General features: G+C 63.4%; 55 protein-coding genes, 1 other RNA gene, 2 pseudogenes and 1 riboswitch (2 of these 59 running past the window's edge). Of the genes and pseudogenes, 29 read left to right on the forward strand and 29 right to left on the reverse strand.

All coding sequences use genetic code 11. The features are described 5' to 3' along the window. Nucleotides 1–618: the 3' portion of a PAQR family membrane homeostasis protein TrhA gene (trhA, locus tag AC07WT_RS17930; protein ID WP_492594692.1), read on the forward strand. It extends 3 nt beyond the left edge of the window; 618 of the gene's 621 nt are visible here — the last part of the coding sequence; its start codon lies off the left edge, out of view; its stop codon occupies nt 616–618. Between the two features lie 242 nt (nt 619–860). Then, nucleotides 861–2,411, forward strand: coding sequence for a DEAD/DEAH box helicase (locus tag AC07WT_RS17935; protein WP_494947967.1), 1,551 nt, complete (start codon nt 861–863; stop codon nt 2,409–2,411). Nucleotides 2,412–2,452: 41 nt separating this feature from the next. Here AC07WT_RS17935 and AC07WT_RS17940 read toward each other — a convergent pair whose 3' ends face one another. The 5 genes and pseudogenes from AC07WT_RS17940 to ggt all read right to left on the reverse strand — a co-directional run bounded on the left by AC07WT_RS17940 (nt 2,453) and on the right by ggt (nt 6,461). Further along, entirely contained in the window at nt 2,453–2,977 is a 525-nt protein-coding gene (locus AC07WT_RS17940) for a hypothetical protein (RefSeq protein WP_494947968.1), read from the reverse strand. A 125-nt stretch (nt 2,978–3,102) separates the two neighbouring features. Next, the gene (locus AC07WT_RS17945) at nt 3,103–3,930 is read right to left on the reverse strand and encodes a ferritin-like domain-containing protein (protein ID WP_494947969.1); all 828 of its coding nucleotides are present in this window, start codon (nt 3,928–3,930) and stop codon (nt 3,103–3,105) included. 347 nt (nt 3,931–4,277) lie between these two features. Then, a complete protein-coding gene (locus AC07WT_RS17950) occupies nt 4,278–4,607 on the reverse strand; it encodes a hypothetical protein (RefSeq protein ID WP_494947970.1) in 330 nt (109 codons plus the stop codon). Then, nucleotides 4,576–4,764 (reverse strand): annotated as a pseudogene (locus AC07WT_RS17955) (MFS transporter); the annotation flags it as partial. The pseudogene AC07WT_RS17955 and the gene AC07WT_RS17950, both read right to left, overlap by 32 nt. Before the next feature lie 59 nt (nt 4,765–4,823). Beyond that, entirely contained in the window at nt 4,824–6,461 is a 1,638-nt protein-coding gene (ggt, locus tag AC07WT_RS17960) for a gamma-glutamyltransferase (RefSeq protein ID WP_494947971.1), read from the reverse strand. 308 nt (nt 6,462–6,769) lie between these two features. On the opposite strand from ggt, the gene AC07WT_RS17965 reads away from it, so the two are divergent. The 3 genes from AC07WT_RS17965 to AC07WT_RS17975 all read left to right on the forward strand — a co-directional run bounded on the left by AC07WT_RS17965 (nt 6,770) and on the right by AC07WT_RS17975 (nt 8,887). Then, entirely contained in the window at nt 6,770–7,549 is a 780-nt protein-coding gene (locus AC07WT_RS17965) for a DeoR/GlpR family DNA-binding transcription regulator (protein ID WP_492594697.1), read from the forward strand. 310 nt (nt 7,550–7,859) lie between these two features. Then, nucleotides 7,860–8,057, forward strand: a complete 198-nt coding sequence (locus tag AC07WT_RS17970) for a hypothetical protein (protein WP_165847895.1) — start codon at nt 7,860–7,862, stop codon at nt 8,055–8,057. A 203-nt stretch (nt 8,058–8,260) separates the two neighbouring features. Then, nucleotides 8,261–8,887 (forward strand): TetR/AcrR family transcriptional regulator, encoded by a 627-nt coding sequence (locus tag AC07WT_RS17975; protein ID WP_492594698.1) that lies wholly within the window; start codon nt 8,261–8,263, stop codon nt 8,885–8,887. Nucleotides 8,888–8,948: 61 nt separating this feature from the next. Here the strand turns inward: AC07WT_RS17975 and AC07WT_RS17980 are convergent, their stop codons facing one another. Beyond that, nucleotides 8,949–9,323, reverse strand: coding sequence for a hypothetical protein (locus tag AC07WT_RS17980; protein WP_494947972.1), 375 nt, complete (start codon nt 9,321–9,323; stop codon nt 8,949–8,951). Between the two features lie 202 nt (nt 9,324–9,525). On the opposite strand from AC07WT_RS17980, the gene glpD reads away from it, so the two are divergent. The 4 genes from glpD to AC07WT_RS18000 all read left to right on the forward strand — a co-directional run bounded on the left by glpD (nt 9,526) and on the right by AC07WT_RS18000 (nt 14,363). Next, nucleotides 9,526–11,061, forward strand: coding sequence for a glycerol-3-phosphate dehydrogenase (glpD, locus tag AC07WT_RS17985; RefSeq protein WP_494947973.1), 1,536 nt, complete (start codon nt 9,526–9,528; stop codon nt 11,059–11,061). Nucleotides 11,062–11,228: 167 nt separating this feature from the next. After that, complete coding sequence (gene glpK / locus AC07WT_RS17990) at nt 11,229–12,728, forward strand: glycerol kinase GlpK (RefSeq protein WP_494947974.1); 1,500 nt, start codon at nt 11,229–11,231, stop codon at nt 12,726–12,728. Nucleotides 12,729–12,822: 94 nt separating this feature from the next. Beyond that, nucleotides 12,823–13,536: an MIP/aquaporin family protein gene (locus tag AC07WT_RS17995; RefSeq protein WP_492594702.1), complete on the forward strand. Its 714-nt coding sequence runs from the start codon at nt 12,823–12,825 to the stop codon at nt 13,534–13,536. Between the two features lie 140 nt (nt 13,537–13,676). Further along, nucleotides 13,677–14,363 carry an HAD family hydrolase gene (locus AC07WT_RS18000; RefSeq protein ID WP_494947975.1) on the forward strand — a complete coding sequence of 229 codons (687 nt, stop codon included), beginning with the start codon at nt 13,677–13,679 and terminating at the stop codon, nt 14,361–14,363. 101 nt (nt 14,364–14,464) lie between these two features. Here AC07WT_RS18000 and ribB read toward each other — a convergent pair whose 3' ends face one another. The 4 genes from ribB to AC07WT_RS18020 form a co-directional block, all read right to left on the reverse strand. Further along, nucleotides 14,465–15,211, reverse strand: coding sequence for a 3,4-dihydroxy-2-butanone-4-phosphate synthase (gene ribB, locus AC07WT_RS18005; RefSeq protein WP_494947976.1), 747 nt, complete (start codon nt 15,209–15,211; stop codon nt 14,465–14,467). Nucleotides 15,212–15,355: 144 nt separating this feature from the next. Further along, nucleotides 15,356–15,539, reverse strand: a riboswitch (FMN riboswitch). Nucleotides 15,540–15,674: 135 nt separating this feature from the next. After that, nucleotides 15,675–16,364 carry a helix-turn-helix domain-containing protein gene (locus tag AC07WT_RS18010; protein WP_494947977.1) on the reverse strand — a complete coding sequence of 230 codons (690 nt, stop codon included), beginning with the start codon at nt 16,362–16,364 and terminating at the stop codon, nt 15,675–15,677. A gap of 177 nt (nt 16,365–16,541) precedes the next feature. After that, nucleotides 16,542–17,708, reverse strand: coding sequence for an MFS transporter (locus AC07WT_RS18015; RefSeq protein ID WP_494947978.1), 1,167 nt, complete (start codon nt 17,706–17,708; stop codon nt 16,542–16,544). A gap of 16 nt (nt 17,709–17,724) precedes the next feature. Next, nucleotides 17,725–18,132: a VOC family protein gene (locus AC07WT_RS18020; protein WP_492594707.1), complete on the reverse strand. Its 408-nt coding sequence runs from the start codon at nt 18,130–18,132 to the stop codon at nt 17,725–17,727. Nucleotides 18,133–18,249: 117 nt separating this feature from the next. On the opposite strand from AC07WT_RS18020, the gene AC07WT_RS18025 reads away from it, so the two are divergent. The 7 genes from AC07WT_RS18025 (at nt 18,250) to lnt (ending at nt 26,190) form a co-directional block, all read left to right on the forward strand. After that, the gene (locus AC07WT_RS18025) at nt 18,250–19,233 is read left to right on the forward strand and encodes a LysR family transcriptional regulator (RefSeq protein ID WP_494947979.1); all 984 of its coding nucleotides are present in this window, start codon (nt 18,250–18,252) and stop codon (nt 19,231–19,233) included. Between the two features lie 186 nt (nt 19,234–19,419). Further along, on the forward strand, nt 19,420–20,793 hold the full coding sequence (gene miaB / locus AC07WT_RS18030) for a tRNA (N6-isopentenyl adenosine(37)-C2)-methylthiotransferase MiaB (protein ID WP_494947980.1): 1,374 nt from the start codon (nt 19,420–19,422) through the stop codon (nt 20,791–20,793). 94 nt (nt 20,794–20,887) lie between these two features. Next, entirely contained in the window at nt 20,888–21,955 is a 1,068-nt protein-coding gene (locus tag AC07WT_RS18035; RefSeq protein ID WP_494947981.1) for a PhoH family protein, read from the forward strand. 69 nt (nt 21,956–22,024) lie between these two features. Beyond that, a complete protein-coding gene (ybeY, locus tag AC07WT_RS18040; protein ID WP_494947982.1) occupies nt 22,025–22,486 on the forward strand; it encodes an rRNA maturation RNase YbeY in 462 nt (153 codons plus the stop codon). A 38-nt stretch (nt 22,487–22,524) separates the two neighbouring features. Then, nucleotides 22,525–23,310 carry a gamma-glutamylcyclotransferase gene (locus AC07WT_RS18045; protein WP_494947983.1) on the forward strand — a complete coding sequence of 262 codons (786 nt, stop codon included), beginning with the start codon at nt 22,525–22,527 and terminating at the stop codon, nt 23,308–23,310. Between the two features lie 245 nt (nt 23,311–23,555). Further along, a complete protein-coding gene (locus tag AC07WT_RS18050) occupies nt 23,556–24,449 on the forward strand; it encodes a CorC family transporter (protein WP_492594713.1) in 894 nt (297 codons plus the stop codon). Nucleotides 24,450–24,498: 49 nt separating this feature from the next. After that, nucleotides 24,499–26,190, forward strand: a complete 1,692-nt coding sequence (gene lnt, locus AC07WT_RS18055) for an apolipoprotein N-acyltransferase (RefSeq protein ID WP_494947984.1) — start codon at nt 24,499–24,501, stop codon at nt 26,188–26,190. Nucleotides 26,191–26,415: 225 nt separating this feature from the next. On the opposite strand, the gene AC07WT_RS18060 is transcribed toward lnt, so the two are convergent. After that, nucleotides 26,416–27,030, reverse strand: a complete 615-nt coding sequence (locus AC07WT_RS18060; RefSeq protein ID WP_494947985.1) for a glutathione S-transferase family protein — start codon at nt 27,028–27,030, stop codon at nt 26,416–26,418. 327 nt (nt 27,031–27,357) lie between these two features. Between AC07WT_RS18060 and AC07WT_RS18065 the strand changes: the two genes are divergently transcribed. The 5 genes from AC07WT_RS18065 (at nt 27,358) to purH (ending at nt 33,135) form a co-directional block, all read left to right on the forward strand. Further along, the gene (locus tag AC07WT_RS18065) at nt 27,358–28,764 is read left to right on the forward strand and encodes an aminopeptidase P N-terminal domain-containing protein (protein ID WP_494947986.1); all 1,407 of its coding nucleotides are present in this window, start codon (nt 27,358–27,360) and stop codon (nt 28,762–28,764) included. A 6-nt stretch (nt 28,765–28,770) separates the two neighbouring features. Continuing rightward, entirely contained in the window at nt 28,771–29,997 is a 1,227-nt protein-coding gene (locus AC07WT_RS18070) for a UbiH/UbiF/VisC/COQ6 family ubiquinone biosynthesis hydroxylase (protein ID WP_494947987.1), read from the forward strand. A gap of 231 nt (nt 29,998–30,228) precedes the next feature. Beyond that, complete coding sequence (gene dusB, locus AC07WT_RS18075) at nt 30,229–31,293, forward strand: tRNA dihydrouridine synthase DusB (RefSeq protein ID WP_492594718.1); 1,065 nt, start codon at nt 30,229–30,231, stop codon at nt 31,291–31,293. After that, nucleotides 31,290–31,523, forward strand: a complete 234-nt coding sequence (locus AC07WT_RS18080; RefSeq protein ID WP_007180440.1) for a Fis family transcriptional regulator — start codon at nt 31,290–31,292, stop codon at nt 31,521–31,523. The genes dusB and AC07WT_RS18080 overlap by 4 nt, the downstream gene beginning before the upstream one ends. A gap of 46 nt (nt 31,524–31,569) precedes the next feature. Further along, the gene (purH, locus tag AC07WT_RS18085) at nt 31,570–33,135 is read left to right on the forward strand and encodes a bifunctional phosphoribosylaminoimidazolecarboxamide formyltransferase/IMP cyclohydrolase (protein WP_494947988.1); all 1,566 of its coding nucleotides are present in this window, start codon (nt 31,570–31,572) and stop codon (nt 33,133–33,135) included. 241 nt (nt 33,136–33,376) lie between these two features. Here the strand turns inward: purH and AC07WT_RS18090 are convergent, their stop codons facing one another. Next, the gene (locus AC07WT_RS18090) at nt 33,377–33,616 is read right to left on the reverse strand and encodes a hypothetical protein (RefSeq protein WP_492594720.1); all 240 of its coding nucleotides are present in this window, start codon (nt 33,614–33,616) and stop codon (nt 33,377–33,379) included. A 128-nt stretch (nt 33,617–33,744) separates the two neighbouring features. On the opposite strand from AC07WT_RS18090, the gene ruvC reads away from it, so the two are divergent. Next, on the forward strand, nt 33,745–34,287 hold the full coding sequence (gene ruvC, locus AC07WT_RS18095; RefSeq protein WP_132373137.1) for a crossover junction endodeoxyribonuclease RuvC: 543 nt from the start codon (nt 33,745–33,747) through the stop codon (nt 34,285–34,287). A gap of 50 nt (nt 34,288–34,337) precedes the next feature. Here ruvC and AC07WT_RS18100 read toward each other — a convergent pair whose 3' ends face one another. After that, nucleotides 34,338–34,970 (reverse strand): LysE family translocator, encoded by a 633-nt coding sequence (locus AC07WT_RS18100; protein WP_494947989.1) that lies wholly within the window; start codon nt 34,968–34,970, stop codon nt 34,338–34,340. Between the two features lie 256 nt (nt 34,971–35,226). On the opposite strand from AC07WT_RS18100, the gene ruvA reads away from it, so the two are divergent. From ruvA to AC07WT_RS18115, 3 genes and pseudogenes are all read left to right on the forward strand, one after another. Further along, entirely contained in the window at nt 35,227–35,808 is a 582-nt protein-coding gene (ruvA, locus tag AC07WT_RS18105) for a Holliday junction branch migration protein RuvA (RefSeq protein WP_492594722.1), read from the forward strand. Nucleotides 35,809–35,966: 158 nt separating this feature from the next. Beyond that, nucleotides 35,967–37,031 (forward strand): Holliday junction branch migration DNA helicase RuvB, encoded by a 1,065-nt coding sequence (ruvB, locus tag AC07WT_RS18110; protein WP_494947990.1) that lies wholly within the window; start codon nt 35,967–35,969, stop codon nt 37,029–37,031. A 62-nt stretch (nt 37,032–37,093) separates the two neighbouring features. After that, a pseudogene (locus AC07WT_RS18115) lies at nt 37,094–37,366 on the forward strand (oxygenase MpaB family protein); the annotation flags it as partial. On the opposite strand, the gene AC07WT_RS18120 reads toward AC07WT_RS18115, so the two are convergent. The 3 genes from AC07WT_RS18120 to tyrS all read right to left on the reverse strand — a co-directional run bounded on the left by AC07WT_RS18120 (nt 37,271) and on the right by tyrS (nt 39,791). After that, a complete protein-coding gene (locus AC07WT_RS18120; protein WP_494947991.1) occupies nt 37,271–37,942 on the reverse strand; it encodes a histidine phosphatase family protein in 672 nt (223 codons plus the stop codon). The pseudogene AC07WT_RS18115 and the gene AC07WT_RS18120 overlap by 96 nt on opposite strands. A gap of 100 nt (nt 37,943–38,042) precedes the next feature. Further along, entirely contained in the window at nt 38,043–38,501 is a 459-nt protein-coding gene (dtd, locus tag AC07WT_RS18125; protein ID WP_494947992.1) for a D-aminoacyl-tRNA deacylase, read from the reverse strand. Nucleotides 38,502–38,546: 45 nt separating this feature from the next. Then, nucleotides 38,547–39,791 (reverse strand): tyrosine--tRNA ligase, encoded by a 1,245-nt coding sequence (gene tyrS / locus AC07WT_RS18130; RefSeq protein WP_494947993.1) that lies wholly within the window; start codon nt 39,789–39,791, stop codon nt 38,547–38,549. 325 nt (nt 39,792–40,116) lie between these two features. On the opposite strand from tyrS, the gene AC07WT_RS18135 reads away from it, so the two are divergent. Beyond that, nucleotides 40,117–41,247 carry an anhydro-N-acetylmuramic acid kinase gene (locus AC07WT_RS18135; RefSeq protein WP_494947994.1) on the forward strand — a complete coding sequence of 377 codons (1,131 nt, stop codon included), beginning with the start codon at nt 40,117–40,119 and terminating at the stop codon, nt 41,245–41,247. Nucleotides 41,248–41,344: 97 nt separating this feature from the next. Here the strand turns inward: AC07WT_RS18135 and erpA are convergent, their stop codons facing one another. The 3 genes from erpA to rplM all read right to left on the reverse strand — a co-directional run bounded on the left by erpA (nt 41,345) and on the right by rplM (nt 42,842). Beyond that, on the reverse strand, nt 41,345–41,710 hold the full coding sequence (gene erpA, locus AC07WT_RS18140) for an iron-sulfur cluster insertion protein ErpA (protein ID WP_013340463.1): 366 nt from the start codon (nt 41,708–41,710) through the stop codon (nt 41,345–41,347). Between the two features lie 299 nt (nt 41,711–42,009). Continuing rightward, nucleotides 42,010–42,402, reverse strand: a complete 393-nt coding sequence (gene rpsI, locus AC07WT_RS18145) for a 30S ribosomal protein S9 (protein ID WP_013340464.1) — start codon at nt 42,400–42,402, stop codon at nt 42,010–42,012. 11 nt (nt 42,403–42,413) lie between these two features. Beyond that, nucleotides 42,414–42,842 (reverse strand): 50S ribosomal protein L13, encoded by a 429-nt coding sequence (rplM, locus tag AC07WT_RS18150; RefSeq protein WP_008919631.1) that lies wholly within the window; start codon nt 42,840–42,842, stop codon nt 42,414–42,416. Nucleotides 42,843–43,709: 867 nt separating this feature from the next. Here rplM and AC07WT_RS18155 point away from each other — a divergent pair. Next, nucleotides 43,710–44,132, forward strand: a complete 423-nt coding sequence (locus AC07WT_RS18155) for an OsmC family protein (protein WP_492595369.1) — start codon at nt 43,710–43,712, stop codon at nt 44,130–44,132. Nucleotides 44,133–44,234: 102 nt separating this feature from the next. Here AC07WT_RS18155 and rnpB read toward each other — a convergent pair. From rnpB to pyrC, 3 genes are all read right to left on the reverse strand, one after another. After that, nucleotides 44,235–44,648, reverse strand: an RNA gene (gene rnpB / locus AC07WT_RS18160) — RNase P RNA component class A. Between the two features lie 106 nt (nt 44,649–44,754). After that, entirely contained in the window at nt 44,755–45,582 is an 828-nt protein-coding gene (locus AC07WT_RS18165) for a DUF3025 domain-containing protein (protein ID WP_494947995.1), read from the reverse strand. Between the two features lie 11 nt (nt 45,583–45,593). After that, a complete protein-coding gene (gene pyrC, locus AC07WT_RS18170; protein WP_494947996.1) occupies nt 45,594–46,655 on the reverse strand; it encodes a dihydroorotase in 1,062 nt (353 codons plus the stop codon). 176 nt (nt 46,656–46,831) lie between these two features. On the opposite strand from pyrC, the gene AC07WT_RS18175 reads away from it, so the two are divergent. Next, nucleotides 46,832–47,758: a class II glutamine amidotransferase gene (locus AC07WT_RS18175; RefSeq protein WP_494947997.1), complete on the forward strand. Its 927-nt coding sequence runs from the start codon at nt 46,832–46,834 to the stop codon at nt 47,756–47,758. 95 nt (nt 47,759–47,853) lie between these two features. Here AC07WT_RS18175 and AC07WT_RS18180 read toward each other — a convergent pair whose 3' ends face one another. The 6 genes from AC07WT_RS18180 to AC07WT_RS18205 all read right to left on the reverse strand — a co-directional run bounded on the left by AC07WT_RS18180 (nt 47,854) and on the right by AC07WT_RS18205 (nt 53,673). Next, nucleotides 47,854–48,579, reverse strand: coding sequence for an amino acid ABC transporter ATP-binding protein (locus AC07WT_RS18180; RefSeq protein WP_492595373.1), 726 nt, complete (start codon nt 48,577–48,579; stop codon nt 47,854–47,856). Then, nucleotides 48,576–49,253, reverse strand: a complete 678-nt coding sequence (gene gltK, locus AC07WT_RS18185; protein ID WP_492595374.1) for a glutamate/aspartate ABC transporter permease GltK — start codon at nt 49,251–49,253, stop codon at nt 48,576–48,578. Before gltK ends, AC07WT_RS18180 begins: the two co-directional genes overlap by 4 nt. Continuing rightward, nucleotides 49,253–49,993, reverse strand: coding sequence for an amino acid ABC transporter permease (locus AC07WT_RS18190; protein ID WP_494947998.1), 741 nt, complete (start codon nt 49,991–49,993; stop codon nt 49,253–49,255). The genes gltK and AC07WT_RS18190 overlap by 1 nt, the downstream gene beginning before the upstream one ends. A gap of 82 nt (nt 49,994–50,075) precedes the next feature. Continuing rightward, nucleotides 50,076–50,969: a glutamate/aspartate ABC transporter substrate-binding protein gene (locus AC07WT_RS18195; protein WP_494947999.1), complete on the reverse strand. Its 894-nt coding sequence runs from the start codon at nt 50,967–50,969 to the stop codon at nt 50,076–50,078. 297 nt (nt 50,970–51,266) lie between these two features. After that, complete coding sequence (locus tag AC07WT_RS18200) at nt 51,267–52,580, reverse strand: Glu/Leu/Phe/Val family dehydrogenase (protein WP_492595377.1); 1,314 nt, start codon at nt 52,578–52,580, stop codon at nt 51,267–51,269. A 136-nt stretch (nt 52,581–52,716) separates the two neighbouring features. After that, nucleotides 52,717–53,673: a LysR family transcriptional regulator gene (locus AC07WT_RS18205; RefSeq protein ID WP_492595378.1), complete on the reverse strand. Its 957-nt coding sequence runs from the start codon at nt 53,671–53,673 to the stop codon at nt 52,717–52,719. Nucleotides 53,674–53,947: 274 nt separating this feature from the next. Here AC07WT_RS18205 and purB point away from each other — a divergent pair, with 274 nt between their 5' ends. Further along, nucleotides 53,948–55,336: an adenylosuccinate lyase gene (gene purB / locus AC07WT_RS18210; protein WP_492595379.1), complete on the forward strand. Its 1,389-nt coding sequence runs from the start codon at nt 53,948–53,950 to the stop codon at nt 55,334–55,336. 105 nt (nt 55,337–55,441) lie between these two features. Here purB and AC07WT_RS18215 read toward each other — a convergent pair whose 3' ends face one another. After that, nucleotides 55,442–55,807, reverse strand: the 3' portion of a protein-coding gene (locus AC07WT_RS18215) for a gluconokinase (protein WP_494948000.1). It continues 138 nt past the right edge of the window; only the last 366 of its 504 coding nucleotides appear in the window; its start codon lies off the right edge, out of view; its stop codon occupies nt 55,442–55,444.

A 55,807-nucleotide genomic window follows, 5' to 3' on the forward strand; every position in this document is an offset into this window, starting at 1 on the left:
CATATCGGTGAGCGTTTCAACAGCATTACCCACCTCGTCGGCGCCGTGCTGTCGGTGGCGGGGCTTGCAGCGCTCGTCACGATGGGCGCGCTCGACGGCGACGCGTACAAGGTGGTCAGTTTCAGTGTCTACGGTGCGATGCTGTTCGTGCTGTATGCTATCTCGACGCTTTACCACAGCGTACGCAACCCGCGCGTGAAAGCCGTTCTGCAAAAGTGCGACCATTCGGCGATCTACCTGCTGATCGCCGGCAGCTACACGCCGTTCACGCTAGTAACATTGCGCGGACCGTGGGGCTGGTCGCTATTCGGCGTCAGCTGGGGGCTCGCCGCCCTCGGCATCGTGCAGGAACTGACGCTCGGGCGACGCACCCGCAGCGTTTCGATGGTGCTGTATGTCTTGATGGGATGGCTCGCGCTCGTTGCCGTCCGCCCGCTGGTTCACGCCTTACCGGCAGCGGGTACCGCATGGCTCGTGGCCGGCGGGGTCATCTATAGCGCCGGAATCTACTTCTTCATCAACGACGAGCGCATCCGGCACGGACATGGTATCTGGCACCTGTTCGTACTGGCGGGCAGTCTGTGTCAATTCGTCAGTGTCGCGCGCTACGTCGCGTGACACGCCACGGCGGCGAAATGCAACTTAAGGCCAGTCAACGTGTCTGCATAGCGCGTTGAAGCATTCGGCACGCGTTTGAGCGTGCCGCCGATTTCTCTGCGACCGGAACCGGGCTTCGGCCTCGAGTACGCCATGCGGGCGTGTTCATGCCGTGCTTGTGCCCACTTGGGCCCGCTTGGGCCCGCTTGTGGCTGTTTGTGCCCGTTTGTGCCGATCGCGAAACTGCATTGCAAAGAGCATTTATGTCTTTTGATTCCCTCGGCTTGTCCGAACCGTTGGTCCGCGCTGTACACGAACTCGGCTACACCACCCCGACTCCGATCCAGACGCAAGCGATTCCCGCCGTGCTCAACGGCGGCGATCTGCTGGCCGGCGCGCAGACCGGCACCGGCAAGACCGCCGGCTTCACGCTGCCAATCCTGCAGCGTCTGAACACCATGCCCGCCGCCGCCACGGCCTCGGGCAAGCGCACCGTGCGTGCGCTGATCCTCACGCCGACGCGTGAGCTGGCCGCCCAGGTCGAAGAAAGCGTGCGCGCCTATGGCAAGTACCTGAAGCTGAAGTCGACCGTGATGTTCGGCGGCGTCGGCATCAATCCGCAGATCGGCGCGCTGCGCAGCGGCGTGGACATCGTCGTCGCGACGCCGGGCCGTTTGCTCGACCACATGCAGCAGAAGACCATCGACCTGTCGCATCTCGAGATTCTCGTGCTCGACGAAGCCGACCGCATGCTCGACATGGGCTTCATCCACGACATCAAGCGCGTGCTCGCGAAGCTGCCGCCGAAGCGTCAGAACCTGCTGTTCTCGGCCACCTTCTCCGACGAGATCAAGACGCTCGCCGACAACCTGCTCGACTCGCCGGCGCTGATCGAAGTCGCACGCCGCAACACGACCGCTGAAACGGTCGCGCAAAAGATTCACCCTGTGGATCGCGACAAGAAGCGCGAACTGCTCACGCATCTGATCAAGCAGCACAACTGGTTTCAGGTGCTGGTGTTCACGCGCACCAAGCACGGCGCTAACCGCCTTGCCGAGCAGCTGACCAAAGACGGCATCAGCGCGCTGGCGATTCACGGCAACAAGAGCCAGTCGGCCCGCACGCGCGCGCTCGCCGAGTTCAAGGACGGCACGCTGCAAGTGCTGGTCGCCACCGACATCGCCGCACGCGGCATCGACATCGACCAGCTGCCGCACGTGGTCAATTTCGATCTGCCGAACGTGCCGGAAGATTACGTGCACCGCATCGGCCGCACGGGCCGCGCAGGTGCGACGGGTGAAGCGATCTCGCTCGTGTGCGTCGACGAACTGCAGTTGTTGAAAGACATCGAGAAGCTGATCAAGCGTCCGGTGCCGCAGGAGGTGATCGCGGGCTTCGAGCCGGATCCGAATGCGAAGCCGGAGCCGATTCTGCGCCGCGGTCAGGGTGGCGGCGGCGGTGGTGGCGGCCGTCAGCCGCGTCAGGGGCAAGGTGCGCCGAAACGTGACGGCGCCCGACGCGACGACGCATCGGCGAAACCGGCGCAACGTTCGGGTCAGCGTCCGGCGAATGGCCAGCAGCAGCCGAAGCCGCAAAGTGCGAAGCCTGCGGGCGCCGGCGGCCAGCCGCGCCGGGACGGCAAGCGTCACGACGACAAGCCGCGCGCAGCATCCCATGAAGGCAGCGCCGCGCAACATGCGCCACGCAAACCGCAAGGCGGCAATCCGGGCGCCTTGCTGGGCGGCGGTGCGAAGCCGCGCAACGATGCGCCGCGTGGCGGCCAGCCGACGCGCAGCGGCCAGCGCGGCCGCTGAGATTCAACGCCGCCGACTGGCTGGGCGCGGGGCGTGAGCCCCTAACGCTTAGCCGCAGCGGCAGCTTGCTTCAGGTGCTCGATCTGCCGTTCCCATCGATCGAGCACCGCCCTCCCTTCCCCTTCAAGCTCAAACGTAATGCCGCCTGTCAGGCGCGCATAACGAACGCTCTGCGCCTCACCGGTATCGATCGAACCGATCAGATACGCGAGGCCGCTGTCATCGCCTTTGACGGCCGTGAGCGGCGTCACGCGCAACTGCACCTGATAAAACGCCTCATCGCAGACAAACGTCAGCGCTGCCCGGCCGCTTTGCGCCATCGCGCGCGCGGCCCGCGCTTGCAGCCATAACGCGATGCACAACGTGCGCGAATCGGGCGCATACAACTCGCCGACGCCGAGCAGCGACGTGCGCACATGACCGTTCGTATCGACGGTCAGCAGCGACGCGGTGAAGCCCTTCTTGCTCGCGAGCGACGAGCCGTCGAACAGCGTGCGGACAGCGTCGGGCCATTCGTCGAACACGATCTGTTCGGGCGGAGGTTCGGGTGTGAGTGAATCGCTCATCGTCTTGATCCGATCAAAGAGAGGGTGACGAGGATCAATCATGCCTTTAAAAGCAAATGGCCCGCGCATATGCGGACCATTGGGCCATTTGTCGTCATATCGCTACGCCGAGTTCCGCCGGCGGCTCAGCGGAAAAACACATGCTGCGTGATTTTCGCGAGCGGGTAATGCACGCCCGGCTGAATCCTGGCCGGCAGATCGAGCGGCTTGAGCAGCATCTTCACGCACATGTCCGCCGACAGATTGCGGCGCACCAGCGCGTTGATACGCGCCGCGCGCTCACGGTTATAAGCCGAATCGTGCACGCGCTCAGGATAACGAATCGCGAATACATGCCGCAATGCAATCTCCGAGTCTTCGTTCTTGATCTCCATCACGCGGCGCATCAACGCGCCGAGCACGGCGAGACGGCCGTTGCCTTCGATCTTGTTGTACTTCTTGAAGTACTTGAAAAAGTGCTTGTAGTGGCGGACTTCGTCGGTGCGGATGTTGTCCGTGATCTGCTTGAGCACCGGTTCATCCGAACATTCGCCGATCGCGCGATACAGCGTAGCCGTGCCCGTTTCCACGACACAGCGCGCCACCATCTCGAGCGCGCGGGTTTTTTCGAAGTCTTCCACCGAGCAGGTCAGCGAATACTCTTCGAAGAAATTGCGGAACGCCGCATCCCAGTCGAACTCCGGCCAGACGTAAGCGACATACGTCTTGAGCGCCCGGCCGTGCTGCAACTCTTCCGGCTCCCATTCGTTGTTGAGCCAGACCGAGACTTCCGGATCGCCGTCGAAGAAGGTGCTCAGATTGCTGGTGTAGAGATCCGAGCCGCTTTCGATAAATGAAGCGGCGCACAAGAGAAGCAGCAGATCTTCGTTAGCGACCGCTTTCTGGCGATCTATGCGGGTGAGGTCGATATCCTCGATCCGCCAGGGCATCACATGGTTCAGCTCAGTGTGCATTGTGTCTTGCTCCGAAAGCTGTATCGACTCGTGGAGCATGCTCGAAACCGCCCGCTCTCGCCAGTGCGGTCCGCCGTGTCAGATACAGCGCCTTGAATTAGAGTTAACCCCTTGTATCTTGCATCTTAGCCGGTGTTTCGCAACTTTGCAGATAACCCAGCACAGACCATGCCGGATCGCCGCAGTTCCAATTTCAGGGTAGTCGAATTATTCAGTCAGAAATAATCGGCGCGCGGACGACGCAAAAAAGCGAGCTCGGGGAGCTGGCTCAGGTATGGATGCATTGCCTCGAAGTCAGGCGAGGCAAGGCTCGCGGCGCCGCAGGGAGCCGCCGCCAAAGCGCAGGATTACGCGTGCTGAACTCGTTCGGCGTGACGCACACGCCGCATGCGCCACGCGACGACAACGAGCGATGCGCCCGACAGCATCGCGGCAATCAACACGTGGTAACTCGGCGCAAGCTTGTCGCCGGTCAAATGTATAAACGTCTCCACGATCATCGGCGCAAAACCGCCGTTCAGCACCACCACGCGGAACGACGCCGCCGCCGGCATATGCCGTTGCTTGACGGCATACATCGGCATGTAGCGTTGCAGCACATACACGCCGACCGTCGACTGGACGACGATGCTGCGTCGAAAGTCACTCGTCCTGCAGCGCGAAAAACTGTTTCGCAATGATGGTCGCGAAGTAGCCGTAGACCAGAAAGTCGAACCACTCGAGCGCATTGCCGACCGACGACGAAAACACGATGCGCCGCACCGTTGCTTTGGAAAGCGGGGCGGGCGTGGAATGCGAGGAAGCTGGCGCGGCTTGCGACACGGGGGTGGGCATCGTCGACAGATACAGCAAAGCGCGGCCGCTCAAGCAGCGCCGCACTTCGTTTGAACCGGTCAGAACCCGGCTGCCAGCCCGTCGCGACGGCTATCGCTCGCCGCCACGTAACCACGCTCCGGATCGTTGCGGTCGAGCTTCCAGATGTACTGGCCGGAGCCGAAGTCCATGTACGGATCGTCGACCGACTTGATCGTGTGGCCGAGCTTCTGCAGCGCCTCGGCAGTGTTCGGGTCGAGCGTCGCTTCGACGTCGATCGTGAAGTCGCGGTTGACCTTCCAGCGCGGCGCGTCGCACGCGGCCTGCGGCTGCTGGCCGTAGTCGAGCATCCGCACGATCGATTGCAGATGACCTTGCGGCTGCATGTCGCCGCCCATCACGCCGAAGCTCATCACCGCTTGTTGCTTGCCGTCCACCTGTTGCGTGAGGAACGACGGGATGATCGTGTGGAACGGCCGCTTACCGCCTTCCACCACGTTCGGCGACTTCGGGTCCATCGAGAAACCGCAGCCGCGGTTCTGCAGCGCGATGCCGCTGTCCGGCACCACGATGCCCGAGCCGAAGCCCATGTAGTTCGACTGGATGAAGCTGACCATCATGCCGCGTTCGTCGGCCACCGACATGTAGATCGTGCCGCCGGCCTTCGGCATGCCGAAGTCGAAGTGCGTGGCGCGTTTGGGATCGATCAGTTTGGCGCGCGACGCGAGGTACGCGTCGTCGAGCATCTGCTCGGGCGTGACTTCCATCGAACGCGGATCGGCGACGTAGCGGTAGACGTCGGCGAACGCCAGCTTCATCGCTTCGATCTGCAGATGCTGCGACTCGACGTTGTCGACCATCAGCTCCTTCACATCGAATTTTTCGAGGATGCCGAGTGCGATCAACGCCGCGATGCCCTGGCCGTTCGGCGGAATCTCGTGCACGGTGTAGCCGCGATAAGCCTTGCCAATCGGCTCGACCCAATCCGCGCGGTAGTTGCGCAGATCGTCGACGGTTAACGCGCCGCCGCCTTCGCGCGCAAATGCGGCAATCCGCTCGGCGATCTCGCCTTCGTAGTACGTGCGCGGGCCTTGCTCGGCGAGCTTGCGCAGCGTCTTCGCATGGCCGGGAAAGCGCACCAGTTCGCTGACTTGCGGCGCGCGGCCGCGCGGCATGAAGGTTTGCGCGAAGCCTGGCTGGTCTTTCAACTCCGGCACCGCCGCCGCCCACTTGTAGGCGACGATGCTCGCCACCGCATGACCGCGTTCGGCGATTTCAATGGCCGGCTCCATCAGATCGGCAAACGGCAGCGAGCCGAATTTCTGATGCAGCGCCTCCCAGCCGGCGATCACGCCCGGCACCGTCACCGCGTCCCAGCCGCGCTTGGGCTGTTTCGCGAGACCGTTTTCCTCGCCGTATTTGCGCTTGAAGTAATCGACATTCCACGCCGCCGGCGCCACGCCCGACGCGTTCAGGCCATGCAGCTTCTTGCCGTCCCACACGAGCGCGAACGCGTCGCCGCCCAGGCCGCACGACACCGGCTCGACCACCGTGATGGCGGCAGCCGCCGCGATCGCCGCATCGACGGCATTGCCGCCCTTCCACAGCATGCGCAGCCCGGCTTGCGCGGCGAGCGGATGCGAAGTCGAAACGATGTTACGCGCGAATACGGGCAGACGCGGCGTCGAATAGGGGTTTTGCCAGTTGAAGCCAGTCATGTCGAACACTCTCGAAAGGCGCGGCCCGGTGCCATCCAGACGCCGGAAACCATGGGAAGACAGTGAAACGGAGAACTAGGGATTGCAGCGCGATCCGGCACAAAAAACAAATTCATTTATCACATGAATAAATGCACAAAAGGCCTGAATGTGTCGGCAGGGATGTCGTGCATGTCGCACGAGTTGGCAGACAACGGGTGCGATGGTCTTACAATACCTCACTCCTGTTCACGCATCGATCGCTCTCCGGCAAGGCGCACCGCGTCGGCGGCCGGGCGGCGCCGAGCCAAACCCACCACCCGAGACACATGACCCGAGACCCCCGCCTGACTCTCAATGCCCGGCAACAGGAACTGCTGGAGTGGGTGCAACGCGACGGCTTCGTGACCGTGGACGACCTCGCGGCCCACTTCGACGTGACGCCGCAGACGATCCGCCGCGACGTCAACTGGCTCGCCGACATGAACCTGCTGCGCCGCTATCACGGTGGCGCGAGTCTGCCGACCAGTTCCGAGAACGTCTCGTACACCGCGCGTCAGCGGATGTTCCATGAAGAAAAACGGCGCATTGCGGCGCTAGTGGCCACTCACATTCCCGATCAGGCGTCGCTCTTCATCAACCTCGGCACCACCACCGAAGAAGTCGCTCGTGCGCTCAACCGGCACCGCGGTTTGCGCGTGATCACCAACAACCTGAACGTTGCCAGCATGATGAGCGGCTATCCGGATTGCGAAGTGCTGGTGACAGGCGGCATCGTGCGCCCGTGGGACAAAGGGATCGTCGGCGAACTGGCGATCGATTTCATTCGCCAGTTCAAGGTGGACTTCGCGATCATCGGCACGTCGAGCATCGAGACGGATGGCACGCTGCGCGATTTCGACACCCGCGAGGTGCGGGTGGCCGAAGCGATCATCCAGCATGCGCGCACGGTCTTCCTCGCCGCCGACAACTCGAAATTCGGCCGCCCCGCGCTGGTTCGCCAAGGCCACCTGGACCAGATCGACGCACTGTTCACCGACGCCGCCCCGCCCGCCGAGATGGCCGAAACCCTGGCCGCCGCGAACTGTCAGGTGTACATCGCGGAGTGAGGCCAGGCATTCTCCGCCATGTTGCAGCGCACGCCGAACTTCACGTGAAATCAAGGATTTGCTCGCAGCCTCGGACCGCCTCTGCGGCGCCCAATTGTCAAAGGGAAAATTTACTGGGGCGGATTTGGTGTTTAACGAGCGGTTGACTACACTCCAGTTCCCCGGCGTCCGTTCCGCGTTACGCGTAGCGCCGGTTGTGTGACCGAACCTGTGTATGAGCCGTACCTCCCGCCTGATCCTCTAGCGGACTCCACTGGCGCCTGCCAGTTGCCGGCCTGGCTGTCCGCGTTTGCTTGACATGGAGAGAACGATGCTGAGTCCGCATGAATTCGCCACGTTGTTGCTCGTCAAGGACGCTCCCAATCAAGTCGACATGGAGCGAGAAGAACTCGACGCCCTGCTGGAACGCCAGCTCGTGCAGCTCGAACGGCTCGCGTCGGGCAACGAACAATGGCGCGTGACCGAAACCGGCGACAGCGCAATCCGAGCCATCAAACGTTTCTCCTAGTTTTCCCCGTCGGCCTGTGCGGTCGACGTTCGACAGCATGAAAGCGGGCGGCGCGCCGGTTGTCATTGGCGGTATAAGGCGCGCCCTGGAAAACTGCCTCGCATTCTCTTTCAGCAAAACTGCCGGTCCGCTCACGCGGACGCGTTATTGTGCCCAATTCATTTACACAGTAAATTGACGCGACGGATCCTCTGCCTTCGCGCATGCCCAAAACACTCTCCTCCGACGACATCCAGCAATTCCGCGAAACCATGCGGCGCGTGGCCGAGAACGCCTTCGCCACGCGCGGCGCGCAGGGCGTGACGATGCGCGAACTGGCAAAAGAGCTGGGTTGCAGCGCGATGACGCCCTACCGCTATTTCCGCGACAAGGACGAGATCCTCGCGATGGTCCGCGCCGCGGCGTTCAACCGTTTCGCGGCGCGTCTGGAAGCAGCCGCCGGGCAGGCGCCGGACACCCACCCCTCGGCCGTCAGCGACGCGTACGTGGCGTTCGCGCTCGACGAACCGCACGCCTACCGTTTGATGTTCGATCTGACGCAGCAGGAACACGGCTACCCGGAACTCGCGGCCGCGTCGCAGCGCGCGTGGCACATGCTCAGCTCGCACTTCGAGCGGCTTGTTGCGGCCGGCGTCCTGGAAGGCGATCCGCAATTGATCGGCTACGCGTTCTGGGCGAGCCTGCATGGCTTCACGATGCTCGCGCTCGCCAATCATCTGCCGCTGCCGCAAGCGCGCCAGCCCGCCGCGAGCAAGGCGCCGACGCGCGAAGCCGTACTCGCGCAGATTCGCCAGATGTTGTGGCGCGGCGCGCTGCCACAGCGCACTTAACCTTGAACGCGAAAATTCAGGAAACCTGGCAGGAAATCAGGCACGGCACCGGGCGAAAAATTCAGCCGCTGCGCAAGGTCGGATCGACCGCCGCGCGCCAGCTCAACGCCTTGGCACGCTGGTCGGTGAAGAACATCACCCATTGATTGCGCGCCTGCGGGTCGCTGCTCGCGCCCAGGCTCCTGTAATGCTGCGCAATCGACGCCTGGAACACGCAGTAATCGTCCTTCGACAGCTTGCCGCGCCGGTTCGCCACGTACGCGTCGAACAGCGTCACATAGACGCCTTGCGCGTCGTTGCCGTAGTCGACCGTCTGGGCGCTGCACATCTGTTGCAACGACGCGAACGACGGTGCGCCCATCGTCCCGTTCAGGCTCGGCGTGCCGACGCATCCCGCGACAAGCGCCGCCGCGCCGATCATCCAAAGTCCACGCATGAATTCACCTCGATATGGCTGCTGCCGAGAGTATCGTCCGTGCCCGCGCGTCACGCCACCACCCTAGCCAACCATTAGAGGATCTCTCAGACAAACCGAACTTTACTTTTTCGAATATGTTCATTAAAGTTCGAAAACGAACACTATCGCTTCGATAGATTTTCCCAACGGCTTTCCGAATACGACGCAGGGGACACAGCAGGTGACGCAAGGCTCAAAGTACGATTTGCTCGTCGTGGGCGGCGGGATCAACGGCGCAGGCATCGCACGCGATGCGGCGGGCCGTGGCCTGTCGGTGTTGCTCTGCGAGCAGGACGATCTGGCGGCGCACACGTCGTCGGCCAGCACGAAGCTGATTCACGGCGGCCTGCGCTACCTCGAATACCGCGAGTTCGGGCTGGTGCGCAAAGCCTTGCAGGAGCGTGAAACGCTGCTGCGCGCGGCGCCGCACATCATGTGGCCGCTGCGCTTCGTGATGCCGCACATGCCCGATCTGCGTCCGGCCTGGCTGATCCGCGCCGGCCTCTTCCTTTACGATCACCTCGCCAAACGCGAGCTGCTGCCGGGCTCGCGCGGCATCGTCATGCGCCACCATCCGGCGGGCGCGCCGCTGGTCGATTCGATCAAGCGCGGTTTCGTGTATTCGGACGGCTGGGTCAATGACGCGCGTCTGGTCGTGCTGAACGCGCTGGATGCGCAGGAACGCGGCGCGAAGATTCTCACGCGCACCAGGCTGATCAGCGCGGTGCGCGCCGGCGGCGAATGGCGCGCGCAACTCAGGCGCGCCGACGGCACGATCCTCGACGTGCGCGCCGCTTCGATCGCGAACGCGGCCGGTCCGTGGGTCGGCGAACTGCTGCAAGGCGCGCTCGGCCGGGAAGCGACGCACAGCGTGCGCCTCGTGAAAGGCAGTCACATCGTCACGCGCCGCCTGTTCGAACACGATCACGCGTACATCTTTCAGAACCCGGACAAGCGGATCATCTTCGCGATTCCGTACGAACACGATTACACGCTAATCGGCACGACCGATATCGAGTATCGCGGCGACCCGTCGCAAGTCGCGATCACGCCGGACGAAACGCAATATCTGTGCGATTCGATCAACCGCTATTTCAAGCAGAAGATCACACCGCAAGACGTGCGCTGGACCTACTCGGGCGTGCGTCCGCTGCTCGAAGAAGAAGGCGCGGACAACCCGTCGGCGGTCACGCGCGACTACTCGCTCGAACTCGACGCACCTGCGGGAGAAGCGCCGCTGTTGTCGGTGTTCGGCGGCAAGATCACCACATTCCGCAAGCTGGCCGAAGAAGCCGTGGACAAGCTCGCACCCGCGCTGCAAAACAACACGCCTTCGTGGACAGCCGGCGCGCCGTTGCCCGGCGGCGATATTCCGCGAGCGAACTTCGAGCGCTTTCTCGCCCAGTTCAAGCAGCAGCATGCGTGGCTGCCCGCCGACCTCGCGCATCGCCTCGCTCGCGCGTATGGCACGCGAGTCAAGAATGTGATCGGCAACGCAAGCTCGCTGGCTGAACTCGGCAACGCATTCGCGCCGGGTCTTTACGAAGCCGAACTCGTATATCTGCGCGACGTCGAGTGGGCGCGCAGCGCGCAAGACGTGTTGTGGCGCCGCTCGAAACTCGGTTTGCACGTCGAGCCGGGCACGCTCGATTCGGTCACGCACGACATCGACACGTGGTTCGCGCACGAGCCCGTCAGACAAAAGCAGAACGCGTAAGGCCGTTGCAACGCGGCCCGATCGCACAACCTGAAACGCTTCACCCCTCGGCTACGGACAAAGCCGGGACGCACCACCGCAAGCTGTTGCACACCGCTTAAAACAACAAGCCGTTCCCGTCGCCGGTTCGCAATCCGGCGATTCATAAAACGCATGGAGAAGAGACAATGCAGGATCAATACATCCTCGCGCTTGACCAAGGCACCACCAGCTCCCGCGCAATGCTGTTCGACCGGCTCGGCAATATCGTGTCGACCGCTCAGAAGGAGTTCCAGCAGATCTATCCGCGCCCGGGCTGGGTCGAGCACGATCCGCAGGAAATCTGGGCAAGTCAGGCCGGCGTCGCCGCCGAGGCCGTCACGCGAGCCGGCATGAACGGCACGTCGATCGCGGCGATCGGCATCACCAATCAGCGCGAAACCACCATCGTGTGGGACCGCGAAACCGGTCACCCCATCTATAACGCGATCGTCTGGCAAGACCGCCGCACCGCCGACTTCTGCGACCAGCTCAAGGAGCAAGGTCTCGAAGAAAAGGTTCGTGCGAAAACCGGCCTGCCGATCGACTCGTATTTCTCGGCGACCAAGATCCGCTGGATTCTCGACAATGTCGAAGGCGCGCGCGAAAAGGCCAGGCAAGGCCGCCTGGCGTTCGGCACGGTGGATAGCTGGCTGGTGTGGAATTTCACCAAGGGCGGTCTGCACGTCACGGATGTGACCAACGCGTCGCGCACGATGCTGTTCAACATCCACACGCTGAAGTGGGACGACGAACTGCTCGAAGCACTCGATATTCCGCGCAACATGTTGCCGGAAGTGCGTGCTTCGTCGGAAGTGTACGGGCCGACCAGGACCACCGTGTTCGCCTCGAAGATTCCGCTCGCGGGCATCGCCGGCGACCAGCACGCGGCCCTCTTCGGCCAGATGTGCACGCAATCGGGCATGGTGAAGAACACCTACGGCACCGGCTGCTTCCTCGTGATGAACACCGGCGACAAGCCGATCGAATCGAAGAACAATCTCGTCACCACGATCGCGTGGCAGATCGGCGACCAGATCAATTACGCGCTCGAAGGCAGCATCTTTATCGCAGGCGCTGTCGTGCAGTGGCTGCGCGACGGTCTCGGCATCATCAAAAGCGCGGCGGACATCGAAACGCTGGCGCGCAGCGTGCCGCATGGCGACGGCGTGTATCTGGTGCCCGCCTTTGCCGGCCTCGGCGCGCCGCACTGGAATCCACGCGCTCGCGGCACGCTGTTCGGCGTGACGCGCGGCACGACCTCGGCGCATATCGCACGCGCCGCGCTCGATTCGATCGCGTACCAATCGCTCGACGTGCTGAAGGCAATGGAAGCCGACTCCGGCATTCGCATCGGCGAATTGCGCGTAGACGGCGGCGCCTGCGCGAACAATCTGCTAATGCAGTTCCAGGCGGACATTCTCGGCGTCGACGCGGTACGCCCGCAGGTTTCGGAAACGACCGCATTGGGCGCGGCGTATCTGGCCGGTCTCGCGGTCGGTTACTGGAAAGACGTGGACGAGCTGCAAAGCCAGTGGAAGCTCGACCGCCGCTTCACGCCTGCCCTGCCGCAGGCCGACGTCAAGGAATGCCTCGACGGCTGGCAGCGCGCGATTCGCGCCGCGAAGGCCTGGGCCGACACGCCCTGATCACACCTATCGCCGTTCCATAAAACAGCTTTCGACATAACGAAGCCGCTTTCTCAAGCGGCTTCCCTAATAACTATATTTCGGATAACCAACAATGTCTCCTTACATTGCGGAATTCATCGGCACAGCCCTCGTTGTGCTGCTCGGCGACGGCGCGGTCGCCAACGTGCTGCTCGCGCGCACCAAAGGCAAGGGCGCGGATCTGATCGTGATCGTGATGGGCTGGGCAATGGCCGTGTTCATCGCCGTCTATGTGACGGCGTCGTTCAGCGGTGCGCATCTGAATCCGGTGGTGACGATCAGCCTCGCACTGGCCGGCAAGTTCGCATGGGCCAAGGTGCCCGGCTACGTCGCGGCGCAGATGCTCGGCGGCATGGCGGGTGCCCTGCTCGTCTGGATCGCGTATCGCCAGCACTTTGCGAAGGAGGGCGATGCCGACGTGAAGCTCGGCGTGTTCTGCACGTCGCCGGCGATCCGCAGCGTGCCGCACAACCTGCTCACGGAAATGATCGCGACCTTCGTGCTGATTCTCGGCGTGCTGTATCTGGCGTCGCCGCAAGTCGGTCTGGGCGCACTCGACGCGTTGCCGGTCGGCCTGCTGGTGCTCGGCATCGGCATCTCGCTCGGCGGCCCGACGGGTTACGCGATGAGCCCGGCACGCGATCTGTCGCCGCGTCTGATGCACGCGCTGCTGCCGATTCCGGGCAAGCGCGACAGCGATTGGCGCTATGCGTGGATTCCGGTGCTCGGGCCGCTCGCCGGCGGCGCGGTGGCCACCTTGCTGTACCTGTACCTGCATACGCATTGACCGTGCGGCACGCGTAAGCACTGACGGAAAGCGACGCCGCCGCGCAGGCGGCGTCAAAGCACGTATCATGTGGCTTTCAATCTCCGCGCATGAGCTTGCAACAGTCTTGCCCATGCGCTTCTCGCTTTCCGTTTCAACGCATGATCGACCATCTCATCTGTGACTGCGACGGCGTGCTCGTCGACAGCGAAATCATCGCTGACCGCGTGCTCTTCGACACGCTGTCCGCCGCCTTCCCTGGCCTCGATTTCGAACCCGTCGTCAAAACGGCGTTTGGCCAGCAGACCTCGCGCTTTCTCGAAGACATCGAAAAGTCGTTCGATGTCACGCTGCCCGCGGATTTCCTCGAAACCGTCGAGCACAACGTCGAACTCGCGCTTGCCGCGTCGCTGAGTCCGATCAACGGCGTGCGCGACGCCTTGCAACGTGTGACGCTGCCGGCCGCGGTCGTGTCGAACAGCCGGATGGCGCGCGTGAATGCGTCGGTGCGGCGCGCGGGTTTGCAGCAGATTTTCGGCGAACGGATTTTCAGCGCTGAACAGGTGGCGCGGCCGAAGCCTTTCCCGGATGTGTATCTGTTCGCCGCCAGGACGCTGGACGTGGAGCCTTCGCGATGCATCGTCGTCGAAGACAGCGTGGCGGGTCTGAATGCGGCGCGCGCGGCGGGTATGAAGACGATCGCGTTCGTCGGCGCGAGCCATATCCCCGACGGCTATGCGGATGCGCTGCGCAAGATGGGCATGACGCGCATCATGAAACATATGGACGAACTGCCCGCGCTGATCGAAGCAGGCGTGCGCGGCGAGTTCGGCGACGTGCAGTCGTAACGGCCCGTGGCCATGGCCATTGCCGCAACCGTAATCGCAACAAAAAAGCCGGCTAGCTAGCCGGCTTTCTTATCGAACACGCGTCAGCGCGTATCCGCAACTCAAGCCTCGTCGGCCACGCAGTCACGTGCCGTCGCCAGCGCCTCGCGGAATTCCACCAGTTCGGCGATCGTCAGCATCGGCAGATTGTGTTGCGCGGCGAAGCGCTCGACGTCGGCGCCGCGCGTCATCGTACCGTCCGCGTTCATCAGTTCGCACAGCACGCCAGCCGGCTTCAGGCCCGCGAGAATCGCCAGATCGACCGTGCCTTCGGTGTGGCCGCGGCGCGCCAGCACGCCGCCGGGCATCGCGCGCAACGGGAATACGTGGCCCGGACGCACGATGTCGGCTGGCTTCGCCGTATCGGCGATCGCAGCGCGGATCGTCGTCACGCGGTCGAGCGCGGACACACCCGTCGTCACGCCGTCGCGTGCTTCGATCGAGACAGTGAACGCTGTGCCATGACGGCTTTCGTTGTTGATGGCCATCGGCGGCAGTTCGAGCGCGCGGATCTTGTCGTCGGGCAGGCACAGGCAGACGATGCCGCTGCATTCGCGGATCAGCAACGCCATGGTTTCGACGGAAAGACGCTCGGCGGAAACGATCAGATCGGCTTCGTTCTCGCGGTCGTGGTCGTCTTGCAGGACGACGGCGCGGCCATCGCGCATCGCTTGCAATGCGGCGGCGATACGGGGCGGGACAGGCTCGGTGGCAAGCAGCGGGAGATCGAGGAAAGCATCGCCCCCCAAGGGGGCTTCCCTCGGGGCGTCTGCAATCGCCGACGGTGCAGGAAAAGTAGCAAAGGACATGTGAAACGCTCATCGCAAAAGTTGGGCGAAAAACGTTTCAGGGCATTGCAAACAGACAAAGACGCGCCGCTGAACGCCGCGCAAAGCGACGCTCGCGCGCCGCTCCAACCCCAGGCGGCGCCGCGGAAACGAACATGACTATCTGCACATCTTCTTCCATCCGGACTCTAACCGTCGGCTCTGGCTTCTCACCAGATCTGCTGACCCCGCCGTGTCTTCGATGCTGCGAAGACGCTTGCCAAGCGGGCGCTCGCGGGCTCGCCGGCTCACGCTTTCGCGTTGCCGGCATACCGCCGGTGGGGAATTTCACCCCGCCCTGAAGACGCACTGATTGCCGGATCGACCGGCTGGCAAAGCATACAACAGCCGCGCCGCACGTGCAGCGCAACCCCTACAGACCAGACGGACATCTCCGTCTGGCAGCGCAAGCGGAACCACGCTCGCGCCGCGCAACCTCATCGCATCAAACCGGTGCGCTCTGCCGCGTCGCCTCGTGCGAGGCGGGCACGTCCCAGCGCGGCGGCGATTCCGCCTTCAGCGTCACACGAAACGCGCGCGCTTCGGTGTCACCAGGATTGCGCAGACTGTGCGGCTGATCGGCATCGAAGACGATCGCATCGCCCGTGGCCAGCAATTGACGCTGATCATGCACGCTGACTTCCAGCGTGCCTTCGCTCACCACCAGGTTCACGGTCGTACCCGGCGCGCGGCGCGTGCCGGCCTCGGTATGCAGCGGCGCGATGCGCAACTCGTGAAACTCGGCGGCGGTCGGCTCGGCGTCGGGATAAAGCGGCCGGGCCGAATAACGGCCGTTCGAACTGACCACGCGCGACGAGCGTTCGGCCGGCAAATGCTCGAAGCCGTTCGTCGCGTGACGCCGCAAGAACGCCGCCACCGACACTTTCAGCGCCGCCGCGACCTTGCACAGCACCTTGATCGACGGCACGCTGCGCGCCGACTCGATCTGCGCGAGCATCGCTCGCGAAACGCCCGAAGCGCGCGCCAATGCGTCGAGCGACAGTTGCCGCTCGGCGCGCAAACGGGCGAGATTCACGCCGACCAGATGTTCCAGTGCATCGAAGGGTTCGGCGGCACGCGGCGACGCTTCAGTGTCAGCCGCGGGATCGCGAACCAGCGCAAGCGGGGAATGCATGATTGCCTCCAGGAGCGCCGCCGGACGGCGGGCAAACGGTTAGTGGAAGCAAGATAGCATCGCGCCTGACTGAGCCCAACGAAGTTATCTTCACACTGTTTTCAGCATTGCGGAGGACGATTCTCGCAAAGCTTGTGCGAATTTTTCATATGCGCGTTCGCATGCAGATTCGCACGCTCAGGCCCGCTGCGCCACGGTCGACGCCGGCGCATCCATCCGCGCGGCGAACCACGTCAGCAGCAAAGCCACCGCGCTGACGGCTGCCGCCACCCACGGCAGCGTATCGAGCGCATGGCCGTGATTGATCACCAGACCGCCGAGCCACGCGCCGCCCGCATTGCCGACGTTGAACGCGCCGATGTTCAACGTGGACGCCAGATTCGGCGCCGCGGCCGCCTTCTCGACCACGCGCATCTGCAACGGCGGCACGGTCGCGAACGCGGCGATGCCCCACACGAACACGGTAATCGCCGCCGCCACCTGCGAATGGCTGGTGCGCGCGAAGATCGCCATCACCACCGCGAGCGCGACCAGAATGCCCATCAGCGAAGGCATCAGCGCACGGTCCGCGAGCTTGCCGCCCACCGTATTGCCGATCGTCAGGCCGACGCCGAACAGCACCAGAATCAGCGTCACGCCGCGCGGCGAGAAGCCGCTCACCTGCTCGAGAATCGGCGCGATGTAGGTGAACACCACGAACACGCCGCCAAAGCCGAGCACCGTCATCGCGAGCGCGGTCCAGACTTGCGGGTCCTTCAGCACGCGCACTTCATGGCCGAGGCCGACCGGCCCGGAATCGTGACGATTCGGCACCAGCGCCGTCACACCCGCCAGCGACAACACGCCGAACGCGCTCACGATCCAGAACGCGGCGCGCCAGCCGAACTCCTGACCGATGAAGGTGCCGAACGGCACGCCGAGCACGTTGGCAAGCGTCAAGCCGGTGAACATCAGTGCAATCGCGCTCGCGCGCTTTTCGGCCGGCACGAGCGAAGCCGCCACCACCGCGCCGATGCCGAAGAACGAACCATGCGCGAACGAGGTCACCACGCGCGCGATCATCAGCACCGAATAACCGGACGCAATCGCACACAGCGTATTGCCGACGATGAACACGCCCATCAGCAGTTGCAACGCGAGCTTGCGCGGCATCTTGCTGGTGAGCACCGCGACGAGCGGCGCGCCGACCGCGACGCCGAGCGCGTAGCCGCTCACGAGCAAACCGGCCGACGGAATCGACACCGCCAGATCGTGCGCGACCTCGGGCAGCAAACCCATGATCACGAACTCGGTCGTGCCGATCGCGAATGCGCTGATCGCCAGCGCCAGTAGTGGAATGGGCATCCTTCTTCTCCAGGTTCTAAAGTTGAGCGCGGTGAACATGACGCAGCGCAATCACGAATTCGACGACCACACCCGGCGCGAGCGCGACGAACAGTTGCAATCCGGCTCGCTGCGGACCCATCTGCGGCACTTCGGCGAGCTGATAGGGCACGTCCGCCGCATGCAGCCGGCCAAGCAGCGCCTGCCATTCGCCGGCGCTCTCCAGCCGGAACGCGATGTGGTCGATGCGCGGCGCCGATCTTCCCGCCAGAGCCGGCACCGTCGCGTCGATCAGATGAATCACCGGCCGGCCGTTCGCATACAGCCAATTGCCGTCGATCGAAAACGGGGGACGCGCGCCATCCGTCAACCCGACGACGTCGACGAAAAAACGTCGGGCGGTGTCGAGTTCGGCGGTGACGATCGTCGCGTGATCGAGTTGCATGATATCGGCGGCTCAGCGCACATCAGGGTTTTCAAGGAATGCATTGTCGGTGGCCGGCGTCGATTTGATAATTGGCGTAGCATTTGAAGCATTTTCAAATTCTTTTGAAATATCGCGATGGATAACCTCGGTGACATCCGCCTGTTCGTCGAAGCGGCGCAGCAGGGCAGCCTGTCGGCAGCGGGCCGCAAGATGGGCCTGACGCCGGCCGCCGCCAGTGCGCGTCTCGCCAAGCTCGAAGCCGGCCTGAAAGCGCGCCTGTTCGAGCGCACCACCCGCCAGTTGCGGCTCACCGACGAAGGTCGCCTGTACCTGAATTGCTGCCGCCAGGCGCTGCAATCGCTCGATGACGCCGAAGCCGCGCTGCAAGCCGGTCAAGGCGTGGTGCGCGGCAAAGTGCGGATTTCCGCGACGTCCGATTTCGGCCGCAATCTGTTGATGCACTGGCTCGACGAGTTCAACGCGCTGTATCCGGAGGTGACGTTCGCGCTGACGCTGTCGGACTCGCTGTCGAATCTGGTGCAGGAGGACATCGATATTGCAATCCGCTTCGGCGTGCCGCAGGACAGTTCGCTGGTCGCGCGCAAGCTGGCGCCCAACCGGCGCGTGCTGTGCGCGTCGCCGGATTACATCGCGCGGCGCGGGGAGCCGAAAGACCCGCACGATCTGGCGAATTTCGACTGCATCGTGCTCGGCACCGCATCGGGGCCGGTCAACGAATGGCGTTTTACGCGCGGCGACGAAGTGCAGCATTACACCGTGCCGTTCGAGAGCGCCCGCGAGACCAACGACGGCGCCGTCGCCCGCGAATGGGCGCTGCGCGGCTACGGGATCGTGATCAAGTCGATGTGGGACGTGGAAGCGGACCTGCGCGCCGACGGCCTGAAAATCCTGCTGCCCGAGTGGCGCTATCCGGACGCGCCGCTGCACGCGCTCTATCACCGCAACCGCTTCATGGCGCCGCGCGTGCGCGTGCTGCTGGATTTCCTGAGCGAGCGCTTCGCGCAGGTGTCGGACGAACTGCAGGGCCTGCTGGGCTTGCCGCCGGAGCGGCCGGAAGCAAAGGCCGCAGCAGAAACCGCACCCGATGAAGGGCTATAATATTCAGCTACGCTGCAAACGTGCATTGAAAGTGGCCCAAGCGAAGTGGCCCAAGCGTGGCCCATGTCAGTGACAAATCACTGGGAAGCGCCGCCCCGCGGCCGGTCCGCACGCTGCCCGCACGTTTGACCCCTCTTCACCTTTAAACGACGCCCCCAGGTTAACCACTGCGACCGGCGAAATTCGATGACCAAGAAAGTTTATGTAAAGACCTTTGGCTGCCAGATGAACGAGTACGACTCCGACAAGATGGTCGACGTACTCGGCGCGGCTGAAGGACTCGTCAAGACCGACACGCCGGAAGACGCGGACGTCATTCTGTTCAACACCTGCTCGGTGCGCGAAAAAGCGCAAGAGAAAGTCTTCTCCGACCTCGGCCGCGTGCGCGAGCTGAAGGAAGCGAATCCCGATCTGATCATTGGCGTAGGCGGCTGCGTGGCGAGCCAGGAAGGCGCGTCGATCGTTGCGCGCGCACCGTATGTCGATCTGGTGTTCGGTCCGCAAACGCTGCACCGTCTTCCGCAGATGATCGACAAGCGCCGTGAAAGCGGCCGCGCGCAAGTCGATATTTCGTTCCCGGAAATCGAAAAGTTCGATCATCTGCCGCCGGCGCGCGTCGAAGGCCCGAGCGCGTTCGTGTCGATCATGGAAGGCTGCAGCAAGTACTGCAGCTACTGCGTCGTGCCGTACACGCGCGGCGAAGAAGTGTCGCGCCCGCTGGACGACGTGCTGACCGAAATCGCCGGTCTCGCCGACCAGGGCGTGCGCGAAGTCACGCTGCTCGGCCAGAACGTGAACGCGTATCGCGGCGGTCTCACGCTCGGCTCGACCGAGATCGCGGACTTCGCCACGCTGATCGAGTACGTCGCCGATATTCCGGGCATCGAACGGATTCGCTACACCACGTCGCATCCGAAGGAATTCACGCAGCGCCTGATCGACACCTACGCCAAGGTGCCGAAGCTCGTCAGCCATCTGCATCTGCCGGTGCAGCACGGTTCCGACCGCATCCTGATGGCGATGAAGCGCGGCTACACGGTGCTCGAATACAAGTCGGTGATCCGCAAGCTGCGCGCGATCCGCCCTGACCTGTCGCTGTCCACCGACATGATCGTCGGCTTCCCTGGCGAAACGGAAGAAGACTTCGGCAAGATGATGACGCTCGTGCACGAGATGAAGTACGACACCAGCTTCTCGTTCATCTACAGCCCGCGCCCCGGCACGCCGGCCGCGAATCTGCACGACGACACGCCGCGCGAAGCGAAGCTCAAACGTCTGCAACATTTGCAGGCCACCATCGAAGAAAACGTGCAGCGCATCAGCGACGCGATGGTCGGCAAGGTCGAGCGGATTCTGGTCGAGCGCCCGGCGCGCAAGGACCCGAACGAGCTCGCGGGCCGCACCGAGAACAATCGCGTGGTGAATTTCCCGGCGCCAGTGGCGTCGCACGCGCGGCTGATCGGCCAGATGGTCGACGTGAAGATCGTCCACGCGTATCCGCATTCGCTGCGCGGCGAGCTCGTGCTGGTGCACGACGATGCGCTCGCGACCACCCACTGAATTCGCTGAGCTACGTCACTGAGCTACGTAACCGCACGACGCCGCCAGGTTACGCAACTGAGCGTTTTGAAACCGACAGGATCGATCCACCGCCTTGAAGACCACTCAGCAGCATCTGGAATTCACAGCACCGCGCGAAGACAACGCGCGGCTCGCCAACCTCTGCGGACCGCTCGATGAAAATCTGCGGCAGATCGAGCAGGCGCTCGACGTGACGCTGCAACGCCGTGGCCATCGCATCACGATTCGCGGACGCGGTGCGAAACTCGCGCTCACCGCACTCGAAAACTTCTACAACAACGCACGCGAGCCGCTGTCGGTCGACGACATCCAGCTTGCGCTCATCGAAGTGCGCCATCCGGCGCGCCATCGCACGAACGGCAACGGCAGTGAAGAAGGCGATGCGCGTTTCCCCGGCAATCCGGATCATCCGTTCGACCAGCCTGCCGACAACGGCGACGACGACCTCGAAGAACTCGGCCCGAAGCTGTACACGCGGCGCGCCGATCTGCGCGGCCGGACGCCGGCGCAACGCGAGTATCTGAAGCAGATCGTCTCGCACGACGTGACCTTCGGCGTCGGTCCGGCCGGCACCGGCAAGACGTATCTCGCGGTGGCGTGCGCGGTGGATGCGCTGGAGCGCGACCAGGTCAAGCGCATCGTGCTGACGCGCCCGGCCGTGGAAGCGGGCGAGCGCCTCGGCTTCCTGCCGGGCGATCTGGCGCAGAAGGTCGATCCGTATCTGCGCCCGCTCTACGACGCGCTGTACGACCTGCTCGGCTTCGACAAGACCGCGAAGATGTTCGAGCGGCAGATGATCGAAATCGCGCCGCTCGCGTACATGCGCGGCCGGACGCTGAACCACGCGTTCATCATCCTCGACGAAGCGCAGAACACCACGCCCGAACAGATGAAGATGTTCCTCACGCGGATCGGCTTCGGCTCGAAGGCGGTGGTGACCGGCGACACGACGCAGGTCGATTTGCCGCGCGGCGCGAAGAGCGGGCTGATCGAAGCACAGCAGGTGCTCTCGGACGTGCGCGGCATTGCGCTCACGCGCTTCACCAGCGCGGACGTGGTGCGGCATCCGCTGGTCGCGCGAATTGTGGAGGCGTACGATGCGCATGCGCAGAAATCCGTCAATCCGGCGGATTCCCGCTGATCGACGTCGACTGCCGTTGAAAATGCGGTTGAAAATGCCGTCGCCAGGAAAGCAAGAAATCGAACAAGCATGAGCCGCGCCCCGAAACTGACGTTGAATCTGCAATTCCCTGCCGCCAAGGCCTGGCCGGAACACAAGGCGATGCTGCCGCGCGCCACCGTGGCCGGCTGGATCAAGGCGGCGCTTTTCGCGGACGGTGAACTGACGGTGCGTTTCGTCGACGCCGAAGAAGGGCGCACGCTGAACCGCACCTATCGCGGCAAGGATTACTCGACCAACGTGCTGACCTTCGCGTACGCCGAATCCGAAGACGATCCGGTGACGGGCGATCTGATCCTGTGCTGCCCGGTGGTCGAGAAAGAAGCCGCCGAACAGGGCAAGCCGCTCCTCGCGCACTACGCGCATCTGCTGGTGCACGGCACGCTCCACGCGCAAGGCTACGATCACGAGGTCGAGGAAGAAGCCGAGGAAATGGAAGGGCTCGAAACCGAAATTCTCGGCAAGCTCGGTTTCCCCGATCCGTACCAATAGCCACCGACAGCCACCGACATAATCGCTTGAAGCCCACCGTGAGCACCTCTTCCCCCGAAGCCGACACCCGAACGCCCTGCCCTGACTACCCACCGGCGCTCGGCGAATCGCGGCTGCTGACGGACGAGGAACTGCGCGCGTCGCTCGAATGCACGTTGCGCGACTGGAACCGCAAAAGCGATCTGTGGCTGTTCGGCTATGGCTCGCTGATCTGGAATCCCGGTCTGCCCACCGTCGAAGCGACCCGTTCCAGGGTGCACGGTTATCACCGCGGGCTCTATCTGTGGTCGCGGGTGAATCGCGGCACGCCTGAACAGCCGGGCCTCGTGCTCGCGCTCGATCGCGGCGGTTCCTGCACCGGGATCGCGTTCCGGCTCGCCGCCGAGGGCGCGATGCCCCATCTCGACGCCTTGTGGCGCCGCGAAATGGCGATGGGTTCGTATCGCCCGGCATGGCTGCCGTGCGTGCTCGCCGACGGCCGGCGTGTCGATGCGCTCGCGTTCGTGATGCGCCGCGACGTGCCGAGCTACACCGGCAAACTGCGCGACGAAGTCGTCAAAACCGTGTTCGGTTGCGCCTGCGGCCGCTACGGCACGACGCTCGATTATGTCAGCCGCACCGTCCATGCACTGCGCGAGAGCGGCATGCCGGACCGCGCGCTGGAAGCGCTGCTCGAGCGTTGCCACGAGGAAAGCGGTAACGAAAGTCGTGATGAAAGCCGCGACGCAGGCCGCCGGACAGGCTGCGAAGCGGGCAGCGAAGCGGACAATCAGGCGGACGGCCACGCGCGCCTGTTTGTCCGCCGGCAAGCGCGTTCCGAGTAAACCTCCGCGCAGTCCGCGCAGGCGCCGCGCCATCGCGCGCAACCGCCGCGAGCCGCGTTTTTTTGCTCCCGAACGTCTTTTGCCGCGTAATCAGTTAGGATTGACGTACGTCCCTCTGCTAGCGGAGGGGCGGTTTCACAGCGGCTTCGCTCATCGGCCAGCCCGGCGGGACACGGTCCTGCCATGTGCCTGGTGTATCCTTAATGCTCTGCAACAGCGCGCCCAGTCTCGCGAGGCGCACTACCATGAACGACACGTATCCCAGTCGACGCCATACCGACAAACCGCAAGAAAAGCGCTCACTTCTCGAGCGACTGACCGACTTCATCTCGCCTGAGCCCGACTCGCGCGGCGAACTTCTGGAAATTCTGCAGGACGCGCATGAGCGCAACCTGATCGACGCCGACTCGCTGTCGATGATCGAGGGCGTGTTCCAGGTTTCCGAACTGTGCGCGCGCGACATCATGGTGCCGCGCGCGCAAATGGACGCGATCAACATCGCGGACAATCCCGCCGAATTCATCCCCTACGTGCTGGAAAAAGCGCACTCGCGTTATCCGGTCTACGAGGGCAATCGCGACAACATCATCGGCGTGCTGCTGGCCAAAGACCTGCTGCGCTATTACGCCGAAGACGAATTCGACGTGCGCGGCATGCTGCGCCCCGCCGTCTTCATTCCGGAGTCGAAGCGCCTGAACGTGCTGCTGCACGACTTCCGCGTGAATCGCAATCATCTCGCGGTGGTGGTCGACGAATACGGCGGCGTGGCCGGTCTGATTACGATCGAAGACGTGCTGGAGCAGATCGTCGGCGACATTGAAGACGAATACGATTTCGACGAGGAAAGCGGCAACATCATCGCCTCGCCGGACGGCCGGTTCCGCGTGCGCGCGCTCACCGAGATCGAGCAGTTCAACGAGGCATTCGGCACACATTATTCGGACGAGGAAGTCGATACGATCGGCGGCCTTGTCACGCATCACTTCGGACGCGTGCCGCATCGCGGCGAAAAGGTCCGCATCGACGATCTGATCTTCGAGATTCTGCGCGGCGACGCCCGCCAGATCCACATGCTGCTGGTGCGCCGCGATCCGCTTGCCGGCCAGCGCGAGCGCGACGCACAGCACGTGCAGACCTGAAGCTCCTCAATTTTTCGTTTCTTCAACTCCTCACGCCGACCGCGCAACAATGGCCGACCCGATTACTTCCCGTCCGCGCCGCGGCGTGAGTGCGCCTGCCGCCCAGGAAACACGCGGTCGCGCGCTGCCCCGCTGGCACTATCTCGTCGCTTTGGCCGCCGGCGCGGCCAATACGCTTTCGTTTGCGCCCACGCCGCACGGCGGCTGGCTCGAGCTCGCGATCTTCACGTTTTTCTTCGGCTGGCTCACACGCACGACCGGCTGGAAGAGTGCCGCGCTGACGGGCGGCGCATTCGGCTTCGGCAACTTCGTCACCGGCGTGTGGTGGCTGTACGTCAGCATGCATGACTACGGCGGCATGGCCGCGCCGCTGGCGGGCGCGGCGCTCGTGCTGTTCTCGCTGTATCTGGCGGTTTATCCGGCGCTGACCGCGGGCGTCTGGTCGTTCTGCGCCGGCCACGCGCGCAACGGCGCGCTCGACAACGACCCACCCTTCTCGCCGACCTGGCACGGCGCGCTGGCTTTTGCCAGCGCCTGGGCGATCGGCGAATGGCTGCGCGGCACCGTGTTCACCGGCTTTCCGTGGCTCTCGAGCGGCTATGCGCAGGTGGACGGTCCGCTCGCCGGGTTTGCGCCGATAGCGGGCGTGTACGGCGTCGGCTGGATGCTGGCGCTGGTGGCGGCGTTGCTCGTACAGGCTCTGGTGCACCTGCGCGAGCGGCCTGGTGCGGCCACCGGCGGCAATGGAGAGAAGCGCGGTGGCGCGCGTGCCGTCGCGCCGGCGCTGGTTGCGCTCGCGCTGCTTGCAGCCGGCCTGCTGCTGCCGCTCGCGCATTGGACTGTGCCGGCCAACGCGGCGCTCTCCGTGCGTCTGCTGCAAGGCAACGTCAAGCAGGAGATGAAGTTCGAAGAAGCGGGCATGCGCGCTGCGATCGACCAGTATCAGCAGATGATCACGTCGAAGCCGGCCGACCTGATCGTCACGCCGGAAACGGCCGTTCCGGTACTGGCGCAGCAATTGCCGCTGCCGTTCGCGTCGGCGGTGCGCAACTTTTCGGATACGACTGGCACCGCGGTCCTGTTCGGCGCAATCGGCGGCACGATTACGCCGGAAGGCCAGGTGGTCGACTATACGAACAGCCTGTTCGGCGTCACGCCGGGCACTCGCGACGTGTATCGCTACGACAAGCACCACCTCGTGCCGTTCGGCGAATTCGTGCCGTGGGGTTTCCGCTGGTTCGTCAATCTGATGCGCATTCCGCTCGGCGATTTCGCGCGTGGCGCGCCGGTGCAGAAGCCGTTCGTCGTGCATAACCAGCCGGTTGCCGTCAACATCTGCTACGAGGATATTTTCGGCGAAGAGATCGCGCGAACCGTACGCGAAAGCGATACGCCCGCGGGCGTGCTGGTCAACTCGACGAATCTCGCCTGGTTCGGTGACACGATCGCGCTGGATCAGCATTTGCAGATTGCCCGCATGCGTTCGCTGGAAACCGGCCGGCCGATGCTGCGCGCAACCAACACCGGCATGACAGCCGCGATCGATGCGAACGGCAAAGTGCTTGGACGCCTGACGCCGTACACGGTCGGCTCACTCGACGTGACGGTGCAAGGCACGTCGGGCAGCACACCTTATGTGACGAGCGGCAACAACACGGTGCTGGCGGTTTCGTTGTTCCTGCTGGCGTTTGGGTTTGCGTTCGGGCCGGGGATCAGGCGGCGGCAAAACGGTACGAAGTGAAGCGGCGATAAAACGCCGAATATGTCGATTACATAAACCATTCCGCCGCGCGACATACAAAAAAATGCGCCTGACGAGCAGGCGCATTTTTTTACTTCAAACGTAAGCCTCAATTCAGGATGATTCGGGTTTCCGAAAGCTCGAATAACTTCATTTTGAAATCTTGCGACAATTGCAGGCAGTCGTTATTCAAACTTCACTCGCAGCGGCCCCTCCGCCGCCCGCTCAGTTCGCCGGCACCGTATCAATGAACGACTGGCGCAGCGACAGTTTCTGGAAATGCTTGTCCAGATTCGGATACGCTTCGCGCCAGTTCAGCTCGGGCATGCGGAAATCGAGGTAGCCCAGCGCGCAGCCCACGGCGATATCCGCGAGCGTGTAGTGATTGCCCGCGCACCAGGGCTTGCTGGCCAAGCCCTGCGACATCGCGATCAGGCCTTCGTCGATCTTGCGCTGCTGCCGCGCGACCCACGCGTCCACACGCTGTTCGGGCGTGCGCTGGGTGCCTTCGAGGCGAATCAGCACCGCCGCGTCCAGGATGCCGTCGGCCAGCGCCTCCCAGCAGCGCACTTCGACGCGCTCGCGCCCCGACTGCGGAATCAGCTTGCCGACCGGCGAAAGCGTATCGACGTACTCGCAGATCACCCGCGAATCGAACACCGCTTCACCGTCTTCCATGAGGAGGCACGGCACCTTGCCGAGCGGGTTGAAGGTGTGAATGGTGGTTTCCGGCGCCCAGACGTTCTCGAGCACCAGCTTGTAGTCAATCTTCTTCTCGGCCAGCACGATCCGCGCCTTACGCGCGAACGGGCTGCCGAGCGAACCGATGAGTTTCATCATCACATCTGCCCTTTTCTTGAATTCGGCGAAAGTATAAGTGGTCGGCGGCATTCCGAGCGCACAGCCGCATCTTCGCGGGCCGCGTAAATGCTTGCTGTGGATGGATTGCAACATAGCAACATTGCCGCGCCGGAAGCCGGGCGTCTACCTGGCTAAACGGCCGATTGACTGAAAGACAGATGAGGGAGGCGCGTCGCGCCGTCGCCGCCGCGCGTCTGACCGGCGCACAGCGCCGGCCTGTCGCGCTGGACGCCAGGTTAGCGCCGCCACCCCGGCCCCCGGGATCCGCACAAAAAAAGTCCTCGCATTGGGCGCTACAATCGCACGATGAACCAGCCGACCGAACCCATCATCGCTATCGACGTTTACCGCCAGCGCCGCGAGCGCGTACTCGCCGCGCTGCGCGCAGCGGGCGGCGGCGTCGCCATCGTACCCACTGCGCCGGAAACGCTGCGCAACCGCGATGCCGATTATCCATACCGGCACGACAGCTACTTCTACTACCTGACCGGGTTCACCGAACCCGAGGCGCTGCTCGTGCTCGACGCAAGCGCGGCGCCCGGCGAGCCGGCCTCGATCCTGTTCTGCCGCGAGAAAAATGTCGAGCGTGAGACGTGGGAAGGCTTCCGTTTCGGCCCGCAAGGCGCGCGCGAGGCGTTTGGCTTCGACGCCGCATTTCCGATCGGCGAAACCGATGCGCAACTGCCGCGCCTTCTGGCGGACAAGCCGGCGCTGTATTACGCGCTCGGCGCCTCCGCAAAACAGGACGAACAGGTGCGCGGCTGGCTCGACACGGTGCGCGCGCAAGGCCGCAGCGGCGTCGCCGCGCCCACTGCCGCGCGCGATCTGATACCGCTGCTCGACGACATGCGGCTCGTCAAGGACGACCACGAACTCGCGATCATGCGCCGCGCCGGCAAGATTTCCGCCCACGCGCATCGTCGCGCGATGGCCGCGTGCCGGCCTGGCGTGCGCGAGTACGAACTCGAAGCCGAGTTGCTGTACACCTTCCGCAAGTTCGGCGCGCAGGCGCCGGCTTATACGTCGATTGTCGCCGCGGGCGCGAACGCCTGCGTGCTGCACTACCCGGCCGGCAACGCCATCGCGCAGGACGGCGATCTGATCCTGATCGACGCGGCCTGCGAACTCGACGGCTACGCCTCGGACATCACCCGCACGTTCCCCGCCAGCGGCCGCTTCACGCCGGCACAGCGCGAGCTGTATGACATCGTGCTGGCCGCGCAGCGGGCCGCCGTCGACGCCACCCATGCCGGCGCCACCTTCGACGATCCGCATCAGGCCGCCGTGCGTGTGCTGTCGCAGGGCTTGCTCGACACCGGCATCATCGAGCGGACGAAATTCGCGTCGGTCGACGCGGTGATCGCCGAGCGCGCCTATGCGCCGTTCTACATGCACCGCACCGGCCACTGGCTCGGCATGGACGTGCACGATTGCGGCGACTATCGCGAGCGCGGCGCGCCGCGCAACGAAGCGGGCGCGCTGCCGTGGCGCACGCTGCAGGCGTCGATGACGCTGACCATCGAGCCCGGTCTCTATATCCGGCCGGCCGAAGGCGTGCCGGAGCGCTACTGGAACATCGGCATCCGCATCGAGGACGACGCGATCGTCACCGCGACCGGCTGCGAATTGATCACGCGCGACGTGCCCGTCGATGCCGGCGAGATTGAAGCGCTGATGCAGGAAGCCCGCGCGGCCCATGAAGCAAGGAAGTAACCCGCAATGAACGACGTATCCCAGTCGGCTGTGATTCTGAAACGCGCCGCGTCCGAGGCCCCGTTCGATTTCGACGTGACCATCGTCGGCGCCGGTCCGGTCGGGCTCGCGCTGGCCGGTTGGCTCACGCGCCGCAGCGCGACGCAGGCGCTGAAAATCGCGCTGATCGACGCACGCGAGCCGGAAGACTCGATCGCCGATCCACGCGCGATCGCCGTGTCGCACGGCAGCCGGATGATTCTCGAACCGCTGCGCTGGCCTGCCGACGCCACCGCGATCCAGCGCATCCACGTCTCCCAACGCGGCCACTTTGGCCGCACGCTGATCGATCACAGCGAACACGGCTTGCCGGCGCTCGGCTACGTGCTGCGCTACGGCTCGATCGTGCACGGGCTCGCCGAAGCGGTCCACGCAAGCCCAGTGCACTGGTTCCGCTCGACGTCCGCGTCGGCGCCGGTTCAGGAGCATGACGGCGTCACGCTGCCGATCGAAAACGCGCATGTCGCGCGCAAACTGCGCACGCGCATCCTGGTAAACGCCGAAGGCGGTCTGTTCGGCGACCAGAAGACCGGCAAAGGCGCCGGCGCCGGCGGCACGCGCGATTACGGACAAACCGCGCTGGTCGGCACGGTCAGCGTGTCGGCGCCGCAACCGCACGTTGCGTGGGAGCGCTTCACGTCGCAAGGGCCGATCGCGCTCCTGCCGATGGGCGGCGTGCGCGGCGCGGACTACGCGCTGGTCTGGTGCTGCGCGCCCGGCGAAGCGGCGCGCCGCACGCAACTCTCCGACGCGGAATTCCTGCGCGAACTCGGCGCCGCCTTCGGCGACCGCATGGGCCGCTTTCTGCAGATCAAAGGACGCGCTTCGTTTCCTTTGGGGTTGAACGCGGTCGATACGCTCGTGAAAGGACGCGTGGTCGCGATCGGCAACGCGGCGCAAACGCTGCATCCGGTGGCGGGCCAGGGTCTGAACCTCGGACTGCGTGACGCGCATGCGCTCGCCGACGCGTTCTCGGCTGAGGGCGCGACGCCGCTCGCGCTGGCCGCGTTCGCCCAGCGCCGCGCGCTGGACCGGCGCCTGACGATCGGCACCACCGACACGCTCGCGCGCCTTTTCACCGTCGACTTCCCGCCGCTGGCCATCGTGCGCGGCCTTGCCCTGACCGCGCTCGAATTCGTCCCGCCGGTGAAAACCGCCCTGGCACGGCAAATGATGTTCGGCCAGCGCCGCTGAGCGCGCCGCCGGCTCGCGCCGCACTGGCGTTCAACGGAGGCGCGCGAGCGGCGCCGGTTCTATGAGCCAGCGCACTTTCATAGAAGATTTAATGGGTTACGGCAGCCTCAAGTCCGGTGCCGCTTATCCGTTAACGTTAAAATAGCGGTTTTCCCTCGCATTTCGCGAACGCTCCGATTGACAGAATCTGAAACGGATCTGAAACGGATCGGCGGCGCGCGCGTCCACGTCATGCCAACTCTCGGCTCCCACAATCTGCGTAACAACCTGTTCGTCGCCCCGATGGCGGGCGTGACCGACCGGCCGTTCCGGCAGCTTTGCAAGCGGCTGGGCGCGGGCTATGCAGTGTCGGAAATGGTGGCGTCGAACGCGCAGTTGTGGAAAAGCGAGAAGACCATGCGCCGCGCCAACCACGCGGGCGAGGTCGAGCCGATCGCCGTGCAGATCGCCGGCGCCGATCCGGCCATGATGGCCGAAGCGGCCCGCTACAACGTCGCGAACGGCGCGCAGATCATCGACATCAACATGGGCTGCCCGGCCAAGAAGGTGTGCAACGTCGCGGCCGGCTCGGCGCTGTTGCAGAACGAACCGCTGGTGCAGCGCATCGTCGAGGCGGTGGTGGGCGCAGTGGGTACGGGGCCCGATGCGGTGCCCGTCACGCTGAAGATCCGCACCGGCTGGGATCGCGACAACAAGAACGCGCTCAGCGTCGCGCGCCTCGCCGAAGCCGCCGGCATTTCGATGCTGACCGTGCACGGTCGCACGCGCGCCGACCTGTATCACGGCGACGCCGAATACGAGACCATCGCCGCGGTGAAAGCGGCGGTGCGCATTCCGGTGGTCGCCAACGGCGACATTACGTCGCCGCAAAAAGCCCGCGAGGTGCTCGCCGCCACCGGCGCCGACGCCATCATGATCGGCCGCGCGGCGCAGGGGCGCCCGTGGCTGTTCCGCGAGATCGGGCATTTCCTGCAAACGGGCGAATTGCTGCCGCCGCCGCGCATCGACGAAATCCAGCAGGTGATGAACGAACATCTCGAAGATCACTACGCGTTCTACGGCGAATTTACGGGTGTCCGCACTGCGCGCAAGCACATCGGCTGGTACACTCGCGGCCTTTCTGGCGCCAACGTGTTCCGGCATCGCATGAATACGCTGGACACCACGCGCGAACAACTCCTCGCCGTCAACGAGTTCTTCGACGCACAAAAGGCGATCTCCGACCGCCTCGTCTACGTCGACGAATCGCTCAACAAGAACGGCGAGCCGGACCCTACCGACCGACTAGCAGCATGAGCAAGAACAATATCGAACAATCTGTCCGCGACAGCCTGGGCATGTATTTCCAGGATCTCGACGGCTCCAATCCGCACGACGTTTATGACATGGTCATTTCGTGCGTAGAAAAACCGTTGCTCGAGGTGGTGCTCGAGCAGGCCGGCGGCAATCAGTCGCTGGCCGCCGAGTATCTCGGCATCAACCGCAATACGCTGCGCAAGAAGCTGCAACAGCACGGTTTGTTGTAGTTTCCCGGCGCCCCGCCACGTTCCTCTTCGGCTTTTCGTCTTCATCATGATCAAGCAAGCGCTCATCTCCGTTTCCGACAAGTCCGGCATCGTCGACTTCGCCAAATCGCTGTCGGACCTCGGCGTCAAGATCCTGTCGACCGGCGGCACCGCGAAACTGCTCGCGAACGCGGGCCTCTCCGTCACCGAAGTCGCCGACTACACGGGCTTCCCGGAAATGCTGGACGGCCGCGTGAAAACGCTGCATCCGAAGGTGCACGGCGGCATCCTCGCGCGCCGCGATCTGCCGGAACACATGGCAGCGCTTGAGAAGCACGGCATTCCGACGATCGACCTGCTGGTCGTGAATCTGTACCCGTTCGTGCAGACCGTCTCGAAAGAAGAGTGCTCGCTGGAAGACGCGATCGAGAACATCGACATCGGCGGCCCGACCATGCTGCGCTCGGCAGCGAAGAATCATCGCGACGTGACGGTGGTGGTCGATCCCGCCGATTACGCGGTCGTGCTCGAAGAAATGCGCGCGAACAGCAATTCGGTGTCGTACAGGACGAATTTCCGTCTGGCCACCAAGGTGTTCGCGCACACCGCGCAGTACGACGGTGCGATCACGAACTACCTGACGAGCCTGACCGACGAGCTGCAACACGCGTCGCGCAACACGTACCCGGCTACCTTCAACCTGGCTTTCAACAAGGTGCAGGACCTGCGCTACGGCGAAAACCCGCACCAGAGCGCAGCGTTCTATCGCGACCTTTCGGTGCCGGCCGGCGCACTGGCGAACTACAACCAGTTGCAAGGCAAGGAACTGTCGTACAACAACATCGCCGATTCGGACGCCGCGTGGGAATGCGTGAAAACGTTCGACGCGCCGGCCTGCGTGATCGTCAAGCACGCGAATCCGTGCGGCGTGGCAGTGGGCGCGGACGCGAACGAAGCGTATGCGAAGGCGTTCCAGACCGACCCGACCTCGGCGTTCGGCGGCATCATCGCGCTCAACCGCGAAGTCGACGAAACAGCGGCGCAGGCGGTGGCCAAGCAGTTCGTCGAAGTGCTGATCGCGCCGTCGTTCAGCGCAGCGGCTCGCCAGGTGTTCGCGGCCAAGCAGAACGTGCGTCTGCTCGAAATCGCGCTGGGCGAAGGCCATAACGCATTCGACCTGAAGCGCGTCGGCGGCGGTCTGCTGGTGCAATCGCTCGATTCGAAGAACGTGCAGCCGCGCGAGTTGCGCGTCGTCACGAAGCGTCACCCGACGCCGAGGGAAATGGACGACCTGCTGTTCGCATGGCGTGTCGCGAAGTACGTGAAGTCGAACGCGATCGTGTTCTGCGGCAACGGCATGACGCTCGGCGTCGGCGCGGGCCAGATGAGCCGCGTGGATTCGGCGCGCATCGCCAGCATCAAGGCGCAGAACGCCGGTTTGACGCTAACCGGTTCGGCGGTGGCGTCGGATGCGTTCTTCCCGTTCCGCGACGGCCTCGACGTGGTCGTGGCAGCGGGCGCGACCTGCGTGATTCAACCAGGCGGCTCGATGCGCGACGACGAAGTGGTCGGCGCGGCAGACGAGCACAACATCGCGATGGTATTGACCGGCGTGCGTCACTTCCGGCATTGATTCGCGCTTCGCGCGCCATGCCGGCTTCCTTGTCATGCGGCGGTTGCGCGATTGGCTCGAGCGAAACGGCCCGGCAGATTTTCTGCCGGGCCGTTTTGTTTGGGCCGACCTTCTCAGCTAACTTCTCAGCTAACTTCTCAGCTAACTTCTCAGCTAACTTCTCAGCTAACTTCTCGGCGATCCTCTCAGCCGTTCTCCGCGCTGTATTCTTTGGCCGTTGCTCAGTGCGCGGTGCCACCGGTCAGTCGTCCGGGTCCTTTCTCGCGTAACCTTCCCTCACGTCGGCGTGCTGGCTGATGTACGTGCTGAGCCCCTGCCCTCGCCGCGCGAGACGCTTGAGCGCAGCGACGTGTTGCGGCCCGACGCTTGCCTCCGTGTACCAATAGACGACGCCCGATCCGAAGCGTACCGCGACAAAATCGTCGCCGATTTCGTATGCATCGACACCCGAATCACCGCTGAAATTCCGGTAGCGCTCCATGTGCGATTCCCCCGTCAGCGTACGCAGCAGCAGTTTTTTTCCGCAGGCAAAGCAGCCCGCCAACCGCCACGCGGCGCGTTCGTTGTAGTATCGCAAGCAATTTGTCTTTACCGCATGTGCGGCACCTCATGAGAATTCTCGGCATCGACCCCGGCTTGCGCGTGACCGGCTTCGGCGTGATCGACCAAAGCGGGCACACGCTCAGCTACGTCGCGAGCGGCGTCATCAAGACAGCCGACGCCGATTTGCCGTCGCGCCTCGGCACCATTTTCGAAGGCATTTCGACGCTGATCCGTCAGCATTCGCCCGATCAGTCGGCGATCGAAAAAGTGTTCGTCAACGTCAATCCGCAATCCACCTTGCTGCTCGGCCAGGCGCGTGGCGCCGCCATCTGCGGACTGGTGGCGGGCGGGGTGCCGGTCGCCGAATACACCGCCCTGCAATTGAAACAGGCGGTAGTCGGCTACGGCCGCGCTACCAAGGAGCAGATGCAACAGATGGTGGTACGGCTGCTGAACCTCTCCGGCGTGCCCAGCACCGACGCTGCCGACGCCCTCGGCATGGCGATCTGCCATGCACACGGCGGCACCACGCTCAGTACGCTGGGCGGCATCGCGCCTTCGCTGGCGAAGAAGGGCCTGCGGGTGCGGCGCGGGCGTTTGGTAGGGTAGTCGTCAAGGGGCCACCTCTGCCAGAACTCTCTGCCAGAACGATTTCCCGCTCAGTTCCGGCTCGCCAGCGCCAGCCGGCAAGCTAACCCGGCAAACACCGTTCCCAACAGATACTGCGGCACCCGCGACGGCCGCCGCCCCGCCGTCAGCTTGCGGCTCAATTTGCTCGCCATCAGGATCACCGCACCGTTCACGCAGAAGCCAATCAGATTCAGCACGGTTGCCAGAACCATGATCTGCATCGCGACCGAGCCAGCCTCGGGCCGCACGAATTGCGGAAACAGCGCGAGCACGAACAGCGCGACTTTCGGATTCAGCAGATTGGTGAAGAGGCCTTGCCGGAAAATGCGGCCGACCGGATAACGGCTCATCGACGCATTCGGCGACAGCACGGTGCCTTGCGTGCGGAACGTTTTCCACGCGAGATACAGCAGGTACGCGGCGCCGGCGAAGCGCACGACGTCATAAGCCATCGGCACCGCCAGAAACAGCTGCGACAGACCGAACGCGGCGGCCAGCGCGTGACAGTAGGTGCCGACCAGAATCCCCGCCAGCGAGGCAAAACCCGCTGAACGTCCCTGGCTCACGCTGCGAGACGCGATCAGCAACATGTCGGGGCCGGGCGTGGCGGTCAATGCAAGACACGCGCCGGCAAACAGCGCGAGGGTGGTGAGGCTCAGCATGAAAGCTCCTTTTGGTTTGTTGGGGTGAGAACCCGCCAAAAGGGATCTCAGTCTAGGGGGCCGCCTCGAGCCGGTCAACCGCGATCCGGCATAACCTCTGCGCGCGTCTGCTTCGCTACCTAGGCGCAGATGCGCGGCTACCCGCTGCTCCGGCTCGCCCTCATTATTCCTCAGCCCGTTTTTGCGTTACGCTGCCGCGCACTCGCTGCGCTACACTCGCCCTTTCTTTCACCCTTCTCTCTCGATTGAATCCGCCATGATCGGTCGCATTGCCGGCGTTCTGCTGGAAAAAAACCCGCCGCATCTTCTCGTCGACTGCAACGGCGTCGGTTATGAAGTCGATGTGCCGATGAGCACGTTCTACAACCTGCCCTCCACCAGCGAACGCGTCGTGCTGCTCACACAAATGATCGTGCGCGAGGACGCCCATCTGCTGTACGGCTTCGGCACCGCCGAGGAACGCGCCACCTTCCGCGAACTGCTGAAGATCAGCGGCATCGGCGCGCGCATGGCGCTCGCAGTGCTGTCGGGCATGAGCGTGCACGAACTGGCGCAGACCGTCACGATGCAGGACGCAGCGCGTCTGACGCGCGTGCCGGGCATCGGCAAGAAGACGGCCGAGCGGCTGCTCCTCGAACTGAAGGGCAAGATCGGCGCCGATCTCGGCGCAATGGCGGGCGCGGCCTCGGCATCCGGCCACGCCTCCGATATCCTGAACGCACTGCTCGCATTGGGTTACTCCGAAAAAGAAGCGTTGGCGGCCATCAAGAACGTGCCGGCCGGCACCGGCGTTTCCGAGGGCATCAAGCTCGCGTTGAAGGCGCTATCGAAGGGCTGAACAAAGGCTGACCTCAGGCCTCGGCGGTTAGCGCCGCGTGCGTCAGGTAAAGCTTCGCACACGCCTGCACGCCGCGCACCCAGGCCATCCGGCCGAGCTCTGCAACGGGCGGTCCCCCAAGGGGGCTTCCTTCGGGGTGCGCGCGGTACAATGGCCGCATGATCGAAACCGACAAACTCGCCGCCGAGCGCATCATCGCGGCCACACCCGTCTCGCCGAACGAAGAAGCGTTCGAGCGCGCGTTGCGCCCGCGCCAGCTCGAGGAATATGTCGGGCAGGAAAAGGTGCGCGGCCAGCTGGAAATTTTCATCGAGGCTGCCAAACGCCGTTCCGAATCGCTCGACCACGTCTTGCTGTTCGGGCCGCCGGGCCTCGGCAAGACCACGCTCGCGCACATCATCGCGCGGGAAATGGGCGTCAATCTGCGGCAAACGTCCGGCCCGGTGCTCGAACGCGCGGGCGACCTCGCCGCGCTGCTCACCAATCTCGAAGCCAACGACGTTCTATTCATCGACGAAATTCACCGGCTTTCGCCGGTCGTCGAGGAAATTCTGTACCCAGCGTTAGAGGATTATCAGATCGACATCATGATCGGCGAGGGGCCGGCCGCGCGCAGCGTGAAGCTGGACCTGCAGCCGTTCACGCTGGTCGGCGCGACCACGCGCGCGGGCATGCTGACCAATCCGTTGCGCGACCGCTTCGGCATCGTCGCGCGGCTCGAGTTCTATAACGCCGAGGAACTGGCGCGTATCGTCACGCGTTCGGCGTCGCTGCTGAAGGCGCAGATCCATCCAGACGGCGCGTTCGAAATCGCCAGGCGAGCACGCGGCACGCCTCGGATCGCGAACCGGCTGCTGCGCCGCGTGCGCGATTACGCCGAAGTCAAAGCCGATGGCAACATCACCGCGCAGGTGGCGGACGCCGCGCTCAGAATGCTCGACGTGGACGCGGTCGGCTTCGACCTGATGGACCGCAAGCTGCTCGAAGCGATCCTGCACAAGTTCGACGGCGGTCCGGTCGGTGTCGACAACCTGGCGGCGGCGATCGGCGAAGAGCGCGACACGATTGAAGACGTGCTCGAACCGTATCTGATCCAGCAAGGCTTCCTGCAACGCACGCCACGCGGCCGGGTTGCCACGCTGCTGACGTATCGGCACTTCGGCCTCGCCGTGCCGGACACATCGAGCGCGCTGCCCGGCCTGTGGGATTCGGCCGCGACCTGAGCGGGTTGATGCGTCGCGTGAGGCCGATCTAACGATATTCGATCAAGCGAGGCAACCCACCTCACGTTGCGTTAGCGCTGATCGAACGGGTCGAACGGATTCACCTTGGCGTGACCGGCATTGCACCCGGCGACCGTCCGTATCGCGCGAGCGATCCTGCGCTGCTGACATGGGTTCATGTAGCGGAAGTATCGAGCTGCATGACCGCGCACTTGCGGTATGTGAACCCTCGCTGCCGGTTAGCGCCCCGGCTCCGGCACCTTTCTGAAGCTGTCGTCTTCGCCCGGCGCGTCGAGATGCGCCACGTCCGCCCACGACACGACCGTTGCCTTGCCGCTGTCGAAGTCCACCACGTTCACGCTCGTGTTCAGCAACGCGTAATTGCGCGGCGCGTCGAGTGGCAAACCGCTGGCAAACCGGCGCACACAATCGAGTACGCCGCCATGCGCGACGCACGCAATCCGCCCGCCCGGATGCGCGGCAGCGATCGGCTCGATCGCGTGCAGCACGCGGTGATAGAACGTGCGTTGTGATTCGCCGTCCGGTGGTGCGAAACCCGGATCACGGGTTTGCCAGTGCGCATATTCGTCGGGAAAACGGACGGCGATCTCGTCGCTGTCATGCCCCTGGAACGCACCGTATGAACGCTCGCGCAGACCTTCGCGCAGTTGCAGCGGCAAGCCGAGCGTATCCGCGATCGGTTGCGCCGTTTGCTGCGCGCGTTGCAGATCGCTCGAATAGATTGCGTCGAGCCGCACGCCCTGCTTCACTTCATCGGCAATGCGGTGCGCGAGGCGTTGCGCTTGCGCCAGACCCGTTGTCGCGAGTGGAATGTCGATGTGCCCCTGGATGCGCTTGATGCGATTCCAGTCGGTCTCGCCGTGCCGGATAAACAGGATCTGCGTGGTCATGGGATGAAGGTGGGTGCCAGTGGCCGGTTATGCCGAGCCGCTATTGTCGCAAAAGCAGTGGGGGGTTGATGCGCACCTCGGCGCGCGCATCGTGAGACGTTCAGGCGCGCGTCTGCAACCAGAACGTGACCGGTCCGTCATTGACGAGCGAGACCTGCATGTCGGCACCGAATTCGCCGGTCTCGACGATCGGATGCTTCGCGCGTGCCGACGAGACGAAGTAATCGAACAGACGCTTGCCTTCGTCAGGCGGCGCCGCCGGCGTGAAGCTCGGGCGCAGGCCGCTGTTCGTATCCGCGGCCAGCGTGAACTGCGAAACGAGCAGCAGACCGCCCGCGCGCCCGGCACCGTCGAGATTCTGTACGGACAGATTCATCTTGCCGGCTGCGTCGCTGAACACGCGGTAGCCGAGCACTTTCGCCAGCAGCCGGTCGGCCACCGCGTCGGTGTCGCCGCGTTCGGCGCATACGAGCGCGAGGAGCCCCGCGTCGATCGCGCCGGTCACACGGTCGCCGACGCGCACTTCCGCGCGCCGCACACGTTGGATCAGCGCAATCAACGGCGCAACTCCAGACGACGCAACGCCTGAATCATCATCAGACCATCAAGCCGTCAGCGTGACGCGCGCAAAGCGGCGCTTGCCGACCTGCACGACGAACTCGCCGGCTTCGACCTTCAGGCCCTTGTCGGACACGGTCGCGCCGTCGATCTTCACGCCGCCCTGCTCGATGTTGCGCAGCGCTTCGCTGGTCGACGGCACGAGGTTGGCCTGCTTGAGCAACTGGCCGATCGCAAGCGGTGCGCCCGCGAGCGTCACCGCCGGGATGTCGTCCGGCACGCCGCCCTTCGCGCGATGGTTGAAGTCCTCGAGCGCGCGCTCGGCGTCGGCCTGCGAGTGGAAGCGCGCGACGATTTCCTGGCCGAGCATCACCTTGAAATCACGCGGATTGCGGCCCGCCTCGATTTCGCGCCTGAAGCCGGCGATCTCTTCCATCGGCCGGAACGACAGCAGCTCGAAGTAACGCCACATCAACGTATCGGAGATGCTCATCAGCTTGCCGAACATGTCCGTCGGCTTTTCGCTGATGCCGATATAGTTGTTCTTCGACTTCGACATCTTTTCGACGCCGTCGAGCCCTTCGAGCAGCGGCATCGTCAAGATGCACTGCTGTTCCTGGCCGTATTGCTTCTGCAGTTCACGGCCCACCAGCAGGTTGAATTTCTGATCCGTGCCGCCGAGTTCGAGGTCGGCATTCAGCGCGACCGAGTCGTAGCCTTGCATCAACGGGTACAGGAACTCGTGAATCGAGATCGGCAGGCCGCTCTGATAGCGCTTGGTGAAATCTTCGCGCTCGAGAATGCGCGCCACCGTGTAGCGCGACGCGAGCTTGATCATGCCGTCGGCGCCAAGCGGCATCGACCATTCGCTGTTGTAGCGGATTTCCGTCTTTTCGCGATCGAGCACCAGGGCGGCCTGCTCGAAATAGGTCTTGGCGTTCGATTCGATCTGCTCGCGCGTGAGCGGCGGGCGCGTGGCGTTACGGCCCGACGGATCGCCGATCAGCGATGTGAAATCGCCAATCAGGAAGATCACCGTGTGACCGAGATCCTGCAGCTGACGCATCTTGTTCAGCACGACCGTGTGGCCGATGTGGATATCAGGGGCGGTCGGATCGAGCCCGAGCTTGATGCGCAGCGGTGTGCCGGTCGCCTGGCTCTTCGCGAGCTTTTGCGCGAATTCGTCCTCGATCAGCAGTTCGTCGACGCCGCGCCTGGTGACGGCGAGCGCGTGACGGACTTCGTCGGTGATCGGGAAGGCGGGGCTGGGCTTGGTGGACTCAGTGCTCATGCTGGAAACGTGAAGTCGCGAAAAAAGGAGATTGTCCCATAGATGCGCGCCGCCGCGCCCACTGACTCCGCCACAAGGCGCGCTTCGCCGGTCGATTTGCCGATTCGAGCGCAAATCAAGCGCAAATCAAGCGCAAATCAAGCGCAAATCAAGCGCAAATCAAGCGCAAATCAAGCGCGGTTCGAGCGCGGTTCAAGCGCGGTTCGAGCGCAAGACAGGCACGAGGCCGTCACGAAGCCGGCGTCACAAAGCTTTATGTTCCGCCTCGCTTGCGTTAATAATCTGCTAAACCGGATCGCAACGAACCATCGAGAGGAGCAGCAACGTGGCGCAAGACCCCGCAGACGGCGTCTACTTTGGACTAATGTCCGGCACGAGCATGGACGGCGTGGACGGCGTGGCCGTCGAATTTGCCAAAGGGAAACCGCCGGTTGTACGGGCCGAGGCGTTCGTCGGCTTCGCGGCAGGCATGCGCGAGGCGCTGTTCGCGCTCCAACAACCGGGCGACAACGAGATCGAACGCGAGGCGCTGGCGGCCAATGCGCTCGCCACCCGCTACACGGTGTGCTGCCACGAACTAATGCGCTGCGCCGGATTGTCCGCCGACGACGTCCGTGCGATCGGCGTGCATGGCCAGACGGTGCGGCATCGGCCGGAGAAAGGCTATACGCGGCAAATCAACAACCCGGCACTGCTCGCGGAAATGACGCACGTCGACGTGATCGCCGACTTCCGCAGCCGCGACGTCGCGGCCGGCGGCCAGGGCGCGCCGCTGGTGCCGGCGTTTCACGCTACGGTATTCGGCGCGAAGAACGAAACCCGGGTGGTCTGCAATCTTGGCGGCATCAGCAACATCACGATTCTGAACGCGGCGGGCAGCGTACGCGGCTTCGACTGCGGTCCGGCCAACGCGCTGCTCGACGAGTGGGCGCAGCGCCATCTCGGCAAACCTTTCGACGAAAACGGCCATTTCGCGGCGGACGGCCAGGTCGACCGCACGCTACTCAACGCCTTGCTCGACGAGCCCTTTTTCGCGCAACAGCCGCCCAAAAGCACCGGCCGCGACCTGTTCAATGCCGAATGGCTCGACGCGAAGCTCCAACCGTTCGCCGCGCTCGCCCCCGCTGACGTGCAAGCGACGCTGGCCGCACTGACCGCGGTGACGGTCGCGCGCGAAATCGAGCGGCATGCGTCGGATGCCAGGGCTGTCTATGTGTGTGGAGGCGGTGCGCGCAATCCGGAGCTGCTGAAGGCGCTGCAGGCGGCGCTGGAGGAAAGCGGTGTGAGCGGCGTGCCGGTGCTGACCACCGACGCGCTAGGCGTGCCGCCAAGTCAGGTCGAGCCGCTGGCGTTCGCGTGGCTGGCCATGCGCTGCATGGCGCGCCTGCCGGGCAATTTGCCGGCGGTAACCGGCGCCGCAGGCGAGCGCGTACTGGGTGCCATCTATCCGCGCTGACCGCGCGTTTCCCGTTCGCTTCCCGTTCACTTTACGCTCACGGAATAAAAAAACGGGGCCAAAGCCCCGTTCTTATAACCTGTCGCTTAACTTGCCATCAAACCGAGAACGACGAGCCGCAACCGCAGGTGGTCGTGGCATTCGGGTTCTTGATGACGAACTGCGCGCCGTTGATATCGTCCTTGTAGTCGATCTCAGCGCCGACCAGATATTGGTAGCTCATCGAATCGATCAGCAGCTGGACGCCGCTCTTGTTCATCACGGTGTCGTCTTCGTTGACGGCTTCGTCGAACGTAAAACCGTACTGAAAGCCCGAGCAGCCGCCGCCCTGCACGAATACGCGCAGTTTCAGGTCCGCGTTGCCTTCTTCTTCGATCAGTTGCTTGACCTTGTCAGCCGCTGCGTCGGTAAAGACGAAGGGGGCGGGCATTTCGGTCACGGGTGTTTCGGTGACTGCGTTCATTCGAACTCTCCAAAAAACTTCTACCCGCTATTGTAGGGCTGATCTCGATATCGTGCTGAAGCCCACAAAATCAATGGGTTCTTCCCGCGAGTCTCGTCCGGCGGCGCGGGCGCCGGCTATCAGACTGGCTGAGCGCGCCGAGGAACCGTCCTGACAGCGAAACCGTTATCGCACGGTCCGGGCGAAAAACCAAGAAAAAGCCTGCCATGAAAACGCGGCCAATAAAAAAGCCGCCTTCGCGAAAGCGTAGGCGGCTTTTGCTGCGCTCCGGCCCGAGAGCCGGATCGCACCCGAAACGATTAACGCTTCGAGAATTGCTTCCTGCGGCGTGCCTTGTGGAAGCCGACCTTCTTACGTTCGACTTCACGAGCATCACGCGTAACGAAGCCAGCCTTCGACAGTTCCGGCTTCAGCGTTGCGTCGTAGTCCATCAGTGCGCGGGTGATGCCGTGGCGAACCGCACCGGCTTGACCCGTTTCACCGCCACCCGTCACGTTGACCTTGATGTCGAACGTAGCAGCGTGGTTCGTGAGTTCCAGCGGCTGACGCACGATCATCAGCGACGTTTCGCGCGAGAAGTAATCGGCGATAGGCTTGCCGTTCACAACAATATCGCCCTTGCCTGCCTTGATGAAGACGCGTGCGACGGCGCTCTTGCGGCGGCCCGTGCCGTAATTCCAGTTACCGATCATGTGGGCTCCCCTTAGATCTCGAGCGCTTTCGGCTGTTGTGCCGAATGCGGATGCGTTGCGTCAGCGTAGACCTTCAGCTTCTTGATCATCGCGTAGCCGAGCGGGCCCTTCGGCAGCATGCCCTTGACCGCTTTCTCGAGCGCGCGGCCCGGGAAGCGTTCTTGCATCTTGCCGAACGTCGTTTCATAGATACCGCCCGGGTAACCCGAGTGACGGTAGTACTTCTTGTCAGTTACCTTGTTGCCCGTGACTTTCAGCTTGCCGGCGTTGATAACGATGATGAAATCACCGGTGTCGACGTGGGGAGTGAATTCAGGCTTGTGCTTGCCGCGAAGACGGTGTGCCACTTCGCTGGCGACACGCCCGAGAACCTTATCCGTCGCGTCAATCACGTACCATTCGCGCGCCACCTCATGGGCTTTTGCGGAAAACGTCTTCATGATCGATCCAAAAAAATTGCTGCGCCCTATGTTTTTCCTGCTTGTAGTGTGCGCATCGAGGCGCGTGCAGGCTCTCCCTGTTCTTCCTCCGCGGGCGCGAATGCGGAAAAGCCTTGAATTATAGAGGAAAATTGCGAGGCAAGTCAAAAGCAGCCGGAGCACGTCGAAACCGGCCCGGTCAACCCGCCTCTAAACGCTCCTTGCACGACGGCGCAGCATGTGCCGCCGCACCGGGCCGAACCCCCACGCGCCCAGGACAGCCGGCCTGCAACCTTCCCCGGCCGAGCCGCTCAACCATCTCGAATATGGCGGAAACGAGTTGCACAGTGCTCAAGCCGATCTCAACTCCCTGACCGGCTGAACAACTCGGCACTGACAAACCGAGCATCGGATTGATCCCTCAGCCACGATGGTGTCGTCGGCAAGCCGGCAAAACGCAGGCGAAAAAAAACCCGAACGAGCGGTTCGGGTTTAATCCACCAAAGGAGGAGGTGGAGGAGACAGCGGAGGTTGCAGAACTGCTGCAACCGATGAGATCGATTATATGAGGCCCCCTTGTGCGATGCAAGAACATTTGCATTGCGAAATTCAATTTCACTATGTGAGACATGCGCCAATCTGCCATCGCATTAGAAATTCTCTTTTAAATCAAATACAAGATCGCTATGGAGCGGCTGTGAAGGCAGACATCGACTAGAGTAAAACCCCTAAGTCCTTTAGGGCATTCCCGAATCGGCGGAACATACCGCACCGCAACACGCAAGCGGTCATTGCGCATAATTTCTCACCGAAGTCCCTCCGGGCGGATACGCAAACGCCGGGCTACAATGCCGTCTCGAAGACAAGCGACGCGCGGTGGAGCACAGTATGGAATGCAAAGTTAGCTGGATGGGGCAAGACGGGATGGCGTTCGCCGCCGAGACGGGCAGCGGCCATCTGGTCATGATGGACGGCGCGCCGGAAGGCGGCGGCCGCAATCTCGCGCCGCGTCCGATGGAAATGGTTCTGCTCGGCACAGGCGGCTGCACGGCGTACGACGTCGTGATGATCCTGAAGAAAAGCCGCCAGGAAGTGGCCGGTTGCTCGGTGACGCTGAAGGCCGAACGCGCAAGCGAAGATCCGAAGGTGTTCACCAGTATCCACTTCCACTTCACCGTGACCGGCAAGAATCTGAACCCGGCTACCGTGGAGCGAGCCATCAATCTGTCGCACGACAAATACTGCTCGGCGTCGATCATGATCGCGAAAACGGCCGAACTGTCGCACTCGTTCGATATCGTCGCGAGCTGAGCACGGCGTTTCGGCGCAGATAGCGCACTTAATGCAGGCAATGGCAAGCATCAAAAGAAAATGCCGGCGTCCACACGGACGCCGGCATTTTTCATTGGGTGGTGGCAAAGCAGGCCGATAAGCCGGATTCTGTGCACGCGCCGCGCCCGAAAACGCCGCGCGCGTGGCAGCCATTCCTCTAGGCGCGCCATTACTGACGCGCTCAAGCTTCCTACCCGCAGACGAGACGGGGGCCCCGTCCTGCATCTCGAAGATGCGCGCCTGCCTACTTGGAATTGCTCCGGGTGGAGGTTACCGTGCCGGTCTGCCTTGCAGCAGCCGCGGTGCGCTCTTACCGCACCGTTTCACCCTTACCTGATCCCGGCTTGCGCCGGGCCATCGGCGGTTTGCTTTCTGTTGCCCTGTTCCGCGTGTCACCACGGATGGCCGTTAGCCATCACCCTGCCCTGTGGAGTCCGGACTTTCCTCGCCCTCTTTAGCCGAAGCCGCAGAGGCCGCGACTGCCTAGCCTGCTTTGCTGGAGCGGATTTTACCACCGCGACGGGCGGCAAGCGGCTTGCGCGGCGGAAATAGCCGACCGGGCGGCATCGCTTACGACGCCCGCGCCGCGCCTGCGGACGCTTTAGCGCGAACGGCGCCCTGCGCGGAACACCGACGCATCGTCGTAAAACGCGGGCAATTCGTTGTCAGGCCACCAGCCCGGAATGCCCAGTACGGGTAGCGGCGCGAACAGGCGGCTCGTCAAGGCTTCGCTGTCCAGCAACGCATGGCTGACCGCTTCGTCCAGCCATGCGTTGCGCGCCAGGGCGGGCCATCCAAAGTAGTCAGACGGTACATCGACGATCCACGCGTGACCCGTGCACGCCTTGAACGGCGCGATCAGCTTTTCCAGCAACGCGTGACCGAAGCAGCGCACTTCGCAATGCGTGCCCCACGCACCACGCCGGGAAACCAGCAGCGTCTGCCAGTCGAATCCGCGCAGGGCCGCGCCCAATGCCGGGTCCGCGCAGGCGAACAGCAACGCGTTTTCGTCGAACAGAGTCAGCGTATCGCGCACGCCGCCGCGGGTCGGCCCGACGCCTAAAACGTCGATCGCCGCCGACTGCCGCGCGTTCAGCGCCGCCTTGATGCGCGGAAACGCAAACCACATCGACGCGTTGAAGAAGTCATGCAGATTGTGGCGCGTCGGCACGCAGCCGGTCGACGCGATATGCGCCTCGTAAGCCGCTCCTGGCGGCAAATCGTCCTGCGCGATGAACGCGAGGCGCTGGCCGCGGCCGGTGCGCTGCTGCATCGCGCCGGCATCCGCGTTCATTTCGGCGAGCAACTCCGCATAGCCTTTAAGCGCGGCCTGCTGCCAGCGCTCGCCGCGCGCGGCAAACTGCGCGAACCACGGCGTCGACCAGTCGATATCGGCGAAACCCACGCGCGCCGCCTCCTGCACCTGCATCCAGTCCGGCCTCAGACCAGCCGCCAGCCAATCGGCTCGCCACCGCGCAACGGCACAACCGGCGTATCGCCAACCGGCAATTCAGCGGGCAGCGTCCATTCCTCGCGACGTAACGTGACTTGTTCCTCGCTGCGCGGCAGACCGTAGAAATCCGCCCCGAAGAAGCTCGCGAAGCCTTCGAGCTTATCCAGCGCGCCCGCTTTATCGAACGCTTCCGCATACAGTTCGAGCGCGTGCAGCGCCGTGTAGCAGCCCGCGCAGCCGCACGCGTGCTCCTTCAAGCCCTTCGGATGCGGCGCGCTATCGGTGCCGAGGAAGAAGCGCGGATTGCCCGAGGTCGCGGCCTCGACCAGCGCCACGCGATGCGTCTCGCGCTTCAACACCGGCAGGCAGTAGTAATGCGGGCGAATGCCGCCCTGGAAGATCGCGTTGCGGTTGTACAGCAGATGGTGCGCGGTGACCGTCGCGCCCAGCAGACCCGGGGCCACGCCGGCTTCACGAATGTAGTCGACGGCGTCCTTCGTGGTGATGTGCTCGAACACCACCTTCAGCGCCGGAAACTCGCGGCGCAGCGGCGTCATCACGCGATCGATGAACACCTTCTCGCGATCGAACAGATCGATCGACGCATCCGTCACTTCGCCGTGCACCAGCAGCGGCATGCCGGTTTCCTGCATGACTTCCAGCGTCTTCGCGCACTTCATGATGTCGGTGACGCCCGCGTCCGAGTTGGTCGTCGCGCCCGCCGGATACAGCTTCACGCCGTGCACGAAGCCGCTTGCGCGCGCGCGGCGGATTTCGTCGGGCGGCGTGTTGTCGGTCAGGTACAGCGTCATCAGCGGCTCGAACTTCGCGCCGGCCGGAATCGCGGCGACGATGCGCTCGCGGTACGCCTGCGCCATGGCGGTAGTGGTGACCGGCGGCTTCAGGTTCGGCATGATGATCGCGCGGCCGAACTGGCGCGCGGTGTCCGGCAGCACGGCGGCTAGCATCGCGCCGTCGCGAACGTGCAAATGCCAATCGTCCGGGCGGGCGAGTGTGAGGGAATCGATGGAAGCGGTAGAAGCAGTCATGGCGAGAGGGGGACGAACCTCGGCGACAAAGCCAATCGACGGGTGGATACCGCAGCAAACCGCAGCGTTGCGGCCTGAACACACGTCAATTTAGCTATTTGGCGGTTCTGGCTCGGTGATATGCTTTGAAAATCATCATTGTAACGGCTTGCCCCGTTCACAGGCTTACCCGCAACATGTGCCAACTTCTCGGAATGAACTGCGCCGCGCCGACGGACGTCACGTTCTCGTTCACCGGCTTTGCGGCGCGCGGCGGCGTCACCGATCACCATGCCGACGGCTGGGGCATCGCCTTCTTCGAAGACAAAGCCTGCCGCCTGTTCATCGACCATCAATCGTCGGCCACCTCGCCGATCGCCGAGATGGTCAAGCGCTACCCGATCAAATCGAAGAACACGATCGCGCATATCCGCAAGGCGACCCAGGGGCACATCCTGCTGGAGAACTGCCATCCGTTCATGCGCGAACTGTGGGGGCGGCACTGGATCTTCGCGCACAACGGCGACCTGAAAAATTATTCGCCCCCGCTGACCGGCGTCTATCAGCCTGTCGGCACGACCGATAGCGAGCTCGCGTTCTGCGCGCTGCTACAAGGTTTGCGCAAGGCCTTTCCCGGCTGCCAGCCGCCGCTTGAAGAGCTGTTCGCCGCGCTCGAAACGCTCACGCGCGAGATCACGCAGTTCGGCGTGTTCAATTTCCTGATGTCGAACGGCCAGGCGTTGTTCGCGCATTGCTCGACGCACCTGCACTTCATCGTGCGGCGCTGGCCGTTTTCCACCGCGCATCTGGTCGATGCGGACGTGTCGATCGATTTCGCCAAGTACACGACGCCGGAAGACCGCGTCGCCGTGATCGCGACGCAACCGCTCACCGATAACGAAGTGTGGACCGCGTTCCAACCCGGCGACCTGATGATGTTCCAGCACGGCGAAGTGATCGGCCGCGTCAATGTGCCGGTGCCGCCCGCCGTGCTCGAAAAGCTGCGCAACCCGGCGCTGGATGCATCGGCTTCGGCGACCACGATCGCGGCTTCCGTTGGAGCCGCGGCAACGGCTGAAGTCGACCTCGAAGCGGCGGACGATGCCGCTGCGTTCGAGTCCTGATCCCCGCGCGTCAAACCCCAAACGCACGCAAGCAGCAAATGAAAAAGCCGCTTCTCCCGAAGCGGCTTTTTTCTGCGTGAAGCGTCGCGGCAAACTCAGTGCAGGATCTTCGCCAGAAAGTCCTTAGCGCGATCCGACTTCGGATTCGCGAAGAAGTCTTCCTTGCGGTCGTCTTCGACGATCAAGCCCTTGTCCATGAAGATCACGCGATGCGCGACCTTCTTCGCAAAGCCCATTTCGTGCGTGACGCACATCATGGTCATGCCTTCCTGCGCGAGTTCGACCATCACGTCGAGCACTTCGTTGATCATTTCCGGGTCGAGCGCGGAGGTCGGCTCGTCGAACAGCATAGCGATCGGGTCCATCGACAGCGCGCGTGCAATCGCCACACGCTGCTGCTGACCGCCTGACAACTGCCCCGGAAACTTATCCGCATGCGCACGCAGACCGACGCGATCGAGCAGCTTCAGCCCCTTCGCCGTCGCTTCGTCGTTCGAGCGGCCGAGCACCTTGACCTGCGCGAGCGTCAGGTTCTGCACGATCGACAGATGCGGGAACAGCTCGAAGTGCTGGAACACCATGCCGACTTTCGCGCGCAGCTTCGACAGATTGGTTTTCTTGTCATTCAGCGATTGACCGTTGATGACGATCTCACCCTTCTGGAACGGCTCGAGTCCGTTCACGGTTTTGATCAGCGTGGACTTGCCCGAGCCCGACGGCCCGCACACCACCACCACTTCACCTTTTTTGACTTCCGTCGTGCAGTCGGTCAGCACCTGAAACTGGCCGTACCACTTCGAAACATTCTTGATTGAGATCATCTTGCGACCTTTTTCTGAAGACCTTTGACGAGGCTCGACGCGACCACACAGATCACGAAATAACACGCGCCCGCGAACAGTACCATTTCGACATTCGTGCCGTCACGGTCGCCAATATTCGTAGCGGTGCGGAAGAAGTCGGCGAGGCTGATCACGTAGACGAGCGACGTGTCCTGAAACAGCACGATACCTTGCGTCAGCAGCAGCGGCACCATCGCACGGAACGCCTGCGGCAGCACCACGAGACGCATGGCCTGCGCGTAGTTCATGCCGAGCGCGAACGACGCATTGACCTGCCCGCGCGGCACCGACTGAATGCCGGCGCGGATGATTTCCGAATAGTACGCCGCCTCGAACAGCGAGAAAGCGACCATCGCGGAGGCGAGGCGGATGTCGATATCCGGCGACAGCCCCAGCACGTTTTGCAGCACCTGCGGCACGATCAGGAAGAACCACAGCAGAACCATCACCAGCGGGATCGAACGGAACACCGTGACGTAGCCCTTCGCGAACCATTCGAGCGGCTTGAACGACGACAGCCGCATCATCGCGAGAATGGTGCCCCAGACGATGCCGATCACGATCGCGATCAGCGTGATCTTGAGCGTGATGATGGCGCCGGTCCACAGCGTAGGCAGTGCGCCCGAAATACTGCTCCAGTCGAAATGGTGCATCACTTGCCTCCGATATAGCCGGGCAACCGGGTCTTGGCTTCGACCCAGCGCATCAGTTGCATCACGACCAGATTGATCAGCACATAGGCCAGCGTGACGGCGATAAACGACTCATACGTCTGTGACGTGTAGTCGACCAGCTGGCGCGCCTGTGCGGACAGATCCAGCAGACCGATCGTCGAGGCGACCGCCGAGTTCTTGAAGATATTCAGAAACTCGGACGTGAGCGGCGGCACGATGATCCGGTACGCGACCGGCAGCAGCACATAACGGTACGTCTGCCATTGCGTGAAACCCATTGCCAGACCCGCGGCGCGTTGGCCCTTCGGCAGCGCGTTGATGCCCGAGCGCACCTGTTCGCACACGCGCGCGGCGGTAAAGAGCCCAAGACACACGATCGACGACGAGAAAAACTGCGCACTCGGCGGCAATTGCTTGTACCAGGTGCCGATCGACACCGGCAGCAACTCCGGTATCACGAGATACCAGATGAAGAACTGCACGATCAGCGGGATGTTGCGGAAAATCGCGACGTAGACCGTCCCGATGCCGGACGCCCATTTGTTCGGCACCGTACGCAGCACACCGAAAAACGAACCGACGATCAGCGCGATTACCCATGCCGACAGCGACACGGTAATCGTCACCCAGAAGCCGGACATCAGCCAGCCCAGATAAGTGGTCGGCTCGCCGGTGGAGACCGGACTCAGCAAAATGCCCCAGTTCCAGTGATATGACATGACCAAGACTCCAGCAAAAAGAAACGGAAGAAGCGCGTGGCCCCTTCCGTTTCGTTCAGCGTTTCAAAAAAACAGCTAAGGTTTAATCGATTGCCTTGTCATTCGGGCTCTTGTAGAGCGCCTTCATGTCGTCGCTTTCCGGGAAGGCCAGGTTCAGGCCCTTCGGCGGAATCGGCGATTCGAACCACTTCTTGTAGATGGCCGACGCTTCACCCGAGGTTTCGACCTTCGCGATCGCGTCGTCCACCACCTTCTTGAACTCCGGATCGTTCTTGCGCAGCATGCAGCCGTACGCTTCATGCGATTGCGGCGTGCCGACAATCACGAAATCGCCCGGGTTGTTCGACTTGGCGCGTTCTCCCGCCAGCAGCGCGTCGTCCATCATGAACGCGGCAGCGCGGCCGGTGGACAGCGTCAGGAACGATTCGCCGTGGTCCTTCGCGCTGATGATGTTCATGCCCATGCTCTTGTCCTGATTCATCTTGCGAAGCAGGCGCTCGGAGGTCGTGCCGGCGGTCGTGACGACCGTCTTGCCCTTCAGGTCGGCCCAGTCCTTGATGCCCGAATCCTTCCTGGTCATCAGACGCGTGCCGATCACGAAGATGGTGTTCGAGAACGAAACCTGTTGCTGGCGCTCGGCGTTATTGGTGGTCGAGCCGCATTCCATGTCGACGGTGCCGTTCTGCACCAGCGGAATACGGTTTTGCGAGGTGACGGGCGTCAGCTTGACCTTCAGGTTGGGCATGTTGAGCTTCTGCTTGACCGCCTCAACCACCTTCAATGCGAATTCTTGCGAATAACCGATGACATTCTGCTTGTCGTCGTAATACGAGAACGGGATCGACGATTCGCGATGACCCAGCGAAATCACGCCCGTGTCCTTGATCTTTTTCAGCGTACCGGCGTCTTGCGCATGCGCGCCAACTGTGAACAGTCCGAGAGTCGCGAGCAGCAGCGCAGCTTTTTTAACCTTCATGTGTGATCTCCTTCCTTGGCAAGAACCGGCGCCAGTTTAGCAAAGTAATTATTCTGAAAGTACGGCTATAAACCATGTTTGTTGCGCGCCCCTCAAGGGGACTTCCTCCGGGGCGCGCGCCGCTAGAGGGTTTACGGCGCTTCCGCCCGGTCGGTCAACCTTTTCCGGATATGCAAAGACGGGCAGCATCGATACGATGCCGCCCGCCGGGTGATGCACGCGGTCTCGTGAACCGCGTCGAAGCAAGGATTGGCAGCGGCCCGCAAGGTGGCGGACCGGCTGTTTCACGCAGACAAATCAGGGGTACAGGCCACGCATTTCACGTGCTTGCAGAATCCGCTTGCAGGCCACGATAAACGCCGCGGTCCGCACCGACACATTCTGCTCGCTCGACACTTGCCACACTGCGGCGAACGCTTCGCGCATCACGCGCTCGAGACGCTGGTTGATCTCGTCTTCGGTCCAGAAGAAGCTCGAGAAATCCTGCACCCATTCGAAGTACGACACCGTCACGCCGCCCGCATTGGCCACCACGTCCGGAATCACGAGGATGCCGCGGTCGCGCAGAATGTCGTCCGCCGCGGTGGTGGTCGGGCCGTTGGCGCCTTCCACGACGATCTTCGTCTTGATCTTGCCGGCGTTCTTCTCGGTGATCTGGTTTTCCAGCGCGGCCGGAATCAGGATGTCCGATTCGACGGTCCAGAAGTCTTCGTTCGCGATCGCGTCGGCTTCCGGGAAACCGCCGACACCGCCGGTCTTCGCAACGTGCTCGAGCAATGCGCCCGCATCGATCCCGCTCGATTTGTAGAGCGACCCGGTGTGGTCCTGCACCGCGACCACCTTGGCGCCCGCCTCCTGGAACAGACGCGCTGCAATCCCGCCGACGTTGCCGAAGCCTTGCACGGCAATACGCGCGCCTTCGATGTCGAAGCCGATGCGGCGCGCCGCTTCGCAACCGACCACGAACACGCCGCGGCCAGTGGCTTCCTTGCGGCCGAGCGAACCGCCGAGCGTGATCGGCTTGCCGGTCACGACGCCCGTGGCCGTTTGGCCCTGGTTCATCGAATACGTGTCCATCATCCACGCCATGATCTGCTCGTTCGTGTTCACGTCCGGCGCGGGGATGTCGGTATTCGGTCCGATGATGATGCCGATTTCGCTGGTGTAGCGGCGCGTCACGCGCTCCAGCTCGCCACGCGACAGCGTACGCGGATCGACACGGATGCCGCCCTTCGCGCCGCCGTACGGCACGTTCACCGCAGCGTTCTTGACCGACATCCACGCCGACAGCGCCATCACTTCCGACAGCGTCACGTCCTGGTGGTAACGCACGCCGCCCTTACCCGGACCACGCGACACATTGTGCTGCACGCGATAGCCTTCGAAGTGCGCGACCGTGCCGTTATCGAGTTCGATAGGCACATCGACGATCAGAATGCGCTTCGGGCGCTTCAGGGTTTCGAGCCAGCGGGACAGCGAGCCGAGGTACGGCGCGACGCGGTCGACCTGGCGCAAGTAGTTGCCCCAGGGGCCGAGGTCTTCGCTATTGAGGTAGGACGGGATGGACTGCAACGATGATGCGGATTGTGCGACTGGCTGCTGGGAAGACATGAACGCTCCGGCGTTGATCGAATGCCGCCATTGTCGAAAAACGCCAATTTGAAATCCAATGCCGTTTCCTTATCCGATTATGTTTTTTTTGCATAATCATCGAAAACCTGCAATTTGACGTCGTACCCGAGCAGTTTCAGGCAGCCCGCTGTCCCAGTTCGTCCGACACCACGTCCCACAGCTGACGCACGAGTATCTGCCGCGCATCGTCGCTTTTCGCCGCCAGCTTGTCGCGATAGAGACGGATCTCCATGGTCAGCGTGAGCTGTCCTTCGGGCGTGCCGCGGGTCGCGCGATCCAGCCGGATCAGCTTGCCGTCGGCGACCGCGTCTTCCACCGCGCTGTGCGGCAGAAACGCGATGCCGTGACCGGCCAGCGCCATCGCCTTGAGCCCTTCGGCCATGTCGGTTTCGTACAGGCGGTCCAGATACAGACGCTCGGGCGCGTTGGCGAGGATCACCTCGGTCATGCGGCCGAGGTACGCGTTCGGCGTGTACGAGAGATAAGGTGTCGGCACCTCGGAACTGCCCGGCAGCGTGTAACGCGGCCGGCCCGCGCGGCCCGGCGCCGAGAACGGGCTGATCGGCTCGTTGCCGAGCGTCAGCATGTCGTAGCGCGCCGGATCGAGCGCGACCGGGTGGCTGGGATGGTGATAGCCCATCATCAGATCGCAGCCGCCTTCCACCAGCGACAAAGCCGCATCGTGCACATTCAGTGCGCGCAGCCGCGTGTGGATCGGGCCCATCTGCGCTTCGATGCGTTGCAGCCAGCGCGGGAAGTAGGTCAGCGAGAGCGTGTGCGGCACCGCGAACTCGATGGTCGCCTGCGGCGTCGCCGTGTGCCCGCGCAGCAGCGCGCGCGCCTCGTGGAACTGCGACAGCATCGTGAGCGCCTGCTCGTTGAACACCTGGCCGGCCGCGGTCAGCCGCGTCGGGTAGACCGAACGGTCGATCAATTCCGTGCCGAGCCACGCCTCCAAGGCCTGGATGCGCCGCGAAAACGCCGGTTGCGTGACGTGGCGCAATTCGGCCGAGCGGCTGAAACTACGCGTTTCCGCTAGCGAAACGAAGTCCTCGAGCCATTTCAGTTCCATGCGAAAGCCTGCCGCCGGCGGAGAGAGAAGAAGTCAGCATTCTAGCGGCGCGGCTGCGGCGCCGGCGCATCGCCAGGGCATCGAGGGCATCGGCACGGCTTTGATGCGGGCTCAAAGCAGACCTGCCGCGGACGTGGCGCGGGCCAGGTTCGTGGCGGGATCGATCCCGAGATCGGGCAAACAGCGGCACAGTGGTAAAATTCGCGGTTCCCTCCGTTCCCGAACTGGTCACTGAGCGCTCACTGAGCGCTCAACGCCCCAACCCGCCGCCATCATGTCCGACACCCGCCCCGACACTCTGTTCGCGCTGACCGCGCTCTCCCCGCTCGACGGCCGCTACGCCTCGAAAACCGAAGCCCTGCGCGACTGGCTTTCGGAAGCCGCGTTCATGCGCCATCGCGTGACGGTTGAAATCCATTGGCTGATCGCCTTGTCGCGCGCCGGTTTCGCCGAAGTGCCGCGCTTTTCCGAAGCGTCCGAGCAATTCCTGCTGCAATTGGCCGAGCGCTTCACCGCGCACGACGCCGCGCGCATCAAGGACATCGAACGCGTGACGAATCACGACGTGAAGGCGGTCGAGTACTGGCTGAAGGAATCGGTGAAGGGTCAGGAAGAACTGGAGCGCGCAAGCGAGTTCATCCACTTCGCGTGCACCTCGGAAGACATCAACAACACGTCGCACGGCCTGATGCTGGCCGGCGCCCGTGAGCACGTGATTCTGCCGGCGCTGCGCTCGGTGCATCAGCGCCTCGTCGCCCTGGCGCATGCGCATGCCGAACAGCCGATGCTGTCGCGCACGCACGGCCAGCCGGCCAGCCCCACCACCCTCGGCAAGGAAATCGCCAACGTCGCCGCGCGCCTGGAACGCGCGATCGACCGCGTCGCGAAGGTCGAACTGCTCGGCAAGATGAACGGCGCGGTCGGCAACTTCAATGCGCACCTGTCCGCGTATCCGGAATTCGACTGGGAAGCGTTCTCGCGCGAAGTGGTCGAACAGCGTCTGAAGCTCACGTTCAATCCGTACACGATCCAGATCGAACCGCACGATTACATGGCCGAGCTGTTCGACGCCGTGTCGCGCGCCAACACGATCCTGCTGGATCTGGACCGCGACGTGTGGGGCTACATCTCGCAGGGCTATTTCAAGCAACGCACGAAGGCCGGCGAAATCGGTTCGTCAACGATGCCGCACAAGGTCAATCCGATCGACTTCGAAAATTCGGAAGGCAACCTCGGCCTCGCGAACGCCACGCTGCGCCACCTTGCCGACAAGCTGCCGGTGTCGCGCTGGCAGCGCGACCTGACCGACTCGACGGTGCTGCGCAACATGGGCGTCGCGTTCGGCTACTCGCTGCTCTCATACGACGCGCTGATCCGCGGTCTGGACAAGCTCGAAGTGAATCCGCAGCGTCTGAACGAAGACCTCGACAACTGCTGGGAAGTGCTGGCCGAGCCGGTGCAAACGGTGATGCGCCGCTATGGCATCGAGAATCCGTATGAGCAACTGAAAGAGCTCACGCGCGGCAAGGGCATCACGCGTGAAGCATTGCAGACGTTCGTCGGCGCTCTGGCTATTCCACAGGACGCGAAGGATCGCTTGCTCGCGATGACGCCGGCATCGTATGTCGGCAAGGCGGTGGAACTGGCGAAGCGGATCGCTTAAGACCCAGTCATTGCCTCGTTGCTTCAGGCATAAAAATCAGCCAAAAAAAAGGCGCTCACACTCGGAGCGCCTTTTTTCATCTTGCTGCGTGAGCGTCGAAAAGCCTCACCGCGCCTTCATCTGCTTCAACACCTCATCGACGATCTCTTCCGGCGACAACTCGATGCTCACCGTAATCGCTTCATCGGAGCCCGGTTCTTCAAGCGTTTCGAGCTGGCTCTGCAACAGCGACGGATCGAAGAAATGGCCGGTGCGCGTGGTCAGCCGTTCGCGCAGCACGTCGTACGAACCCTTCAGATAGACGAAGCACACGTCCTTGTCGCCAGTGCTGCCGCCACGCAGAATGTCGCGGTACGAGCGCTTCAGCGACGAACACGTGAACACCGCCTTCTCGCCCGCCTTCTGCTTTTCTTCGATCGCTGCGCGGATGGTTTGCAGCCACGGCCAGCGGTCTTCATCGGTGAGCGGAAT

Source organism: Paraburkholderia sp. GW821-FHT02A12 (genome assembly GCF_059422005.1).

Excerpts from the sequence above, each read along its gene's own strand:
- AC07WT_RS17980 (WP_494947972.1), bottom strand. The coding sequence starts at position 9,323 with ATGCGTGGACTTTGGATGATCGGCGCGGCGGCGCTTGTCGCGGGATGC.
- AC07WT_RS18205 (WP_492595378.1), bottom strand. The coding sequence starts at position 53,673 with ATGGAACTGAAATGGCTCGAGGACTTCGTTTCGCTAGCGGAAACGCGT.
- gltK (WP_492595374.1), bottom strand. The coding sequence starts at position 49,253 with ATGCACCATTTCGACTGGAGCAGTATTTCGGGCGCACTGCCTACGCTG.
- AC07WT_RS18090 (WP_492594720.1), bottom strand. The coding sequence starts at position 33,616 with ATGGAGCGCTACCGGAATTTCAGCGGTGATTCGGGTGTCGATGCATAC.
- miaB (WP_494947980.1), top strand. The coding sequence starts at position 19,420 with ATGACCAAGAAAGTTTATGTAAAGACCTTTGGCTGCCAGATGAACGAG.
- AC07WT_RS18180 (WP_492595373.1), bottom strand. The coding sequence starts at position 48,579 with ATGATCTCAATCAAGAATGTTTCGAAGTGGTACGGCCAGTTTCAGGTG.
- ribB (WP_494947976.1), bottom strand. The coding sequence starts at position 15,211 with ATGTCCTTTGCTACTTTTCCTGCACCGTCGGCGATTGCAGACGCCCCG.
- AC07WT_RS18015 (WP_494947978.1), bottom strand. The coding sequence starts at position 17,708 with ATGCCCATTCCACTACTGGCGCTGGCGATCAGCGCATTCGCGATCGGC.
- AC07WT_RS18070 (WP_494947987.1), top strand. The coding sequence starts at position 28,771 with ATGAACGACGTATCCCAGTCGGCTGTGATTCTGAAACGCGCCGCGTCC.
- pyrC (WP_494947996.1), bottom strand. The coding sequence starts at position 46,655 with ATGACTGCTTCTACCGCTTCCATCGATTCCCTCACACTCGCCCGCCCG.
- AC07WT_RS18190 (WP_494947998.1), bottom strand. The coding sequence starts at position 49,993 with ATGTCATATCACTGGAACTGGGGCATTTTGCTGAGTCCGGTCTCCACC.
- AC07WT_RS18195 (WP_494947999.1), bottom strand. The coding sequence starts at position 50,969 with ATGAAGGTTAAAAAAGCTGCGCTGCTGCTCGCGACTCTCGGACTGTTC.
- AC07WT_RS17945 (WP_494947969.1), bottom strand. The coding sequence starts at position 3,930 with ATGCACACTGAGCTGAACCATGTGATGCCCTGGCGGATCGAGGATATC.
- AC07WT_RS18100 (WP_494947989.1), bottom strand. The coding sequence starts at position 34,970 with ATGCTGAGCCTCACCACCCTCGCGCTGTTTGCCGGCGCGTGTCTTGCA.
- AC07WT_RS18200 (WP_492595377.1), bottom strand. The coding sequence starts at position 52,580 with ATGTCTTCCCAGCAGCCAGTCGCACAATCCGCATCATCGTTGCAGTCC.
- AC07WT_RS18060 (WP_494947985.1), bottom strand. The coding sequence starts at position 27,030 with ATGATGAAACTCATCGGTTCGCTCGGCAGCCCGTTCGCGCGTAAGGCG.
- erpA (WP_013340463.1), bottom strand. The coding sequence starts at position 41,710 with ATGAACGCAGTCACCGAAACACCCGTGACCGAAATGCCCGCCCCCTTC.
- AC07WT_RS17935 (WP_494947967.1), top strand. The coding sequence starts at position 861 with ATGTCTTTTGATTCCCTCGGCTTGTCCGAACCGTTGGTCCGCGCTGTA.
- AC07WT_RS18080 (WP_007180440.1), top strand. The coding sequence starts at position 31,290 with ATGAGCAAGAACAATATCGAACAATCTGTCCGCGACAGCCTGGGCATG.
- AC07WT_RS18065 (WP_494947986.1), top strand. The coding sequence starts at position 27,358 with ATGAACCAGCCGACCGAACCCATCATCGCTATCGACGTTTACCGCCAG.
- glpK (WP_494947974.1), top strand. The coding sequence starts at position 11,229 with ATGCAGGATCAATACATCCTCGCGCTTGACCAAGGCACCACCAGCTCC.
- AC07WT_RS18025 (WP_494947979.1), top strand. The coding sequence starts at position 18,250 with ATGGATAACCTCGGTGACATCCGCCTGTTCGTCGAAGCGGCGCAGCAG.
- AC07WT_RS17965 (WP_492594697.1), top strand. The coding sequence starts at position 6,770 with ATGACCCGAGACCCCCGCCTGACTCTCAATGCCCGGCAACAGGAACTG.
- tyrS (WP_494947993.1), bottom strand. The coding sequence starts at position 39,791 with ATGAGCACTGAGTCCACCAAGCCCAGCCCCGCCTTCCCGATCACCGAC.
- AC07WT_RS17995 (WP_492594702.1), top strand. The coding sequence starts at position 12,823 with ATGTCTCCTTACATTGCGGAATTCATCGGCACAGCCCTCGTTGTGCTG.
- AC07WT_RS18020 (WP_492594707.1), bottom strand. The coding sequence starts at position 18,132 with ATGCAACTCGATCACGCGACGATCGTCACCGCCGAACTCGACACCGCC.
- AC07WT_RS18050 (WP_492594713.1), top strand. The coding sequence starts at position 23,556 with ATGAACGACACGTATCCCAGTCGACGCCATACCGACAAACCGCAAGAA.
- AC07WT_RS18175 (WP_494947997.1), top strand. The coding sequence starts at position 46,832 with ATGTGCCAACTTCTCGGAATGAACTGCGCCGCGCCGACGGACGTCACG.
- AC07WT_RS17970 (WP_165847895.1), top strand. The coding sequence starts at position 7,860 with ATGCTGAGTCCGCATGAATTCGCCACGTTGTTGCTCGTCAAGGACGCT.
- AC07WT_RS18120 (WP_494947991.1), bottom strand. The coding sequence starts at position 37,942 with ATGACCACGCAGATCCTGTTTATCCGGCACGGCGAGACCGACTGGAAT.
- ruvC (WP_132373137.1), top strand. The coding sequence starts at position 33,745 with ATGAGAATTCTCGGCATCGACCCCGGCTTGCGCGTGACCGGCTTCGGC.
- AC07WT_RS18155 (WP_492595369.1), top strand. The coding sequence starts at position 43,710 with ATGGAATGCAAAGTTAGCTGGATGGGGCAAGACGGGATGGCGTTCGCC.
- ggt (WP_494947971.1), bottom strand. The coding sequence starts at position 6,461 with ATGACTGGCTTCAACTGGCAAAACCCCTATTCGACGCCGCGTCTGCCC.
- lnt (WP_494947984.1), top strand. The coding sequence starts at position 24,499 with ATGGCCGACCCGATTACTTCCCGTCCGCGCCGCGGCGTGAGTGCGCCT.
- ybeY (WP_494947982.1), top strand. The coding sequence starts at position 22,025 with ATGAGCCGCGCCCCGAAACTGACGTTGAATCTGCAATTCCCTGCCGCC.
- AC07WT_RS18000 (WP_494947975.1), top strand. The coding sequence starts at position 13,677 with ATGATCGACCATCTCATCTGTGACTGCGACGGCGTGCTCGTCGACAGC.
- AC07WT_RS17975 (WP_492594698.1), top strand. The coding sequence starts at position 8,261 with ATGCCCAAAACACTCTCCTCCGACGACATCCAGCAATTCCGCGAAACC.
- rpsI (WP_013340464.1), bottom strand. The coding sequence starts at position 42,402 with ATGATCGGTAACTGGAATTACGGCACGGGCCGCCGCAAGAGCGCCGTC.
- dusB (WP_492594718.1), top strand. The coding sequence starts at position 30,229 with ATGCCAACTCTCGGCTCCCACAATCTGCGTAACAACCTGTTCGTCGCC.
- ruvB (WP_494947990.1), top strand. The coding sequence starts at position 35,967 with ATGATCGAAACCGACAAACTCGCCGCCGAGCGCATCATCGCGGCCACA.
- AC07WT_RS17940 (WP_494947968.1), bottom strand. The coding sequence starts at position 2,977 with ATGAGCGATTCACTCACACCCGAACCTCCGCCCGAACAGATCGTGTTC.
- ruvA (WP_492594722.1), top strand. The coding sequence starts at position 35,227 with ATGATCGGTCGCATTGCCGGCGTTCTGCTGGAAAAAAACCCGCCGCAT.
- AC07WT_RS18165 (WP_494947995.1), bottom strand. The coding sequence starts at position 45,582 with ATGCAGGTGCAGGAGGCGGCGCGCGTGGGTTTCGCCGATATCGACTGG.
- AC07WT_RS18010 (WP_494947977.1), bottom strand. The coding sequence starts at position 16,364 with ATGCATTCCCCGCTTGCGCTGGTTCGCGATCCCGCGGCTGACACTGAA.
- purH (WP_494947988.1), top strand. The coding sequence starts at position 31,570 with ATGATCAAGCAAGCGCTCATCTCCGTTTCCGACAAGTCCGGCATCGTC.
- rplM (WP_008919631.1), bottom strand. The coding sequence starts at position 42,842 with ATGAAGACGTTTTCCGCAAAAGCCCATGAGGTGGCGCGCGAATGGTAC.
- purB (WP_492595379.1), top strand. The coding sequence starts at position 53,948 with ATGTCCGACACCCGCCCCGACACTCTGTTCGCGCTGACCGCGCTCTCC.